Raw genomic sequence first — 56,932 nt, forward strand, 5'->3', positions numbered from 1 at the left:
ATGACTTTACGTATCCATGTCGTAATGCGATGATATATAATAATAAGAAAGTCTGTTCGGTTAATTTGAACGACCGTCTGGTATTCATCTATGCGTTTCGTCTTCCATTGCTCGCCAATTCGGCACTCCCGCAACAAAAAAGCGATGCCGATTGCGGTCAAAGCCGGAAGAATAATTGTGAAGAAATCGACTAAGAATAAAAAGTCATTCATCGATTCAACTACCATCAAATCACATCCATTCAATACCTATAGTTTACTATATGTACAAGCGATTGTCTATTGAACGAAAAAGGAGAAATCTTTATGTCAGGCAAGGGCAGAATCATTTTTCATATTGATATGAATAGTTTTTATGCATCTGTCGAAATGGCGTACGATCCTTCTTTAAAAGGAAAGCCGATCGCAGTTGCTGGGAATGTTAAGGAGAGAAAGGGAATTGTGGTCACATGCAGCTATGAAGCAAGAGCGCGCGGCGTGAAAACCACGATGCCCGTGTGGGAAGCGAAGCGCAATTGCCCCGAGCTGATCATTCTGCCTCCGAACTTTGACCGTTACAGAAGCTCGTCAAGAGAAATGTTCCAGATTCTGCGCCAGTATACTGAGCTTGTTGAGCCTGTTTCAATTGATGAAGGATATATGGATATTACCGATACGCCATACAGCTTCACGGCATATGACACAGCAAAGGAGATTCAGAACCGGCTGCAAAAGGAGCTCCTGCTTCCGTCAAGCATCGGCATTGCCCCGAATAAATTCCTCGCTAAGATGGCGTCTAATATGAAAAAGCCGCTTGGTATTACCATTTTAAGGAAAAGGGAGGTGCCGGACATTCTTTGGCCGCTGCCAGTCGGGGAAATGCACGGTGTTGGAAAGAAGACGGCGGAAAAAATAAAGAGCCTTGGCATATATACGATCGGAGATCTGGCCGCTGCCGATGAGCATGCATTAAAACGTCTGCTCGGCATAAATGGACCGCGGCTGAAAAATAAAGCAAACGGGATTCACCATGCCGAGGTTGACCCGGAGCGTATTTATGAATTTAAAAGTGTAGGCAACTCCTCGACACTTTCGCATGACAGCACGGACGAAGAAGAACTGCTTGGTGTTTTCAGAAAGCTCGCGGCTTCTGTCAGCGACCGTCTTCAGCGAAAAGAAGTCATGGCTTCAAAGCTCTTTATCATGATCCGCTATAGTAATTGGAAAACAATCACCAGAAGCATGATGCTGAAAAATCCAATTGATCAGAAGAACGAAATTATGCAAGAGGCGGAAAATCTCTTTTTTAAACACTGGAGCAGAGAGCCTGTCAGACTTCTCGGCATTACGGGAACTGATCTGGTTGAAAAAGAACAAGCGTATAAACAGCTTGACTTGTTTTCATTTACAGAAGATGCAAAAGATGAACCGATTCAACAAATGATGGAAAAGCTCAATCAGAAGTTCGGTTCAAATATGATCAAAAAGGGCGCCAAAGTCAAAAAGAAAGAAAGTAAAACAAAGGGAACGAGCTTTAATAAAGACTTTTTTCAAGACGAAAAGAAAAGCTGAATAACTTGAAAAAAGGGGGTGAAGTATGGTAATTTCAATATTATAAATATCATTTTATTTTAATGTAAATTTTAAAATGATTAAACGTTTGTAGAAGGGACGTTAGAATATGTCAAAACAACAAATCGGAGTTATCGGTCTTGCCGTAATGGGTAAAAATCTTGCTCTAAATATCGAAAGCCGCGGTTTCTCTGTTTCGGTTTACAACAGATCCAGCAGCAAAACTGAAGAATTTCTGCAAGAAGCTCAAGGCAAGAACGTTGTCGGTACATACAGCATTGAAGAGTTTGTCCAATCTTTAGAAGCGCCTCGCAAAATCTTGCTTATGGTTAAAGCAGGTGCAGCAACAGATGCGACAATTCAATCGCTTCTTCCTCACTTAGAGAAAGACGACATTTTGATTGACGGCGGAAATACATATTATAAAGATACACAGCGCCGCAATAAGGAGCTCGCAGAAAGCGGAATCCACTTTATCGGCACCGGCGTATCAGGCGGAGAAGAAGGAGCGCTTAAAGGGCCTTCTATTATGCCTGGCGGACAAAAAGAAGCTCATGAGCTTGTAAAGCCGATCCTTGAAGCGATTGCAGCAAAAGTAGACGGTGAAGCTTGTACAACGTATATCGGGCCTGACGGTGCCGGTCACTATGTCAAAATGGTCCACAACGGAATTGAATACGGAGACATGCAGCTGATCTCAGAATCCTACTTCATTTTGAAACAGGTGCTCGGACTTTCCGCTGAAGAACTTCACGAAGTATTTGCCGAGTGGAACAAAGGCGAGCTTGACAGCTATTTGATCGAGATCACAGCTGACATCTTCACGAAAAAAGATGAGGAAACAGGCAAACCGCTTGTTGACGTGATTCTTGATAAAGCAGGTCAAAAAGGAACAGGGAAATGGACAAGCCAAAGCGCGCTTGATTTAGGCGTTCCGCTGCCGATTATCACTGAATCTGTTTTTGCCCGCTTTATTTCAGCAATGAAGGATGAGCGTGTGAAAGCCAGCGGTCTTCTTGCAGGTCCTGAAGCTAAACCTGTTACTGAAAACAAAGCTGAATTGATCGAAGCGGTCAGAAAAGCATTGTTCATGAGTAAAATTTGTTCTTACGCACAAGGTTTTGCTCAAATGAAAGCTGCTTCTGACGAATACAACTGGGATTTGAAATATGGCGAAATCGCTATGATTTTCCGCGGCGGCTGTATCATCCGCGCTGCGTTTCTTCAGCAGATTAAAGAAGCTTACGACCGTGAGCCGGAGCTTGATAACCTGCTGCTAGACAACTATTTCAAAAACATAGTGGAAAGCTACCAAGGAGCGCTTCGCCAAGTGATTTCACTTGCTGTCAGCCAAGGCGTGCCGGTTCCTTCTTTCTCCAGCGCACTTGCTTACTATGACAGCTACCGCACAGCTGTACTGCCTGCAAATTTAATTCAGGCGCAGCGTGACTACTTTGGTGCTCATACTTACGAGCGCACTGATAAAGAAGGCGTATTCCATACTGAATGGATGAAGTAATTAAAATGAACCCCGCAGACCTATACGCTGCGGGGTTTTTTATAATCGAAAAACGATAATAAGTATGCAAAGATAAGGCCAGAGCTATAGCTCTGGCCTTTGATCTGTTAAATATTCCACCATTGAAAGCCGTCTTTTGATAAAAGATCGTCTGATTCTTTCGGACCCATTGAGCCTGCTTCATAGTTAGGGGAAAGGGTTTTGTTTGAAGCCCATGTTTCTGAAATTGAATCGACGAAACTCCAGGAAAGCGCCACTTCATCCCAATGCGCAAAGTTTGTCGCATCACCGAGCAGACAGTCGTGGATGAGCTTCTCGTACGCTTCCGGCGTGTTCATTTCATCACTGCAATTGCTGCAGTAATCAAGTTTGATCGGCTGAGCATGCGCGGCTCCGCCCAATTTTTTAGCATTTAAATATAGTGTAATCCCTTCATCCGGCTGAATGTGAATGACAAGTAAATTCGGGTTTATTTGTTTTTCATTGCCGTAGTATAGATTCATTGGGATTTCCTTGAATTCAACCACGATTTTTGTGGATTTTTCTTTCATTCGTTTCCCTGTGCGGATATAGAATGGAACACCCGCCCATCTGAAGTTATCAATCAAGAGCTTCCCTGAAACAAATGTTTCTGTATTTGAATCTGGTGCGACGTTTTGCTCTTCCGGATAAGCCGGTACAGGGCTGCCATCTATCATGCCTGCCTGATATTGTCCGCGTACAAAGTATTGATCCACTTCTTCTTTGGCGATCGGCCGAAGCGCTCTGAGAACCTTTACCTTTTCACTGCGGATTTCTTCAGTGTTAAGCTTGATTGGCGGCTCCATGGCAAGCAGTGCAACCATTTGTAAAATGTGGTTTTGCACCATGTCGCGAAGGGCGCCGGATGTTTCATAATATCTGGCACGGTCTTCTACGCCCAGATCCTCACTTGATGTGATTTGAATATTTGAGATGTAGCGGTTTGTCCACAGCGGTTCGAAAATCGCATTGGCAAATCGGATAACTTCAATATTCTGCACCATCTGTTTGCCTAAATAGTGGTCAATTCGGTAAATCTGATCTTCCGTGAACGCTTCACGGATTTCTTTGTTTAGTTCTTTCGCGCTCGGCAGGTCATGGCCGAACGGTTTTTCAATCACAAGGCGCGACCAGCCTGTTGTAGCCGTCACTCCTTCTGATTTTAAGGATTTCGCGATCGTGCCGAAAAATTCAGGAGCCATCGCTAAGTAGAACATTCTGTTGTTCGGAATTTCGTATGTAAGTTCTAACTGATCGAGGAGCACTTTCAGCTCCTGATACGAACTCGGATTTGTCACGTCAAACGGATGATAATAAAAGTGAGACGTGAAATCATCTGTATGTTTATCGCCGCCTGCTGAAATGGACTTTTTAACGGTTTGCCGAAGATCCTCATTCGACCAAGGTCTTCTTCCGACACCAACAACCGCAAATTCTTCCCCTATCTGGCCATTTTTATATAAACGGTGAATGGACGGGTAAAGTTTCCGCTTGGCCAAATCTCCTGTTGCGCCGAATATAACTATAACTGCTTTTGGATGTTTTTGATCTGTTTTCACTAAAAGTACCTCACTTTATTCGAAGCTTTATTTTAGTACCCCGTATATTTTCTTCATTTTAAATCTAAAATTCAATGAAAGCAAACATTTCAGCCTCTTTTTTGCAGAATGGAGAAAAAACTTTTTTAAATGACCAATCGGCGGAGAAACCGAAAGCAGGACGAGATTCACATTTTGAGTTTGATCCTGTATTCTTGTAGGTAACAAGCGTTGTGTAGGAGGAAAGAAATGTGGAATTACTATTTTTAGGGACCGGCGCCGGCATGCCGGCCAAATCAAGAAACGTCTCATCCATTGCGTTAAAGCTGCTGGAAGAAAGGCGTTCAGTCTGGCTGTTTGATTGCGGGGAAGCCACACAGCATCAAATATTACATACATCTATTAAGCCCCGTAAAATTGAAAAAATCTTTATCACCCACATGCACGGTGACCATGTGTACGGCCTTCCCGGGCTGCTCGGAAGCCGATCCTTTCAAGGGGGAGAGGATGAACTGACAATCTACGGACCTAAAGGTATTAGAGCCTTCATAGAGACGAGCCTTAACGTGACAGCGACACGTCTGACTTATCCTCTCGCCATTATAGAAATAGAAGAAGGAGTTATCTTTGAAGATGACCAATTTACCGTGACGGCCAAGCCTGTGATTCATGGTGTTCCTGCATTTGGTTATCGCGTTCAGGAAAAAGATATGCCGGGTGCGTTAAAAGCTGATTTATTAAAAGAAATGAAAATCCCGCCGGGTCCGATTTATCAAAAAATCAAACAAGGGGAAGAGGTCACACTTGAAGATGGGCGCGTGATTAATGGAAGAGATTTTCTGGATGAGCCTAAAAAGGGACGGGTCGTAGCGTTTTCCGGAGATACAAGAGTGTGCTCAAATGTGAAGGAGCTTGCGGTGGATGCAGATGTGCTTGTCCATGAAGCTACCTTTGCAAAGGGAGATGATAAGCTTGCCCATGATTATTTTCACAGCACAACTGAACAAGCTGCAAAAACAGCTAAGGAAGCAGGGGCAAAGAAACTCATTTTAACCCATATCAGTGCGAGATATCAGGGAGAAGCCTCTTTGCAAATGCTGTTAACGGAAGCGGAGGATATTTTCCCAAACAGTATGACAGCATTTGATTTTCTGGAAATTGATGTACACCGGAGCTAAAAAAGGTTTATGGTTGACAGGATATGCTCATATTGTATAATAAAGCGTAATAATTACGTTTTGAAAGGAGGAATTTAAAAGTGAGAGTCAATGTTACTTTAGCATGCACTGAAACAGGGGACAGAAACTACATCACAACAAAAAATAAACGCACGAATCCAGATCGTCTGGAGCTTAAAAAATACTCACCGCGTTTAAAGAAATACACGATTCACCGTGAAACAAAGTAATTGGTAAAAAGACCGAATCTGCCCGGTTCCTTGAGCAGATCTTGTACAGCCTTTGTGTTTCGATTTTTATCGGCGAACAAAGGCTGTATTTTTTTAGATCTTATTTTAGAGGAGAAAGGCAATTTCCTTTTAGCTGAATTCTCTTAGGGAACATCTCCTTACAAGGAATCGAAACCAATGACTTACGGTTCTACTGATTATTATGTGTACGCTGTTCTTTCAGCAATAAAAAATCCCCGCCAAGTAAAAGTGTTTCATCCTGAATCCGCGGATTCTTTTACATGATTGGGGATCATTATCACTGGTCTGTATTTAAATTGGTTTTGCGCCGGTCAGTTCACCGCTTGATAGACTGGAGCGCCCATTTGCTGGCGGGCTGCGCACCATACATCGTAAAGAGCAAGATGAACGATATGCGGTTCATCGTGGTGAATGTCGTGAGAGCTGTTTTCAGCCTGAATCCAGCCGCTTTGATTAGATAAGGACAGGATACTGCTGTGCAGTTTTTGCCATTCTTTGTGCGCCTTTTTTAAGCGTTCGTTTCGCTCTCCAGAAGATAAAATCAAAAGCGGCATATCACCTAAGTGGATTTGCTGTTTTTTGATCTGGCGGAGGCTTGTAAGAAATTCTGCGTGTGAACCTTCTAATATAAACTGTCTGTAATACGCGGCTTGCATGTCTTCAGGCATAAAGGGGAGCACATTGTTTTCTTGATCTTCAGAAGCCGGATCAAGCAGCACCATTCCTATAATATCCCGGCGGTTCTGGCTGGCCCATAATCTGCTGATAATTGCACCGTATGAATGCGAGACAACAAGATATGGCGGCTTTACACCTGCTCGATGAAGCAATGCTTTCAATTCCTTTACCATGCGGTCTGCCGTTCTGCTGTGCGCGCTTCGTCCGCTTTTGCCGAGTCCGGCTCTATCGTATGTGAAAATTCCAAGTTCTTCATCAATGTTAGCCAGTAATGGGTTCCATGTCTCAGAAGATGTGCCGTAGCCGGCTTCAAAGACAACCGTAACATCACTAGTTCCTTTGCGGTGTTTTGTATGAAAAGGGCATCCGTCAACTGTATATGTCTTTTCTTCCCATGCTGTATTCATTGGAGTCATCTCCTCTAATTGGTTCTAATAGGGAGACGCAGAACGTCGGGCAATCGTTTCTCGAAAAATAAAAAAAGAGATATCCGGCGGTGTTTCCGCGGATATCTCGGGGGAGTTGGTGTTACCACGCTCTATCGTATTGTACGGGCGCCGGAATGTTTGTATTCAGCTGTTGAGCAGCGGTTCTTGCGAAAAATGGGTCCCGCAAAAGCTCTCTGGCAATAAAAATAAGATCAGCGCGGCCGTTTTGCAAAATTTCTTCAGCTGCTAAACCATTTGTAATCATTCCTACCGCCCCGGTCGGTATGTCAGCCTGTTCGCGGATCTTATCGGCGAAACTCACCTGGTAGCCGGGGAACACGTTAATATCGGCATGAACAAGAGCTCCTGAGCTGCAATCGATTAGATCGACGCCCTGCTCCTTCATCCATTTGGCAAACCCGATGTGATCCGCGATGTCTAACCCTTTTGGTGTGTAGTCAGAAGCAGAAACGCGAACAAATAAAGGACCGTCCCATACTTGTTTGACTTCATCAATTGTTTCTCTTAAAAAGCGGTAGCGATTTTCCGGTGAACCGCCGTATTCATCTGTGCGATGATTGGAAAGCGGAGATAAGAACTCATGAATTAAGTATCCGTGCGCTGCATGCAATTCTATAATATCAAAGCCGGCTTCTTTTGCGCGGACAGCAGCCTGTTTAAACTCCTGAATCGTCTCTTTGATTTTTTCCTCTGTCATTTCAACCGGCGTGTTTGAATGTTCATCAAATGCAATGGCTGACGGAGCGTAAATATCTCCTTCAAGCTCAGCTTTTCGGCCGGCGTGCGCGAGCTGAATGCCGATTTTTGAACCTTGGGCTTTCACCTGTTCTGTCAGCTTTGAAAGCTCTTCGATATGATCATCGCTCCAGATTCCCAAATCTTGATCCGAAATCCGGCCTTGAGGGGTAACGGCTGTCGCTTCAACGATAATCAGCCCCACCTGTCCGATTGCGCGGGTTATGTAATGGGCCATGTGGAACGGCTGCAGTTTCCCATCTTTATTATGAGAGGAGTACATGCACATTGGAGACATCACAATCCGGTTTTTTATGGTTACATCTTTTACACTCCACGGAGTAAATAATTTTCTGCTCAATATCTTTCGCCTCCCGATATGTTTTTAGAGATTGATTATAACAAGTCATTTCTTTCCCGTCATATAAACTGCTCAAACGCGTTACGGATATTAGAATTTTCTGTATAATAGACAGGGAATTCTTTTTATTTTGAAGAACTTAAATGATTTTATACATATGAGGAGCAGATGTCTTATGAATTGGCAGACGAAGGAAGAATTGCGTGAACTTTTAGTTTCTCTCGTTCAGTACGACAGTATTACCGGTTCAACGGGAGAGGTAGCCCTCGCTGAATATCTTTATTACTTATTAAAAGACAGACCCTATTTTGAAAGGAATCCCGAGCATCTTACTCTCCATCCGATGAATGACGGAAGGTATTTTTTGACAGCGCTAGTGAAGAAAGAGGACATAGCGCAGGCCGTCCTGCTGCTGAGCCATTTTGATGTTGTAGACATTGAAGACTATGGGGAATTCAAACATATGGCATGCAAGCCGAATGAACTTCTGGACTCTTTTCTAGAGAAAAAAGATTTGCTGCCTGAGCATGTGAGGCAGGACGCAGAGAGCGGGGATTGGCTGTTTGGAAGAGGCGCGATGGACATGAAGGCCGGCCTCACTGTTCAGCTTTCCATGCTTGAGAGGGCGATGGAGGGCCAATTTGACGGTAATCTTCTGCTTGTGACGGTGCCGGACGAGGAAGTGAATTCCCAAGGCATGCTTGAAGCCGTTCCGGTATTAAAAGAGTGGGAAAAAAAACATGGTTTGCGTTATACCGCTTGTGTAAATTGTGAACCGATGTTTGAAAAATTCCCCGGTGATTCAAACCAATATATATACTCTGGAAGCATCGGGAAAGTGCTGGCGGGATTTTTTTGCAAAGGAATTGAAACGCATGTCGGAGAGCCATTTTCAGGCTTGAATGCCAATTTGATGGTTTCTGAAATTAACCGTCTTCTTGAACTGAACGTCAGTTACTGCGAAGAGGCAGACGGGGAGATTACACCGCCGCCGGCCAATTTAATGCAAAAGGATTTGAAGGAAGCCTATTCAGTCCAGACGCCTCATACCGCTGTCACTTTATTTAATGTGCTGACGATGAAGCGCTCTGCCAGTGAGCTTCACCGGATGCTGCTTGATACCGCAAAAAAAGCAGCTATTAATATAGCAGCCAATATCCAGCATAAAACACTTGATTTTCAGCGGTTCGAATCGTTTCAGCCGATTGACCGAAATGTTTCTGTCCTGACCTTTGAAGAACTTCTGGATCGTGCCAGGCAGCGTGTCGGAAGCTCGGAGGCAGAACGGGTGCTGAACTATACATTTGCTAACAAAGGGAGCCTCGGCGACCGGGATTTTTCAACAAAAATTGTATCTGAACTTGCCGCACTATGTAAGGAAGACGCCCCGCTGATTGTTTTGTTCTATAGTCCGCCTTTTTATCCCGCAGTCACTTCAAAGGAAGACCGGATCATAAAAAAAGCGTTAGAACAGCTTACAGATTATGCGAGTGAAAAACACGGACTTCGCTTAAAAGAAGTTCAGTATTTTCCGGGACTCTCTGATTTAAGCTACCTTCAGCTTGAAAAGCAGGAGGTTGATGCTTATACAAGCAATATGCCGCTGTATAACAGAGGATATTCACTTCCGTCAGGCAAAGAACAAGCTTTGTTTGTGCCTGTGCTGAATGTCGGTCCGGCGGGGAAAGACCCCCATAAGTGGACAGAAAGACTGAATATGCCGTTTTCATTTGAAATTCTTCCTGACCTGCTTTCATTTACCATTACAGCTTTATTAAAAAGCCATAAATAAGTTTTACCATGGGATATACGGTTTTTCATCTGTATAACATAATATTACTGCTTATCAAAAAAAGCATGAACGGGTATTCGCTCATGCTTTTTTGATTACATATGTTTTAAAACAGTGCCGGCAAACTCTTCTTTTATTTCCCCGGACCGTTTGGCCGTTTCTTCAATGCAGTGAACAATGGCGTCTTCAAAACACCGTTCCTTTAAGGCGCGCAGTCCGGCTTCTGTTGTGCCGCCTGCGCTTGTAATCTCCGTTCTCAGCTGTGCTGGCTGTTTTCCGCTTTGTTGAAGCATTTCTATGGCGCCGGCCATCGTTTGCAGAATCAATCGTTTTGCAAAGCCTTCCTCAAGGCCGACTTTATGTGCCGCCGTCTCCATTGCCTCTGCATAATGATAAAGGTACGCAGGGCCGCTTCCCGCAATCGCCGTTACTGCATCCATGTGCTTTTCTTCCACGAGAGACGCCTCACCGATCGTTTCTAACAACGTTTTTGCAGTTTTGATCGCGTCCGCGCCTGCTTCAGGACTTGCGGAAAACGCGGTTGCCGATTTTCCGATTGCCGCGGATGTATTTGGCATCGCCCGTATGACGGTCAGATTTCTTTCAAAATAACACTGGATCGTCTCTATTGTAATGCCGGCAAGCACCGATATAACAAGCTGATTTTTGATGTGAGAACGAATGCCGGCGATGCTTTTTGCTGCATCTTTCGGCTTTACCGCAAGGACGATGATATCCGTTTTCTCAAAAAAAGCAGTTTTATCTCTGCACGGCAGCACGCCGTATGTGTCTTTTAACTCCCTCAGCCGCGCATCATTTGACCTGTTGATAACGAGTATGTGATCGGGTTTCATCATTCCGCTCTTCAATAAGCCGTTGATCATTGCTTCAGCCATAGAGCCGGCCCCTATAAATCCAATTGTTTTCATTTAAATCCTCCTTCATTCTATCCGGAAACACAAAAAACCTTTTCGTCAAGTAAAGGACGAAAAGGTTCGCGGTACCACCCTAAATTAGCACAAAGCTGTGCTCAGCTCATATCCCGTAACGCGGGAAACGTTTAGGTTTTCCTAACCGCTCTAAGGGCAGGTTCTGCAAACAAGAGGGCCGCGATATCTTTCAGCCTGAGGATCATCGCTCTCTTTGGCCATTGTTTGTATACTATTCCTCGTCATAGCGTTCCATGTTCGTATTTTAGTTTGTTGTTCATTATGCAATGGAGGATAAGTTTATGTCAATAGCTTTTTAAAAAAGGGAGGCTTAAAGAGAAAGCATGAATGACACCGGAGAGAGAAAAAGCTAAAATATGAATAACAAAAGAAACAGACTTGGACAAGGAGTTTAAAGATGACAACTACAGAGATTATTCCGATCTCCGTGCCGACGCCATTTGCAGTCGGTGATGTGATCGTTTATTTAGTAAAAGGCGAGGCGCTGACGCTCATAGATGCCGGGCCGAAAACAAAAGAGGCGGCTTCTGCTCTTGAGCATCAGCTTGCAGCTCAAGGTGTAGCGATATCAGATATTGAGCAGGTGGTGCTTACCCATCACCACGCGGATCACGCAGGGCTGCTTGATCTATTCTCTGACCTGACAGAATTGATCGGACATGCTTATAATGAACCTTATATCAGTCGAGATAAAGCATTTTTTGAGTGGCAAGGAACCTATTTTCAACAGCTGTTCTCTGAATTAGGCGCACCGCTAGAACATAAACAGGCAGAAAGGCTCCTCCGGTCTGCGTACAAATTTTCTTGTACACGTTCTTTGACAAAAACAGTCGGAGAAGGAATGGAAATTGACGGATTAAAAGGCTGGACTGTCTTAGAGATGCCCGGCCATGCGGAATCACATATCGTTCTGTTCCACGAACAGGAAGGGAGAATGATTGGAGGGGACCTGCTGTTGCAAAACAGCTCATCTAATCCGATTATCGAAGCGCCAAAAACGGGAAGCAAGAGAACGGCGCCTTTATTAGACTATCAGCAGTCATTAAAACGGCTGTATGACTTAAATCCTGCCATCATGTATCCCGGCCATGGAGATGCCGTCAAAAATGTACAAACACTTATTACGAAACGACTGGATAAACAGCGGAAGCGGACGGAGGACGTGTGGCGCATGCTGTCTGAAAGGCCGCATACCGCTTTTCAAATCTGCCAGCGGCTATTTCCGGAGTTCTATCAAAAAGAATTGTTTTTAACGATGTCAGAAACCGTTGGACAACTGGATGTCTTAGCGCACAATAAAAGAATTACAACAGAATGGGACGGAGCAACTCAATATTTTAAAGCCGTATAAGAGGTGGATTAATATGAAGAAGTTAGCAGGAAAGCGCATTTGGATTACCGGTGCTTCTGGCGGTCTCGGCGAACGAATTGCTTATTTATGCGCCGCCGAGGGAGCCCGCGTCTTGCTATCGGCGAGGCGGGAGGACCGTTTGCAAGAGATCAAAAGAAAAATAGCGGAGGAATGGAGCGGGCTGTGTGATATCTTTCCGCTGGATGTCGGAAGCCTTGAAGAGATCGCCAGTGTGCATCGCAGGATCGGTTCTGTTGATGTCTTGATTAACAATGCGGGGTTTGGCGTATTTGACACGGTTTCGGACTCATCACTGGATGACATGAAGCAGATGTTTGAAGTGAACGTCTTTGGCCTGATTGCCTGCACAAAAGCGGTTCTTCCGGGGATGCTCGAGCAAAAAAGCGGCCATATCATCAATATCGCATCTCAAGCCGGAAAGCTGGCAACACCGAAATCAAGCCTTTACTCAGCAACCAAACACGCTGTCTTAGGTTATTCAAACGCATTGAGAATGGAGCTGGCGGAAACCGGCATATATGTGACAACCGTGAATCCGGGGCCCATTGAAACAGACTTCTTCTCGATTGCCGATAAGGGCGGGGACTATGTGAAAAATGTGAGGAAATGGATGCTTGATCCTGATGATGTCGCAGCCCAAATCACGGCAGCCATCCTGACCGGAAAGCGCGAAATCAACCTCCCGCGCTGGATGAACGCCGGCACAAAACTGTATCAGCTATTCCCTTCGCTAGTGGAAAAGCTGGCCGGGCGGGCTATGATGAAGAAGTAGATAAAGTCTCAGCTTAATCTTAGGCTGATTTTACACTAGAAAAAAGGGAGAGATGTTTTACATGTCTAAAAGTCAGAAAGCATTGGACTCACTCCGTAAAGACCCGCTGATCCAAAAGCTCGTAAAAACGCGTTCGGTCTTTTAGTCAAATCCTAAAAAAACCGATGTCTTTGCGCCGGACCGTTGGATTTGCAGGAAAAATGATGGAGCCGCTGCTGAGCGGATGCTATACCGCAGAAGATAACATGCTGTACGAGTTACTGTATATGCTGGCCGATTCTGAAAACAAGTATTTAGAACCCTCGGCGCTAGCCGGGATGTTCGGACCTGTTCAGCTATTTACAACGGAAGAGGGAAGCGTTATCTTCAAGACAATCAACTGCAATCGAAAATGAAAAACGCCGTGCATATCATTTGGGGAACCGGAGGCAGTATGGTTCCCCGGGGAGAAATGGAAACGTATCATCATATCGGGTCTGCATTGATAAATTCCAAAAAATGAGCAGACAGTGAGAGCGTTTTCCGTTACAATCTTTGTAGGCATGAGTTTAGTAACGGAAGCTATATAGAGAGATTGGTGTGAATATTGAAAAAGAAAGAACTTAATTTACATACCTTATACACACAGCATGACCGCAAGTCTTGGTCGGGATTTGGCGGCCACCTGTCAATAGCGGTTTCTGAAGCGGAAGCCAAGGCGGTGGAGGGGCTGAATGATCATTTATCGGTAGAAGAGGTTGAAACGATTTATATTCCGCTTGTCCGCCTGCTTCATTTACATGTTGCATCTGCCGCTCAGCGAAATAAGCATGTGAATGTTTTTTTGAAGCACCCGCATTCGGCCAAGATCCCGTTTATTATCGGGATTGCCGGCAGCGTCGCAGTCGGGAAAAGCACGACAGCGAGAATTTTACAGAAGCTGCTTTCGCGTTTGCCTGACCGCCCCAAGGTGAGTCTTGTGACAACCGACGGCTTTTTGTTCCCTACGGCGGAGCTGAAAAAAAGAAACCTGCTGTCCAGAAAAGGATTTCCCGACAGCTATGACGTAAAAGCGCTGCTTGAATTTTTAAATGATCTCAAGTCAGGAAAAGACAGGGTGGAGGCGCCCGTGTATTCCCACCTTACCTATGACAGGGAGGAGGGCGTCTTTGAAGTTGTGGAGCAGGCTGATATTGTCATTATTGAAGGCATTAACGTTCTTCAGTCTCCGACATTGGAAGATGACAGAGAGGATCCCCGTATTTTTGTTTCTGATTTCTTTGATTTTTCCATTTATGTCGATGCTGAAGAACACCGCATCCTTACATGGTATCTGGAGCGCTTCCGGCTTCTCAGGGAAACGGCGTTTCAAAATCCGGCATCCTATTTTCATAAATTTAAAGACCTCTCTGACAAGGAAGCGGACGAGATGGCGACTTCAATCTGGGAAAGCGTCAACCGTCCTAATTTATATGAAAACATTTTGCCGACAAAATTCCGCTCGGATCTGATTCTGCGAAAAGGTGACCGGCATAAGGTGGAAGAAGTTTTAGTCAGAAGAGTGTGAAGAAAGAGCTTGGGGGTGAGACAAATGATACACCATATTGAATTGTATGTCTCAGATTTGGAAGCCTCAAAGCGATTTTGGGGATGGTTTTTAGGTGAGCTTGGCTATGAACCATTCCAAAAGTGGGACTCCGGCATCAGCTGGAAAAAGGACGATTTTTATCTGGTGTTTGTGCAAACAGAAGAACGGTTCCTGGAGCAAGGATTTCACAGACGCCGGATCGGCCTGAATCATCTGGCTTTTCATGCTGAATCAAGAGAGCAAGTTGATATGATGACAGAAAAGCTGTTGGAAAGAGGCTATCATGTGTTATACAGAGACAGCCATCCGTATGCGGGCGGCGGCGCGCATTATGCCGTATACGCAGAGGACCCGGACCGGATAAAGGTTGAGCTGGTTGCTCCGGGTCTATAAATTCTTTTTCTCCTCTTTACTGAGCGTATCCAGCTTTTTTTCAATTCGCTCTAACTGTGCTTTGCGTTTTTTCAGAGTTCTTAGACCCGCAACAGCTGCAAAAATGATCACTGCTACTAATAATAATGGCGCCAATTGAAAGATCATGTCTCCGATATTCATTTGCTTGCCTCCTTTTTAGGGAGAGGGGGTTTTCATCTCTCCCGAGTATTTTTACAGCGGTTCCAGGCCGAGCTTGAGCGGTTCCGGCCGTCATCTGCCGGTATGCAAATGCTAAAAACGGCAGTCTGATCAGCGTGATGCCGGCAAGAATAGAAAAAAATGAAGCCGGGTCTGCCCGGTCCAAATACATCAATACATATGCCTCCGGCCTAATGGTCTATTACATTTCCCAGCTGCGAAAAGCCTATTGCTCCCAAATAAGTGCCTTTCAATTCAGGCTTTGCGATCTGGTCTGCGAACAAATCCATCACAGAAAACAAAGCACTTCCCCAATTGTAAAGGTAATAACGATGGTCCAGCTGCTGTTCTCTCCTGTCCGTGTTCTTTCTTTATCATACATGAAAAAATTTCCTTATCCAACAGCAATTCTAAAAACAATTCTCTATAGATGTATTGACCTTCGCTGAAAGAAATCGGAATGCCGTTTAAAAATTTAAAGACAGAGATTTTGAACCATCAGGATATAGATCACATCGGAGGAGCGCCCGCTCTTACCCAGGAGGCCGGACACGAGATTACAATCTATGCCCATGTGTTGGAACGCCCTTATATAGAAGGGGGGCTTCCGCTTATTAAAACCGATATCAGCCGTATGACCAAGGAGACAGCAGCATCTCTTCCGGAGGAAATAAGGCAGCTGTCTAAAACCCTCCGAAGATAAAGGTGCAGGAAACCATAGAGGATGGGCAATTGCTTCCGTTTTGCGGCGGAATCCGCATGATTTTATACCAGAAGTCAGTCTTTATGTGGAGGAAAAGAAACTTCTCATTGCCGCAGATGCATTGGTTAAGACTGATGGTGCTTTACACCGGCCTGTTGAAGAGGCCACATTAGATATGGATCAGCCTTTACTATCTTTGGGGGATTTTTAGACTATGACATAAGTTCGGTGGTTTGTTATCATGGCGGTGTTTTTCAAGGAAGCCCGCATCAGCGGGTAAAAGAGCTGCAAGGAAAAACAGAGATGTGAAAACATCTCTGTTGTTTTATGAAGTGTGATCTGTATGTTTTTTTCTCAGCAGCACAAGTCTCCATATATGACTCACGATCACCTTGGCGACAGCATACCCCGGTATCGCCAGCAGCATGCCGACAATGCCTGCAAAATTTCCGACGGCGAGCAAGAGAAAAATAATGGTCAGCGGATGGATCGAAAGTTTTCGCCCCATCACCTGCGGGGAAATGATTTGGCTTTCGATTTGCTGGGCGATGACAACGACCACGATGACCAGTATGGCGGTTGTCGGCGAATCAAACAGACCGACGACAACGCCGGGAAACGTGCCGATCCACGGGCCGATAAACGGGATGACATTGGTCACCATGGCGACAACACCCAGCATTAGCGGGTAATCCAATCCGATGATAAAATAACCGATTGTCACAAGCACGCCGACACAGCAGCTGACGATAATCTGACCCTGTATGTAAGCGCTGAGCGTCTGATCCATGTCTTCGAGAATCCGTTTTCCTTCTTTTTGCTGTTTTTTAGGGAGAAAATGCAACAGGTACCGGGGCGCTTTTTCGCCCTCTTTTAACATGTAATACAGCACAAAAGGAATAATGACGATGGTAATGACCGCATTGGTCACAGCTCCTGCCATACTTTTTATGTTGTCTCCCAGCGAAGAGATGAAGCTGTTAGAGTAGTTTGTGACTTTATCTGTGATTTGATTAAGCGAACTTTGCTCTTGCAGGCGGGAAAACCACTTGTTGTGCTGTATGGTTTCAATCCAATCCCTTGCCTGATCAAGCAGTGTCGGGAAGTTGCTGACAAAGCTGTTGAACTGTTTCTGAATCTCAGGTCCTGCTGTATAAATGAAGAGGGTGAAGAGTCCGCCGGCGGTTAGATAGATCAGCAAGATCGCGATACCTTTTGGCAGTTTGGCTTTTGTATGCAGCAGTTTAACGAGCGGACGAAACAAATAGTAAAGCACACCCGACAGTATGATCGGCCCGAATAAGGTTTGGCAGAAAATAATGAAGGGACGGAACAAAAAGTCAATCAACGTTCCGATATAGATGATGAGAAACAACAAAAGAATCCCATATCCGATTTTAAAATATTTACCGACAGGCATAGGCACACCACGCAATCAAAAGATTTGAAACATTCCTCCTGCGTTCCATTCCCATTCTGTGTGCCGTATAAACGTTTTATCAGGAAAATAGCCCTTGATTTGTGACATAGTCATAAATAACATCCTCTATATGCGCATGCAGATCCTCATCAGGCTCTTCGTTTTGTCTTTCTTTCAAGGCGGCTTTCAAGCTCTGTTTTTCATACGGGCTTAACGGGTCCGTGGCGACATTCCGGCCATATTGGCGAAGCGCCTGTCCTAACATTTTTTCCAGGAATTGATCCATCGTTTATTCTCCTATCTTTATTGTCGCTTTTATTCTACTAAATGTTTTGCCGCTCTCAAACCGTCAGATCATATTTTCTGGCAGGCAAGAATCATTTACCAGTATAAACCGAACGTATTTTCGCATATAATAGCAAGAGCGAACATAAGTTCTTTTTTAGAGGTGTATATGATGAAAGAAAAAGTGATTTTTCTCGTTGATATGCAATCGTTTTATGCATCCGTGGAAAAAGCGGAGAACCCCCATTTGAAGAATCGGCCGGTTATTGTTTCCGGTGATCCGAAGAGAAGGAGCGGGGTGGTGCTGGCTGCTTGCCCTCTTGCAAAGAAAAAGGGGGTCGCCAATGCTTCGCGGCTTTGGGAAGCCCAGGAAAAGTGTCCCGAGGCTGTGGTGCTTCGTCCCCGCATGCAGCGTTATATTGATGTGTCTTTGCAAATTACCGCGATTCTCGAGGAATACACAGATATGGTCGAGCCTTATTCCATTGATGAGCAGTTTATGGACGTCACCGGCAGCCAGAAGCTGTTTGGACGGCCGGAGGATATAGCCAGAAGCATTCAAGACAGAGTGATGCGGGAGATGGGTGTTTATGCGCGGGTGGGTATCGGACCGAATAAAGCTCTCGCGAAAATCGCCTGTGACAACTTTGCAAAAAAGAATGCGAGCGGGATATTTTATTTAACTGAAAACAATATGAAAACACATATGTGGCCTCTCCCTGTCGGCTGCTTGTTTGGCGTCGGAAGCCGGATGAAGCATCATTTACGCCGGATGGGGATCAGCACCATCGGCGGGCTTGCGGCCTTTCCGGTGGAACTTTTAAAAAAGAAGTGGGGCATTAACGGACACGTGCTGTGGATGACCGCAAACGGCATTGACTATTCGCCCGTGACGACTGCGTCTTTGGATGGTCAAAAAGCGATCGGACACGGAATGACGCTCCCGAAAGACTACGAACATTTTGACATGGAGATTAAGATCGTGCTGCTGGAGCTATGTGAAGAGGTGTGCAGGCGAAGCAGAAGATCAGGGGTGATGGGGCAGACGGTGTCGGTGAGCTGCCGGGGCGCTGATTTTGATATTCCGACGGGCTTTCACCGGCAAGTAAAGCTGTCTGAGCCGACCAACCGCACACAGGATGTGTACCGGGCGGTATGCAGATTGTTTCTTGCGTTTTGGGATGGGAAACCTGTGCGCCGCCTCGGCGTCAGTCTTTCTCAGCTCTCTTCTGATGACGTATGGCAGCTCAATTTGTTTCATGACTATGCGAAGAACATGAGCCTCGGCTACGTAATGGACGGCATTAAAAGCAGGTTCGGCGACACAGCGATTGTCAGAGCCTCATCGTTAACAGCCGCGGGCCAGGCGTTTGAACGCGCGGCTAAAATAGGAGGGCATTACAAATGAGCGATCATTTAAAAAGAGGCAACTTATTATGGGAAGGAAGCCGAATGTTTTTGCCGGAACATAAAGAAAGTCTGCTGGCGAGAAAACGCCATAAACAGAAGCTGAAGAAGCCGATCCTTGACCCTGATAAGCTGGAAGAGATGAATCAGACGGTCTGTGAGGCGATGGAATATGCGCGAGAGGTAATGGTCAGCTACTTCGAAGACGGAGCGCTTATCTATTACAGCGGGAAAATCTGCCGTTATGAGGAACCGCAAAATATGCTATGGATAAAGGGAGCCGCTGATCAGCCGCATAGATTAAAGCTTGAGCATGTGCTCGATATTTCTCTATCTGTTTGAGCTGAAAAAAGAGCCAGGCAACGGATCATTCTGCGGGCTTGATCCATAAGAACAGCATGAAAATAAAAGGAAAATCAGCCGCAGACAGCCGTTTGGGCTGATTTTTTTGGATTTTTTCTATCCGCACACGTGTACATAGTTCCTTTGGCTGTCTGAAAACGTATAGTAACGGAAAGAATCCATTTACAATTGCACTCAGGCAAAATATAATTTTTATATTGCATAAGAGAATGACATTCGTTTTTGCCAGACGGAGGGAGATCAAATCGAAATGGATATACGGACAATCACGTCTTCAGATTATGAAATGGTTACGTCTGTAATAAATGAATGGTGGGGCGGAAGACAGCTGAAAGAGAAGCTGCCCAGATTATTTTTTGAACATTTTCAGGACACAAGTTTTATCACGTATGAAAACGGAGCGATGACCGGATTTTTAATCGGGTTTCAATCACAGTCAGATCCGAAAACCGCATACATCCATTTCTCAGGTGTCCATCCAGATTTCAGAAAAATGCAAATTGGAAAACAATTATACGAGGTTTTTATTGAAACGGTCAAAAAGAGAGGCTGCACCCAAGTAAAGTGCGTGACATCGCCTGTAAACAAAGTATCCGTCGCTTACCACGCCAGATTGGGCTTTGCAATTGAGAAAGGCGATAAAACAGTGAACGGCATCTCAGTTTTTGCGGACTACAACGGGCCCGGCCAAGACCGGGTGCTGTTTGTAAAACAGATTTAGGAGGGAGAATCTATGAATTTTCTATCTCAAACACCTACACCGCCTTACTATGCCGTGATTTTTACTTCGATAAAACGAGAATACGATATCGACTATGAGAAAACAGCAGAACATATGATGTTACTTGCGGAGAACCAGCCAGGTTTTTTAGGCGTGGAGAGCGTTCGGGAGAATAACGGAAACGGGATTACGGTTTCCTATTGGGATAGTCTGGAGGCGATCCAAAACTGGAAAATCCATACCGAGCATCAATCGGCAAAAGCGTTTGGTGGTATGAAGCGTACGCGGTACGTGTGACAAAAGTGGAAACGCAGCGCTTATTTCAACCGAAGGAGACAAAAAATTGATTGAATATCTTTGGCACAGCCATGAACCAATTGCACAGGAGATCGCGGCGCTTCAGCAGGAGGCTTATCGAAAAGAAGCGGAGCTGATCGGTTTTTTCGGCATTCCCGCATTGAAAGAGAAAGCAATCGATATCATCAAATCACAAGAGCGGTTTGCCGGCTATAAAGAACGAGAGAGGCTCCTCGGCGTGATTTCCTATGAAAAGAATGCCGGCGAGCTGACCATTTGCAGGCTGGCGGTACATCCGGACGGCTTCAGAACAGGAATCGGACAAGCCTTGACGAAATTTGTGATCGCAGAAAATGAAGACGCCGAAAAAATAGAAGTCACAACCGCTGAAAACAATACCCCGGCGATATCGCTGTATACAAAAGCGGGATTTACAAAGGCGGCAAGGATCAAAGCAGCAGAGGGGATTTTTCTGTCTGTCTTTCATTTATATCCGAAAAGGAAAGTAGAGGTCGTTCCATACCGAGAAGAGTGGAAGCGCATGTTCGCAAAGGAAAAGATACAGCTTGAGCGTATCCTTGGTCCTGAAATCATTGCAATCAGCCACATCGGAAGCACGTCCATCCCCGGAATGAGCGCAAAGCCGGTGATAGATATACTGATAGAGGTAAAAGATATTGAGGCGATAAATCAATATAACTTGCAAATGGAGGCGCTTGGCTATGAAGCGAAAGGGGAAAACGGCCTGAAAGGAAGGTGTTTTTTTCGAAAAGGCGGGAACAAGCGCACACACCACGTTCATATTTATGAAAATGGAAATAGGGAGATCGTGAGGCATACGTTATTCAGGGACTACCTCATCGCCCATCCTGAAAAGGCGGCTGAATACGCAACGCTAAAAAAACAGCTGGCTGCAAGATATCCGGATGACATCAAACAATATATAGAAGGGAAAAATGAGTGGATCAAGGATACAGAAGAAAAAGCGAACCGCTGGAAAAACTAAGCCGGAGGCGCAAACAATGCAGACAGCCGTATTGTGTGCTACAATAGCGAAAATAACAAAAACGGGGGATCAATCTGATGCAAATTTATTTGACAGATACGGCAAAACAAACGCTGCAGCAAGCGATGGTTGCCAACCCGGGCAAAAAAGCACAGCTCCGTTTTGATGCTGAAGGCTGCGGCTGCGCAGTCAGCGGCGTGCCTACAATATGGCTTTCGGAACAGTTGACAGGCGAATGTGAACAGCTCGAAACAAATGGAGTCCCATTGTATATTCAATCATCGCAAAAAGTGTTTTTTGACGATCAAATGACGATAGATTACAATGAAAAAGCCAATACGCTGGCGCTGAAAAGCCCGGCGCAAATGCTAAGCCCAAGAATGAGCATATTAGTAAAGTAGGGAGACAGCAAAACGTGGATCAAAAGCTGAAATCAATTAAACAAACAGCTCAGCATAAAACGTGGGTATCCTTCCTGAATAAAAATCACCCGTACAGCCTGCTGCATTGGTCGATCGGAGGAGCAGAATCCATCCAAAAAGATGTATGGCTTCTGCAGGACGAGATGACTTTTGACACACAGGAGTTCACAACGATTGATCTTGCCATCAACTGGATTGGCGAGAACATGGACGGAATTACAGACGTTTTATAATGAGAAAGCGAAAGAACTGCAGTGTTCTTTCGCTTTTTTTTAATATTATGGTTTAGCAACACGGTCCAAAAACGTTTTCACGGCATTGCGGTAACTTTCACGGTTTTTCGTATAAGACATGGCATGCTCTCCGGCTTCCGCGATATATAACGATTTCGGTCCGTTTTTCTTTTCATAAAGAAGCTCGCTCGCTTCAACGGGGATATAATCATCGTCTTTACTGTGAATAAACAGCACCGGCTGAGGTATGCGTCCAATGACTGAGAGCGGTGACACATCGCGTGTGCGGTAGCCGTCTCTCCACCGTAAAAACAGGTTAGCGAGGGGAAGAATCGGCCGCGCCGGCAGCCGGTACTCCATTTTCAGCCTATAGGCCAGCTGTTCATCAAAGCTTGCGAACGGACAATCGGCGATATAAAAATCAGCGCCATCGTCAGGATGGGCGCCCGCATACAAAAGCGCGGTGACTGCTCCCATGGATTCCCCGTGAATTCCGACCAATCCCCGCTGGCCGACCCTTTCTCTCAGCCAGGAAACCACCTCTTTCAAATCATCCTTTTCGTAATAACCATAGCTCGTCGTTTTGCCGCCGCTCTGGCCGTGCCGGCGGTGATCATAAACCAGGACATTCCATCCTAAATCAAGAAACAAGTGCATGTATTTAAGTGAATTAAACAAATTCATTGTTACACCGTGGCAGATGATCATCGTATTTTGTGTATCGTGGGGTGCGATATAGTAGCCTTTCAGATCATACCCATAGGAAGACGGGATGACAAAAGCCGTTTTCTCCATGCGGTCAAACGCTTCAAAAACGTCATGCCCGTCCTCCGTCTCTCTTTTAATAATCTCTTCATCTGTTTTTTTCTTCATGAACATGATGATATTTGTAAAGCATATGCCGATAGCTGCGATAATTCCAACTGCGGCTCCGATGGCGGTCAGCCACTTTTTCATGTGTCCGCTCCTTTCCAAGACAACAGCATTATATCTTAAATAGTATGACAAATGATCAAAAAATCCTTTAAAAGAAGCGATTTTCATTCGCCAGCATCCATTTTTAACACCGGAAAAACATCATAAACGTCACACTTGTTCACTCTCCATCCCGCATGATAAACTGACACCACAAAGAAAATGGGGGAGCAAGGATGAAAAAACAAAAATCAGCAGAAAAACACCGCTTACAAGACGATCTTCAATCCGATATCAAAGCAAAACTTCAACAAATGAAAAGTGAGCTGAAGGCAGAGAATGAGAAGAAGCAAGAAAGAGAAAAAGCGGAGCAGATCAGAAAAAGAAAAGAAATTGAAAAGAATAAAAGCTTTGAAGAGCTGCTGAATGAAAGCAATCTCGACTGGCATCAGTATAAAAAATAAACCGGCACCGAGTTTCAGGTGCCGGTTTTATTTGTTTATGAGCGATGAGCTTCGTAAATATCCCGTTTCGTATGGAATTGGAGCGCTTTGATTTCTTGTCCGCTCAAACTCCGGGCGCCTGCAGCCTCGATGTTTTCCTTCAGCTGTTCGATCTTGCTTGCTCCCGCGATAACCGATGTGACAGCGGGCTGCGCCAACAAGTATTGCAGCGACAGTTCTGTCATGCTGAGATCAGGAGCGATGTCGGAGACAGACTTTCGAACGTGTGCCAATTCATCATAAGAATAAGATAAATAACCGTTTTGCTTTACGCGGTCTCCAGCTTTTTCAAGCGGTTTTTCGGTCAGCAGCCCTTTGGCAAGCGGCCCTCTTGCGACCACGCTGATTTGATGTTCTTCTAAAAGAGACAGCCACTCCTCAGGACGTCTGTCCAATAAGCTGAATTGCATCATAATGCTGGTGATGTTTGACTTTCGTACATATTCTTTAATCACGTTGGGCCGAATGGATGAAATCCCGTAATAGCGGATGACGCCTTCTTGCTTTAGCTCTTCAAACGCTTCGATTGTCTCATCTATATTGTCTTCCATCGTGCCGCCGTGAAGCTGATACAAGTCGATATAGTCAGTTTTCAGCCGCGCTAAGCTCTTTTTCACGGCTTCTTTTATGTAGGCTTTTGAAGGGTCCCAATACCAGCCTTCTTTTCCCTCTTCCCAGCGGTTCCCCGCTTTTGTTGCCAAAATAATATCATGGCGCCTGTTTTGAATCGCTTCACCGACGATTTCTTCATTACGGCCGAAATCATAAAGGTCAGCGGTGTCCAGATAATTAATGCCAAGCTCGATTGCTTCATCGAGGAGGGACAATGCTTTGTTTTTCTCCGTTCCGAGTGACATGCAGCCGAGCCCGACTTCGCTTACTGCCAAATCAGAAGCGCCTAGTTTCCGTTTCTTCATGGTTCCACTTCCTTTTCGTCTTTTTAATGACCGTAATATAAAGGAGCGGAGTTTTCAACTTTTAAGCTCTTGATATCAACTCTCTCACATATCGGAATGTTTGTCCGCATTCTCTCAGCTTTGCCCGCACCTCCCTCGCTTTTCCGACTAAGACGATACCATTTTGCAGACGATAAACTCTCATCAAAGGACCTCCTTTTGCATGTATGATAAAATGTATGGGGCATGATAGAGAGACAGAACGGGAGATGAAGATATGAAACATTTAGAAGAAAAAACCATTGAAAAAGAAAAGCTTTTTTCAGGCAAGGTCATAGATCTTTATGTGGAGGATGTGGAGCTTCCAAACGGAAAAACCAGCAAACGGGAAATCGTCAAGCATCCGGGAGCGGTTGCGGTATTAGCTGTTACAGACAGCAATAAAATCATTTTGGTTAACCAGTACAGAAAGCCGCTCGAGCGCACGATCGTCGAGATTCCGGCCGGAAAGCTTGAAAAAGGGGAAGAACCTGAATATACCGCGTTAAGAGAGCTTGAAGAAGAAACAGGTTATACAGCAAAAAAATTGACCAAAATCACAGCGTTTTATACCTCGCCGGGCTTTGCGGACGAAATCGTGCATTTGTTTCTCGCTGAAGATCTGTCTGTGCTTGAAGAGAAAAGGGAGCTGGATGAGGACGAATTTGTAGAGGTAATGGAGGTGACGCTTGAAGACGCATTGAAGCTGGTGGAAACACGTGAGGTATATGATGCGAAAACAGCTTATGCCATCCAATACCTTCAGCTGAAAGAGGCGCAGCAAGCACAAAAATGAAAAACATATATGCTGACTTACACATCCATATCGGCAGAACCTTCACTGGCCGGGCCGTGAAAATAACCGGCGCAAAAACACTGACGCTTGACAACATTTTAATTGAAGCCAGTGAATCTAAAGGAATAGAGCTTTTGGGGATTATTGACTGCCATTCACCGGAAGTGATTCTTGAGATTGAAGAGGGCATTTCTTCGGGCAGATATCGAGAGCTTGAGGAAGGCGGGATCCGATATCGCCGCACCACGCTTTTATTAGGAAGTGAATTGGAAATATACGATGAGTCTTGCAAAGGCCCGGTTCATGTACTTGCCTTTTTGCCGACAATCGCCAAGATGAAAGAGTTTTCTGTGTGGCTTTCTGCCCGGCTCAAAAATATTCATCTCAGCTCACAGCGCATATATGAAACGGGGCTGAATCTCCAGAGAAAAGTAAAGGAATTGGGCGGATTATTTATTCCCGCCCATATTTTTACGCCGCACAAAAGTTTGTACGGAAAAGGCGTTAAAACCTCATTGGCCGAAATTTTCGATCCTGAGCTGATTGATGCAGTTGAGCTTGGATTAAGCTGTGATTCGTATATGGCATCGCAAGTATCCGAGCTGAATAATTATTCATTTCTTACAAATTCTGATGCACATTCTTTAGGAAAAATCGGGAGAGAATATAATAAATTGATCATGTCTGAAGCGAATTTTTCAGAATTTGTGTTGGCTTTAAAAGGCCGGGAAAACAGAGGAATTGCGGCTAATTACGGGTTAAATCCATTGCTTGGAAAATATTATCGAACTGCTTGCGAATCGTGCGGAGAACCTGCTGTAAAAGATGGGGAATCGTGCGCGTCATGCGGAGGAAGAAGATTTACAAAAGGCGTCAGTGAAAGGCTCAGTGAGCTGAGTGACCAGCCGGAAAATCTTACTATGCGCCCGCCGTATGTTCATCAAATTCCGCTGCAATTTGTCCCGGGAGTCGGACCGAAAACGCTGGAAAAACTAAAGAGCGCCTTCGGAACGGAAATGTCGATTCTCCATCAGGCAAGCGAAGAGGAATTGGCTAAGGTGGTATCTCCTAAAACCGCAGCTTTAATAGTAAAAGCAAGGTCTGGAAAGCTGAACGTTGAGGCAGGAGGGGGAGGCGCGTACGGAAGAGTAAAAGCATAGGGGAACGGCTGAACGCAAAAATAGACATGCTCAAAGAAGGCATGTACTGCCGTTTTAGATAAGCTCTTCTTCTATCTTTTTCTTCGCCCGAATAAAAGCGATCAGCTGAATAATCTCTTCTTCAGTCAGAGGTTTTCCGTCAACGGTCATGGTAAGATTCAGGCTGCTTAACTCTGTCAATTCGATTGATGAAGGCGCAGACTGTTTTTTTGGCTCGGTGCGGCCCAGCAAATCGTCGCATGTGGTATTGAAGAGATCGGCTAATAGCGCCAGAGCTTCAAGAGAAGGACGACGGTATCCTGATTCATATCCGGCGTATGTGCTTTTGGCGATACCGAGCCGGTCTGCCGTATATTGAAGAGACCAATTTTTCTTTTTTCTTAATTCTGTTAAACGATCTAGATTCATGTATCTTCCGCTCCTTTTCACTGAGCTGATTATATCATATAGGTCTGAAGAAGTGTACGCGAATCGAATAATATTTACTTGCTAATTTCATTTTCCGTGTCTATAATTGCATTAAAAGTATGCGGAAAGCGAATGTTTTCTCGCAAATCATCTTAAGATACAGTCATTTTTAGTTGAAGAGGTGTAGGTTATGAAAAAATTGCTGTTGTTGACAACAGGAGGAACAATTGCTTCAGTTGAAGGAGAAAATGGACTTGCACCCGCTGTCAAAGCGGATGAATTATTAAGTTATGTCTCACAGCTTGATAACGATTACACGATGGAAACTCAATCGTTAATGAATTTAGACAGCACCAATATGCAGCCTGAATATTGGGTGAAAATCGCCAAGGCGGTAGAAGAGAATTACGAAGCGTATGACGGGTTTGTTATTACTCACGGAACGGATACAATGGCCTATACGTCTGCTGCATTATCATATATGCTGCAGCACGCAACGAAGCCGATCGTGATTACGGGATCGCAAATACCTATCACGTTTAAGAAAACAGATGCTAAAAAAAATATCACCGATGCGATCCGGTTTGCCTGTGAAGGCGTAGGCGGCGTTTACGTGGTATTTGACGGCAGAGTCATTCAAGGAACCCGAGCGATTAAATTAAGAACGAAAAGCTATGATGCCTTCGAAAGCATCAATTATCCGTACATCGCTTTTATCAATGAAGACGGCATTGAATACAATAAACAAATGACCCCGGAGCGAGAGCCGTTTGCAGTTGATACGTCTTTGTGCACGGATGTTTGCCTGCTTAAGCTGCACCCGGGCTTAAAACCGGAAATGCTGGACGCGCTGAAAAGCATGTACAAAGGCATTGTCATTGAGAGTTATGGAAGCGGTGGCATTCCATTTGAAGAAAGAGACCTCCTCACCAAGATAAACGAACTGATCGAGAGCGGAATCGTTGTTGTGATTACGACTCAATGTTTGGAAGAGGGCGAGGATATGAGCATATATGAAGTCGGGCGGAGAGTGAATCAAGATTTAATCATCCGTTCAAGAAATATGAACACCGAAGCGATCGTGCCGAAATTAATGTGGGCCCTGGGTAAATCCTCTGATCTGGTGGAAGTGAAAAAGATCATGGAAACACCGATCGCCGATGATGTCGTATTGTAAACGTTCTCAAAATAATTACCACAGAGAAAGTAGGTTTTAAATCATGTTAAACGGCCAAAAAGAATATCGTCAGGAAAAAGATTTTCTTGGAGAAAAAAATATCGAAGCAGATGTATACTACGGTATCCAAACACTTCGTGCAGCAGAGAATTTCCCAATTACAGGCTATAAAATCCATGAGGAAATGATCAATGCGTTAGCGATCGTGAAAAAAGCGGCTGCGCTTGCCAATATGGACGTAAAACGCCTGTATGAAGGAATTGGAAATGCGATTGTCCAAGCAGCAGACGAAATTTTGGAAGGCAAATGGCATGACCAGTTTATCGTCGATCCGATTCAAGGCGGCGCCGGCACATCCATGAACATGAATGCAAATGAAGTGATCGGAAACCGGGCGCTTGAACTGATGGGACATAACAAAGGCGAGTATATTCATCTCAGCCCGAATACACACGTCAACATGTCACAGTCAACAAACGATGTCTTTCCAACAGCGATTCATATTTCCACTTTGAAGCTGCTCGAAAAACTTCTGGGTACGATGGAAAATATGCATAAGGTGTTTAAGAAAAAAGCGCAGGACTTTGATTCGGTTATTAAAATGGGGCGGACGCATCTTCAAGACGCAGTTCCGATTCGTTTAGGACAAGAATTTGAAGCTTACAGCCGCGTGCTGGAGCGGGATATAAAAAGAATTAAACAATCACGGCAGCATCTATATGAAGTAAATATGGGCGCAACTGCTGTAGGAACAGGCCTTAATGCGGACCCGCGCTACATTGAGCAGGTCGTTAAACACCTGGCTGATATCAGCGGTCTGCCGTTAGTCGGCGCTGACCATCTTGTTGATGCGACACAAAATACTGACGCATACACAGAAGTATCAGCGGCGTTAAAAGTTTGTATGATGAATATGTCCAAAATCGCCAACGATCTTCGTTTGATGGCATCTGGGCCGCGCGCCGGACTTGCGGAAATTTCCCTTCCTGCACGTCAGCCGGGATCATCCATCATGCCGGGAAAAGTGAACCCGGTTATGGCGGAGCTCATCAACCAGATCGCCTTCCAGGTAATCGGAAACGACCATACGATCTGCTTGGCTTCCGAAGCCGGCCAGCTTGAGCTGAACGTGATGGAGCCTGTGCTCGTATTTAACCTCCTGCAGTCAATCAGCGTGATGAACAACGGATTCCGCTCATTTACTGACTATTGTTTGACAGGCATTGAAGCAAATGAAAAACGCTTGCAGGAATATGTAGAGAAAAGCGCCGGTGTTATTACAGCGGTTAACCCGCATCTTGGCTATGAAGCGGCAGCCAGAATTGCGAGAGAAGCGATTATGTCCGGTAAATCGGTCCGTGACCTTTGCTTACAATATGATGTCTTAACAGAGGAAGAATTGGATATCATTTTAAACCCGTATGAGATGACTAAACCGGGAATAGCGGGAAAAGAGCTCTTTGACAGACAATAAAGTTTGGAAGAAATGAACATTTAGTTCATTCGGCTCCGGCCGGGTGAACTAAATGTTGCATGCTTTGGGATGAGGCAGTATAGTATACTTTGTTGCACTATTTATTGTAAGCGTTTTAGCTTTTTTCTTTAAGGGGGATTTAGGATGAAGGATGTAAGATTGCCAACATTATTTGAAATTATCATTATATTAGGGGGATTCCTCGCGCTTGTACTGTCATTTACAGTTTTTTTAAACTTACCGATACAATTGGCGCTTTTCATTTCCTGGTTTTTAGTCATCATACTTGGAATTCGGCTTGGCCACACATTTCAGGATTTGCAAAAATCTGTTATTAATGGAATATCAAACGGCCTTGAAGCTGTCCTGATTCTTGTATCTGTAGGCGCCTTAATCGGAACGTGGATTGCGGGCGGCGTTGTGCCTACCCTGATTTACTACGGTCTTGAATTTATTCATCCGAGTATCTTTTTATTAGCAACTTTAATTATTTGTTCGATTATGTCAGTAGCAACAGGCACTTCATGGGGAACTGTTGGAACAGCCGGAATTGCCATGATTGCCATAGGGGAAGGTCTCGGTATGCCGCTGCCGCTCGTAGCCGGCGCTGTCTTATCCGGAGCTTACTTTGGAGACAAGCTGTCACCACTGTCTGACAGCACTGTGCTTGCATCCTCGCTTTCAAAAGTGGATGTGCTCAAGCATGTTCGGGCTATGATGGTTTTAGCCATACCGGCTTATATTATTACGGCTATTTTATTTACGATTACTGGGTTTATCTATGGCGGAAAAAATGTAGATTTAAAGAAAGTCGATTCTTTAAAGTCCGCATTACACCAAAACTTCGATATTCAGATTTGGATGCTGATACCGGCTGTTATCGTTGTTGTATTACTAGCACTGAAAAAACCTTCAATGCCTGTGATTGTGGTCGGGGCTTTACTCGGGGCCATCTGGGCTTCCGTATTCCAAGGGATGAACTTTGCAGAAGCCATCGGAACAGCCTACAACGGATTTCACATTGACACTGGCATGAAGTTTATAGATGGGATTCTGAATCGCGGTGGTATTACGGGAATGTTGGACACGCTCGTCGTCATCCTATTCGGTCTAGGCTTCGGCGGATTGTTGGAAAAGCTCGGCGTATTGCGGGTCATTGTATCTTTGTTTGAAAAGAAATTGACTTCGGCGGGAAATGTCACCCTAACAACTCTAATCGTCGCGCTTTTGGGAAATATACTAGGCTGTGCGATGTACGTGTCATTGATTTTGACACCGAAAATTATGGAAGACAGTTATGACAAACTGAACATAGACCGAAGAGTTTTATCCCGAAACGCAGAGGTAGGCGGCACATTGACATCTGGAATGGTGCCTTGGTCTGATAACGGAATCTATATGGCTGGTATTCTCGGCGTTTCTACTTTTTCTTACTTGCCTTTTATGTGGCTGAGCTTCGTTTCAATAGGACTCGCAATTATTTACGGCTATACAGGAAAGTTCATTTGGTATACCAAAAACAAATCTGCTCAAACTGAAGAAGTAGTATAAGGGAGAGGCGATAGTGAATGATTACTAAACATATGATTCGGACACTAATGATAGAAACACCTACCGTTCCGGGGAATCTAGGAAAAGTGGCGACTGCCATAGGCCTTTTGGGCGGAGATATCGGCGAGGTTGAGACAGTAAAGGTCGGACCCAATTATACAATGCGGAACATTACCGTACAGGTAGAGAATGAAGAACAGCTTCAAGAGGTTATTGACGCCATTGAGGCACTGGGTGAAGGAATCAGGCTTCACACAGTATCAGATGAAGTGCTGTCCGCCCATGAAGGCGGCAAAATTCAAATGAAGAGCAAAATGCCGATCCGATCATTGGCAGAGCTTGGACGTGTGTATACACCGGGCGTTGCAGATGTGTGCAGGCTGATTGAGAAAGAACCTGAAAAAGCCGATATTTATACGACCATCAGCAACTCAGTCGCTATTGTTACAGACGGAACGGCGATTCTCGGCCTCGGAAACATCGGTTCGGTTGCGGGTATGCCCGTGATGGAAGGAAAAGCGGCGCTGTTTGACCAGCTTGCTGATATCAGCGGTATTCCAATTTTACTGGATACAACAGATCCTGAGGAAATCATCAATACAGTTAAACACATTTCACCGGGGTTTAACGGTATTTTGCTTGAAGATATCGGTTCACCGCATTGCTTTGAAATAGAAGACCGCCTGAAAGAAGAGTTGAATATCCCTGTTATGCACGATGATCAGCACGGGACGGCTGTCGTTACTTTGGCCGCGGCAATCTCCGCATGTAAAAGCGCGGATGTGGATCTGAAGGAAGCGAAAGTGGGACAAATCGGTCTTGGAGCGGCAGGCGTCGCCATTTGCAGAATGTTTATGGCATACGGTGTCAAAGCCGTTTTCGGGACAGATAAATCAGAGGATGCAATGAACCGCCTTCAGCAATACGGCGGAAAAACAGCAGCCAACATTGAAGAGTTGATGGAAACATGCGATATCATTATTGCCACAACAGGCGTGCCGGGGTTAATCAAAAAAGAATTTGTACGGCCCGGACAGGTTATTTTAGCCTTATCAAACCCTAAACCGGAAATCGAGCCTGAGGAAGCATTACAGGCAGGAGCCGCCTATGCAGCTGACGGCCGTTCTGTTAATAATGTACTGGGCTTTCCGGGTATTTTCCGAGGGGCGCTTAATGCAAAAAGCAAGGTCATCAACCATGACATGCTGGTTGCGGCGGCAGAAGCCATTGCTGCTTGTACGAAGCAAGGCGACGTGGTGCCGCAGCCTCTTGATCAGAGAGTTCATGAGGCGGTATCTGCAGCGGTTGAACATGTTGCAGTACGCAATAGTTTGTAAGGTTAAGTGAAACAGCGCCAAGCAAGAATGGCGCTGTTTTTTATCTATCGGCAGCTGCGCTGCCTCAGAACAAAGCATGAACGTTACATATTAGAGAAGAGGCCGGTCTCAGAAAAACTCTGCTGATTTCTCATGTCAAAAATGCCTAAACCTGTGTATAATAGAGCAAACATATAAGGAGAGTGATCGGCATGTCAAAAAGCAGCGCGAAGAAAAAACGGGCGCATCTGCTTAGAAACGGCGGACGGGACGCCTCATTGTCAAGAGGGCTGGCCCCATCCTTCAGCACACATGTAAGGAAAACAAAAAGTAAAAAAGACAGGCTTGAAAGAAGCAGGCATAAAGGAAGGAATCCTTATGATCGTTATTTAGACAATCATAAGGATTTTTTATGTGCGTAACTTGTCTGGAACTGCACGCCCCCCGCAAGGAGATTCTGACGGCATTTCTGATGCGAATCTATTAAAATAATCATGGCGGCTTCGCTTCTTTTATGATTTTTATAAAAGGTAACAGGCATGTTTTCTCTTTTCTTTCATACAATCTATTAAATCAAATCAATAGAGCGTGGGAGGAAAAACATGCGAAAAACTTCTTATAAGGAAATCTTTCTGCGGCACGTCAAGGATCATCTGTCTATTTACGTATTTGTCTTTGTTTTATTTCTCATTGGAGTCATATTCGGGGCGATTATTGTCAACAGCATGACTATGACTCAAAAAGAGGATCTGTATTATTACTTAAGCCGGTTTTTTGGACAGCTTTCGGACGGAAAACAGGCGAGTGCCTCGGACATGTTTTGGCAAAGCGTCTTCCATAATGTAAAATACTTAGGCCTGATGTGGATTTTGGGCATTTCGGTCATTGGAATGCCGGTCATTTTTATTATGGTATTTTTGAAAGGGATTGTGGTCGGCTTTACAGTGGGATTCCTCGTGAATCAAATGGGAATGAACGGCTTTTTCTTGTCTTTCATTGCTGTATTGCCGCAAAATGTCCTGCTGATTCCGGCTTATATCATCATGGGAACAGTTGCGATCGCTTTTTCATTAAGATTGATCAGGCAGCTGTTTGTCAAACGGAGTATCAATGAGGCGCCGATTCAATGGTTTGGAAGGTATGCCCTCGTATTCATTCTCATTTTGATATTGTCGCTTTTGTCTTCTGTTTTCGAAGCCTTTGTCTCTCCTTTGCTCATGGAAAAACTGGCGGCGTATTTTTAAAGGGGAAATTTTTAAAATAATTATTAAAAGAAAATCATTTTATTTATCAGTTTATAATAATTATAGTTGGAACTCCGCGCGTATTTTGTTATAATGAGTCATGGAATGCGGCGTAGGAGGGAAAGACATGGAAAACCGTATCGATCGAATTAAGAAGCAGCTGCACTCATCCAGCTACAAGCTTACGCCACAGCGTGAAGCTACAGTCAGGGTGCTGCTTGAAAACGAAGAAGACCATTTAAGCGCAGAAGATGTATACCTCCTCGTAAAAGAGAAATCTCCTGAGATTGGTCTCGCAACAGTGTACCGTACGCTTGAATTATTAACAGAATTAAAAGTCGTTGATAAAATTAACTTCGGAGACGGCGTATCCCGTTACGACCTTCGCAAAGAAGGGGCAGCTCACTTTCACCACCATCTGGTGTGCATGGAGTGCGGAGCCGTGGACGAAATTGAAGAAGATTTGCTTGGAGACGTAGAAGAAGTGATTGAACGTGATTGGAATTTTAAAATTAAAGATCATAGATTGACATTTCACGGCATCTGCCATCGCTGTCACGGAAACGAAACAAAATAAAGAACATTGCTGAACCTTTTCTCCTGGAGAAAGGGTTTTTTGCTGTTTGAATGTATAAACCCTTTCTGATTTGGCATATGGTTAAATAATTGGATCAACAGAGAAAGGGTCGATTGGGACATGTCAAGATTCTTTAAAGCGGCAGCGGATACTGTAAAGGTCTTTATTCTATTTACCGGTTTTACCGCTTTGTTCTATTATGCTATGATATGGGTGAATTCAGAGTATGAAAACTATCATCGGTATGATAAACCGGAAGGCTCCGCTGTGAAAGTCATTGGAATGGAAGACAAAGAGACAGACGGGTGGCTCGGCCGGTTAATGTTTTTTTACCAAAACGGGGAGTAGATCTGAGTGAAGGATCAATTGAAGGATTTCATCCACTATGTAATGGTTGAAAGAGGGCTTTCTCAAAATACGATGATGTCATATGAGCGTGACTTGAAAAGCTATTCTCTATTTTTAACGGAAACCCTTCAGGTCACCTCTTGGAATGAAGTGACACGGATTCATATTATTCAATACTTAAAGCATTTGAAGGATTCGGGAAAGTCCGGAAAGACATCGGCGCGGCACTTGGCGTCCATTCGTTCTTTTCATCAATTCCTTCTTAGAGAAAAGGTGACGGACAAAGACCCTTCCGTACATATAGAAACACAGAAAACAGAGCGGACGCTGCCGAAGGTCCTGTCGCTGAAAGAAGTTGAACTGCTGCTGGACACGCCAAAGCTGACCAGTCCGTTCGGCTATCGGGACAAAGCGATGCTTGAACTGCTGTATGCCACGGGAATACGGGTCAGCGAAATGATTGATTTGAAGACTTCGGATGTGCATCTGTCAATGGGATTTGTCCGCTGTTTCGGAAAAGGGAGAAAAGAGCGGATCGTGCCGATTGGCGAAACCGCGGCGCACGCCATTGAAGAATATTTGGCAAAAGCTCGTGGAAAACTGCTGAAGAAAAATGTGTCAGACGCTCTTTTTCTGAATCATCACGGTAAACAAATCAGCCGTCAGGGATTTTGGAAAAACCTTAAAAAAATCGCGCTGGAAGCCGGAATAAAAAAAGAGCTGACACCGCATACCCTCAGACACTCCTTTGCAACTCATTTGCTGGAAAACGGAGCAGACCTAAGAGCGGTGCAGGAGATGCTTGGGCATGCGGATATCTCCACAACCCAGATTTATACGCATGTAACAAAAACGAGGCTGAAGGATGTGTACAAGCAGTATCATCCGCGCGCCTAGCCGCAGGATGACTGCGGCTTTTTCCTTTAAGGGAAACTGAAAATAATAAAGTTTCTCACTATTTTGCTTTACATTGCAAATGGGAATGTAAACGGTTTATACTTGAGTTGTCAGACCTCTAAACGATACAATGGACGTATAGAAAAAAAGGAGGCTTTATGATGCCTGCATACAATTATAATCGTGTGTTTTTAATCGTAATGGATTCTGTCGGAATCGGCGAAGCTCCGGATGCCGCCGATTTTGATGATAAAGGAGCAAATACGCTCGGACATATTGCCGAGCACATGAATGGCTTACATATGCCTCATATGGCAAACCTCGGGCTCGGTCTTATCGGCGACATTCAGGGCGTTGAAAAAACGGAGAGTCCGCTTGCGTATTACGGCAAGATGAAAGAAGCTTCAAACGGCAAAGATACAATGACAGGACATTGGGAAATTATGGGTCTTTATATTGATAAACCGTTTAAAGTTTTTCCGGAAGGATTTCCTGATGAATTGATTCAGGAACTTGAAAAGAGATCAGGACGCAAAATCATTGGAAACAAGCCGGCGTCCGGCACTGAAATTTTAGATGAGCTTGGCAAAGAGCATGTTGAAACCGGCGCGCTTATTGTCTATACTTCAGCGGACTCTGTGCTGCAAATTGCCGCTCATGAAGAGGTTGTGCCGCTGGATGAGCTGTACAGCATTTGTGAAACGGCAAGAGAGCTGACGCTTGATCCAAAATACATGGTCGGCCGGATTATCGCTAGACCGTTTGTCGGCGAACCCGGAAACTTTAAACGCACGCCAAACCGCCATGACTATGCGCTTAAACCGTTTGAGAGAACTGTTATGAACGAACTGAAAGACAGCGGGTTAGATGTGATCTCCATCGGCAAAATTTCTGATATTTATGATGGCGAAGGAATTACTTCATCCAGAAGAACAGTGTCCAATATGGATGGCATGGACAAGGTGATTGAAACACTTGACGAAGAATTCACCGGAATCAGCTTTGCGAACCTTGTTGACTTTGATGCTTTGTACGGACACCGCCGCGACCCTGAAGGCTACGGACGCGCTTTGGAAGAGTTTGACGCCCGTCTTCCTGAAGTTTTTGAAAAAATGAAAGAAGACGATGTGCTGATTATCACAGCCGACCACGGGAATGATCCGGTTCATCACGGAACAGATCATACGCGGGAATATGTGCCGCTGCTCGTATACAGCAAAAAGCATCAAAAAGCGCAAAAGCTGCCGCTAGCAGATACATTTGCCGATATCGGCGCAACAATTGCCGATAATTTTCACACGAAAAAACCGAAATACGGAAAAAGCTTTTTATCATTATTACAGTAGGGGGACGTCTTCTTGAAACAAAAGATCGAACAAGCTGCCGCTTTTATTAAACAACATGCTCCGCAATCTCCTAAGATCGGTCTGATTTTAGGGTCCGGCCTTGGCATTTTGGCCGACGAAATTGAGGGGGCTGTCAAACTAAAATATGAGGACATACCGGATTTTCCGGTTTCCACAGTTGAAGGGCATGCCGGACAGCTTGTGTTCGGAACCCTTGAAGGCGTTTCGGTTGTTGCGATGCAGGGCCGCTTCCATTTTTACGAAGGCTATTCAATGGATAAAGTGACCTTCCCGGTGCGCGTCATGAAGGAGCTTGGAGTGGAAGCGCTCATCGTGACCAATGCGGCCGGAGGCATTAATACAGCATTCCGCGCGGGAGATTTAATGATTATTACAGATCATATTAACTTCATGGGTACCAACCCTCTAATCGGGCCGAATGAAGCTGACTTTGGCGTCAGATTTCCCGATATGTCATCTGCTTATGATAAAGACCTTTCACAACTGGCTGAAAAAATGGCGCAAGAGCTTCAGATTCCCGTTCAAAAAGGCGTATACACGGCTGTGACCGGGCCTTCCTACGAAACACCTGCGGAAGTGCGCTTTTTAAGAACGCTCGGTTCAGATGCTGTCGGCATGTCAACAGTTCCAGAGGTGATTGTGGCAAAACATGCGGGGCTCCGGGTCCTCGGCATTTCCTGCATCTCCAACGCAGCTGCCGGAATACTGGATCAGCCTTTGTCGCATGATGAAGTAATGGAAGTGACAGAAAAGGTGAAAGCCGGATTTTTACAGCTCGTAAAAGCGGTTATCGCAAAATATAAATAAGTTCAATAAGTAAGACAGCTGTTTCAAAGGAAGCAGCTGTCTTTTTTATGTTCAGATTGTGAATGATTTTCCATTCATGGTGTATAAAACCATGCCTCTTGGAAAAAATAAAAGAGATTATGAAATGGAGGGCTTTGGAGATGAAACGTCTGATATCCACTTTATTGATTGGTATTATTTTGCTTACCCTAACACCGTCCGCTCTTGCCGAAAAAGACGGAAAACATACATCAGAACTTGCTCATGAAGCGAAGTCTGCTGTACTGATTGAGCGTGACACAGGCAAGGTTCTTTACAATAAGAACAGCCACGAAAGGTTAGCGCCTGCAAGCATGACCAAAATTATGACGATGCTCTTAATTATGGAAGCGTTAGACAAAGGCAAGATCAAGATGAGCGATAAGGTCAGAACAAGTGAATACGCCGCTTCAATGGGAGGGTCGCAAATTTTCCTCGAACCCGGCGAAGAAATGACCGTAAAAGAAATGCTGAAAGGCATAGCCATTGCTTCAGGAAACGATTCTTCCGTTGCGATGGCAGAATATATATCTGGCTCTGAAGAGGAATTTGTTCAGAAGATGAACAAAAAAGCCAAAGAGCTTGGTTTAAAAGATACAACCTTTAAAAATCCGACCGGACTGCCTGAAAAAGGACATTACAGCTCAGCGTATGACATGGCAATGATGTCCAAAGAGCTATTGAAATACGATAAAATCACCGCTTTTACAGGAACGTATGAAGATTACTTGCGGGAAGATACAGATAAAAAGTTTTGGCTCGTCAACACAAACAGGCTGATCAAATTTTACCCGGGCGTTGACGGCGTAAAAACCGGATATACAGGAGAAGCGAAATATTGCCTGACCGCTTCTGCTAAAAAAGGAAATATGAGGGCGATTGCAGTCGTTTTCGGCGCGAGTACACCGAAGGACCGGAACGCACAAGTTACCAAAATGCTTGATTATGCTTTCAGCCAATATGAAACCCACCCTATGTATAAACGAAATGAAACCGTTGCCAAAGCAAAGGTCAAAAAAGGCAAGCAGAAAACGATCGAACTCTCTACATCTGAACCGATCTCGCTCTTAACGAAAAAAGGCGAGGATACGAAACATGTAAAAAAAGAAATTAAAATGAAAGAACAGATCACCGCTCCGATTAAAAAAGGCGATGTGCTTGGAACGCTTATCCTGAAAAAAGACGGGGAAGTGTTGGCTGAAAGCCCGGTGACAGCTAAAGACGATATGGAAAAAGCCGGATTTTTGACATTTCTCAAACGCACAATGGGAGATTGGACAAAATTTAAGTAATTATGCCGAATCGCCACTAGTTTTGTCACGGTGAAGGAATTGCCCCTGATAAAATCGAAACACTCATTATCCGATTAATCAAGGAGGAATGAGCATGAGCCTTGGAATTGACTTCCATGTCAAAGAAACCGTGCTTTGTATTCGATTAACAGGCGAGCTCGATCATCATACGGCAGAGTCCCTTAAACAAAAGGTCGCCAAGTCATTGGAAGCTGAAGACATCCGTCATATTGTGCTGAATCTAGAGGATCTTTCTTTTATGGACAGCTCGGGTCTTGGCGTTATTTTAGGCAGATACAAACAAATCAAACAGATTGGCGGGGAGATGGTTGTCTGTGCGATCTCACCTGCAGTGAAACGGCTGTTTGATATGTCGGGCCTTTTTAAAATTATCAGATTTGAACAATCTGAACAGCAGGCGCTGCTCACACTGGGGGTGGCATCATGAAAAACGAGATGAACATTGAATTTTCCGCTCTCAGCCAAAACGAGTCGTTCGCCCGGGTGACAGTCGCTTCATTTATAGCCCAGCTCGATCCGACAATGGATGAATTGACTGAAATTAAAACTGTGGTATCAGAAGCGGTGACAAACGCGATCATTCACGGTTACGAGGAAAATTGCAACGGAAAAGTCTACATTTCGGTTACGTTAGATGATCATGTGGTGTACTTAACCATTCGTGATGAAGGGCTCGGTATTACAGATCTCGACGAAGCGCGCCAGCCGTTATTTACGACAAAGCCTGAGCTCGAGCGTTCAGGAATGGGCTTTACGATTATGGAAAACTTTATGGACGATGTCAGTGTTGATTCATCACCTGAAATGGGGACGACGATACGCTTAACAAAGCACTTATCAAAAAGCAAAGCGCTTTGTAATTAAGGAGATTTGTTATGGATGTGGAGGTTAAGAAAAACAGTAAAAACGCGCAGCTGAAGGACCACGAAGTCAAGGATTTAATTAAAAGAAGCCAAGACGGCGACCAGCAGGCAAGAGACCTCCTCATAGAAAAAAACATGCGTCTTGTATGGTCAGTTGTTCAGCGATTTTTAAACAGAGGCTATGAGCCTGATGACCTTTTTCAAATCGGATGTATCGGGTTATTAAAATCAGTTGATAAATTCGATTTATCGTATGATGTCCGTTTTTCCACATATGCCGTCCCCATGATCATCGGTGAAATTCAGCGTTTTATCAGAGATGACGGAACCGTAAAAGTGTCTAGATCTTTAAAAGAGCTCGGAAATAAAATTCGGCGTGCGAAAGATGAACTGTCTAAAACATACGGAAGAGTGCCGACCGTTCAAGAGATCGCGGAGCACTTGGAGATTGATGCGGAGGATGTCGTACTCGCTCAAGAAGCCGTGCGCGCCCCTTCATCCATTCATGAAACAGTGTATGAAAACGATGGAGATCCAATCACGCTGCTCGATCAAATCGCCGATCACTCGGAAGAAAAGTGGTTTGATAAAATCGCGCTCAAAGAAGCGATCAGTGATTTGGAAGAACGGGAAAAGCTCATCGTTTATCTCAGGTATTATAAAGACCAAACCCAATCAGAGGTTGCTGAACGGCTTGGGATATCGCAAGTGCAAGTATCAAGGCTTGAAAAGAAAATCTTAAAGCAGATTAAAGTTCAAATGGACCATACAGAAAGCTAGCCTTTTCATAAGGCTAGCTTTTTTATGTTGAAAAGAGATTGGTGGTAATTTATGGTCTTTCGGTGCGGATGAATGATAAAACAATCGAACCACATACTACATATATAACCACCCGAAAGATGGTGACCCATGTTGGAACGACGCATATTTATCAGACTCCGCCACCGGGTGCTGGCACATCCGGGTGATATCATCACAGTCGGACATACAGCACAAATTGAAGGACAGCATCAGCTGAAAAAACGGCTGTCAGCCTTGCCCCTTTACCAGGTGAGCAAAAAAGATAAAAACATCGTGATCCTGGATATCATAAAAGTGCTGAAAGCCATCCATAAAACTGATCCGACGCTCGATGTCCAAACGGTTGGAGGAGCGGAGACCATTGTCGAGATTCAATATAAAAAAAGGCGATTATCCGGCGTTCTCTTTATTGGCGTTTGGATGCTTCTATTCATCGGGTCTTGTCTTGCGATTATGAATTTTCATGAAGATGTGAGCATGAGAGATGTTCATATTGCGTTATATGAAATGATTACCGGAGAGCGGAATGAATATCCGTATCTTCTACAGATCCCGTACAGCATCGGTCTTGGTTTGGGCATGATCATCTTTTTTAATCATGTTTTTAAAAAGCGCCTTAACGAAGAGCCAAGCCCGCTTGAAGTTGAGATGTTTAATTATCAGCTTGATCTCGATGAATATGTGGCGATGAATGAAAATCAAGAAACGACAAAGGACTTGCATGATCGTTAGTATTTTGTTCGTTATGTTTGTCGGGCTTGGGGGCGGCTTAACGGTGGGGGCTGGATTTGTCGCATTTCTCACTGTTATGGGGATTATTCCGCGACTCATGCAGCTGACCAAAACCATGCGATTTATTCAGGCCTATGAAGGTGCTGTTATATTAGGCGCTGTTTATGGAGGCTGGGAAACGCTGCACATGAATCATCTCTTTTTGTCAAAATGGCTCGCGGTCCCGGTCGGGCTGCTTGCCGGTGTATTTATCGGTATGCTTGCGGCCGCCCTGACGGAAGTGTTAAACGTTTTGCCTATTTTAGCAAAACGAATCGGCCTAGGCAGCAAAATCATCATTCTTATCATGGCCATAGTATTTGGCAAAATAGCGGGATCTTTGTTTCATTGGCTGTATTTTATCCATCATTTTTAAGGAGGTTCCTTCATGTCTAATTTAAAAGAAAATTACAAATCAAAAGTTAAAACATATCAGCCGAAGCCGCCGTACATATGGAACTGCGTAAAAGCCTTTCTAGTCGGCGGTTTGATTTGCATGATTGGTCAAGCCTTGCAAAATTTCTACATCCACTTTTTTGATTTTAATGAAAAAACCGCGGGTAATCCGACTGCGGCAACATTGATCTTACTTTCCGCCTTACTTACCGGTTTTGGCATTTATGATAGAATCGGACAGTTTGCCGGAGCGGGATCTGCTGTTCCGGTCACAGGCTTCGCCAACAGTATGGCAAGCGCCGCGCTTGAACATAGAAGCGAAGGGCTTGTGCTCGGTGTTGCGACAAACATGTTTAAACTCGCCGGAAACGTCATTGTGTTTGGGGTTGTGGCAGCTTATATTGTCGGAATGATTCGGTTTGCTTTTGAAAGAATGTTTTCATAGGAGGAGAAGGAAATGAAATTAACTGGAAAGCAAACCTGGGTGTTTGAACATCCCATATTTGTGAATTCAGAAGGAACGGCAGTGGGGCCTAAGGAAAAAGACGGCCCGCTTGGATCTTTATTTGATAAAACCTATGATGAAATGCATTGTAATCAAAAAAACTGGGAAATGGCAGAACGGCAGTTAATGGAGGATGCGGTCAGCTCTGCTTTGCAAAAAAACAATTTGCAAAAAGACGATATCGACCTGTTTCTCGCTGGAGATCTCCTCAATCAGAATGTTACGGCGAATTACGTGGCGAGACATCTGAAAATCCCGTTCCTTTGTATGTTTGGAGCGTGCTCAACATCCATGGAAACCGTCGCTGTTGCATCTGCCCTGATTGATGGAGGGTTTGCGAACAGAGCGATTGCGGCGACAAGCAGCCATAATGCAACCGCAGAAAGGCAATTCCGGTATCCTACGGAGTACGGCGGCCAAAAACCGGATACGGCAACTTCGACAGTTACAGGAAGCGGGGCTGTGGTTATCAGCCAGACGCCGAGTGAAATCCAAATCACAAGTGCCACCGTCGGAAAAGTAAGCGACCTTGGCATTACCGATCCGTTTGATATGGGATCGGCTATGGCACCTGCCGCGGCCGACACGATCAAACAGCACTTGAAGGATATGAACCGGACTGCTGATGATTATGATCTTATTCTGACAGGCGACCTCTCAGGCGTCGGTTCGCCTATTGTCAAAGATTTGTTAAAAGAAGAAGGGTTTTCTCTCGGGACAAAACATGATGATTGCGGGCTTCTCATTTATACGCCGGACCAGCAGGTATTTGCGGGTGGAAGCGGCTGTGCCTGCTCCGCTGTAGTCACGTACACCTATATTTTTAATCAGCTAAAAGCGGGAGAACTCAACCGCGTTTTGGTCGTAGCGACCGGTGCGCTGTTAAGTCCGACGATGATACAGCAAAAAGAATCTATCCCGACGATTGCCCATGGTGTTGTATTTGAGCGTGCAGGAGGTGCATCGTAATGGACTATCTTCTTGCTTTTGTGTGCGGAGGCGCAATCTGCATTATCGGCCAGATCTTATTAGATGTTTTCAAATTAACGCCGGCTCACGTGATGACATCCTTTGTTGTAGCCGGCGCCATATTGGACGGATTTGGAATTTATGATAAATTTATTGAATTTGCAGGAGGGGGCGCTACTGTTCCTATCGTCAGCTTTGGCCACAGCCTTCTGCATGGCGCTATGCATCAGGCGCATGTACACGGCTTTATCGGCATCGGAATGGGGATTTTCGAACTGACATCTGCGGGAATCTCAGCCGCCATTTTATTCGCTTTTCTTGTAGCCGTTATTTTCAAACCGAAAGGATAATGCCGACATGACGACAAAACGGAAGGTCATACTTGTTACTGACGGGGATATCTATGCTGCTAAAACCATCGAATATGCAGCCGCGCAAGTGGGAGGGCGCTGCATTTCGCAATCAAAGGGCAATCCTTCGGTCAGGAGCGGGGCGGAATTAGTGAAAATGATTCATTCGGCCCCGAATGACCCGGTATTTGTCATGTTTGATGACTCCGGTCTGCAAGGAGAAGGACCGGGGGAAACCGCTCTGAAATATGTTGCCTCCTATCCCTCAATAGAAGTGCTCGGTGTCATAGCGGTTGCGTCTAAGACCCATCAGGCTGAGTGGACAAAGGTCGATGTAAGTATTGACCGGGATGGAGAATTAACCGAATTTGGAGTGGATAAAATCGGGATGAGGGAATTTGATGAGCACAGAATGAGCGGAGACACCGTCTATTGTCTTGATAAACTCGATGTCCCGCTTATTGTCGGTATCGGAGATATAGGAAAAATGGGCAGAAAAGACGATATCAGCAAAGGATCGCCGATTACCATGAAAGCTGTCGAGTATATTTTAGAAAGGAGCGGGTATCATGGCGGACAAATCGAAAGAGAAAATTAGAGTATACCGAGATCCTTCAAAAAATGAAGCGTATTATAAAAACAGGGTCGGCATGGGAACAAGCTATGATGTCGGTGTCCGCAAACTTAATATATTAGACCGGGAAGTTCAGCTTTATTATCTGAATGGACTATGTGATACAGCTTATATTATTCATTTGATGAGAGAACTTTTAGCCATTAATAATCGCAAAGAGGATTCAGATGAGTTAATAAACATTGTGGAAAACAGATTGCTGAATGCACAGGTAGAAAAAGTTGAAACATTGGACGAAGCAACAGATCAAGTCTTATCCGGATTGATTGCCGTTATTGTTGAAGATGCGGGCTTTGCATTTATCATTGATGTAAGGAGTTATCCCGGGCGGATGCCGGAAGAGCCTGATACAGAGAAGGTTGTTCGGGGCGCCAGAGACGGATTCGTCGAAAATATCGTCGTCAACACGGCTTTGATCAGAAGACGGATCAGGGATGAGCGTCTTCGTATTAAAATGACAAAAGTCGGTGAACGTTCAAAAACCGATATCAGCATTTGCTATATTGAGGATATTGCAGACCCCGATTTGGTCAGCATCGTCGAAAAAGAAGTTGAATCTATTGAGATTGACGGTTTAACGATGGCTGATAAAACAGTAGAGGAATTTATGGTGAAACAGCGCTATAATCCGTTTCCGCTTGTCCGTTATACGGAAAGGCCAGATGTAGCTGCCAATCATATACTTGAAGGTCATGTCATTGTAATTGTGGATACGTCACCAAGCGTTATTATTACCCCGACGACCATTTTCCACCATGTACAGCATGCTGAGGAATACAGACAAGCTCCCTCTGTCGGCACGTTTCTCAGATGGGTCAGATTTTTTGGCATTTTATCATCGACCGTATTGTTGCCGCTTTGGTTCTTGTTTGTCCTCGATCCATGGCTTCTGCCTGATAGACTTGATTTTATCGGATTAAACAAAAATACTCATATCCCGATTGTCCTTCAAATTTTCTTAGCGGACTTAGGTGTTGAATTCCTCAGAATGGCAGCCATTCATACTCCGACCGCTTTGTCTACAGCCATGGGGCTGATTGCGGCAGTCCTGATCGGTCAGATTGCGATTGACGTCGGCCTCTTTTCATCGGAAGTTATTTTGTATGTCTCGCTTGCCGCTATCGGCACTTTTACAACACCGAGCTATGAATTGAGCGTGGCGAACAAAATGGCCCGCCTATTGCTGTTGGTATTTGTTGCTTTATTTCATGTGAAAGGATTTGTAATCGGATTGACATTGCTCATTATTTCAATGGCAAACATCAAATCCCTTCAAACCCCTTATTTATGGCCGTTCATTCCTTTTAACGGAAAGGCATTATGTCAGGTGCTTGTCCGCACGGCTGTCCCTGGTGAAAAAGTCCGGCCGAGCATTGTCCACCCTAAAAATCGTGAAAGGCAGCCTGACAATTCATAATCACATTGAAACCGACTGAAGATTATGATATTGTATGTCTTAACTTATATGAGAACTACTAGGGAAGGGCCTTTCAAAACGGTCCTTTTCACCCATAGGCGGACCAGAAAGAGGGAATGACATTGTTTTTACATGGGACATGCAGACAAAATCAGCACGGTCATTTGGAAATCGGAGGCGTGGACGCGCTTTATTTAGCGGAAAATTACGGCACTCCTCTTTATGTATATGATGTGGCTTTAATACGTGAGCGCGCTAAAAGCTTTCAACAGGCGTTTACTGCTGCCGGGTTAAAAGCGCAGGTCGCTTATGCGAGCAAGGCATTTTCTTCAGTCGCGATGATTCAGCTGGCGCAGGAAGAAGGGCTGTCATTAGATGTGGTTTCCGGCGGAGAGCTGTATACCGCGATTTCGGCTGGATTTCCGGCGGAACGCATACATTTTCACGGGAACAATAAGAGCAGGGAAGAGCTGCAAATGGCACTTGAGCATCATATCGGCTGTATTGTCGTTGACAACTTTTATGAAATCTCATTAATTGAAGAACTGTGCAAAGAGTCTGGTTACACTGTTGATGTTCTGCTCCGGATTACCCCGGGTGTAGAAGCGCATACACATGATTACATCACGACAGGCCAAGAAGATTCAAAATTCGGTTTTGATCTGAATAATGGCCAGACAGAACGGGCGATTGAACAGATTCTGCCTTCAAACCACATCCGTTTGCTTGGTGTGCATTGCCATATCGGTTCGCAAATTTTTGACACAGCCGGTTTTGTATTGGCCGCGGAAAAAATCTTCACGAAACTGGATGAATGGAGAGAATCATATTCCTTTATCTCGAAAGTGCTGAACTTAGGCGGCGGATTCGGAATCCGTTATACAGAAGAGGATGAGCCGCTGCCGGCAACAGTATACGTGGAGAAAATTATCGAAGCTGTAAAAGCAAACGCTGAGCGGTATTCTTTTTCCATTCCTGAAATCTGGATTGAACCGGGACGTTCACTTGTCGGAGACGCGGGGACAACACTTTATACAGTAGGGGCACAAAAAGAAGTACCCGGAACCCGCCGGTACGCAGCGGTCGACGGAGGCATGAGCGACAATATCCGCCCCGCGCTTTATCAGGCGAAGTATGAAGCGATTTCAGCCAATCGGATTGAAGAAGAGCATAATACAACGGTTTCCATCGCCGGAAAGTGCTGTGAGAGCGGAGATATGCTGATCTGGGATATTGATCTTCCTGAAGTAAAAGCGGGCGACCTTCTCGCGGTATTTTGTACAGGCGCATACGGCTACAGTATGGCGAACAATTACAATCGTATTCCAAGGCCCGCTGTTGTGTTTGTAGAAGACGGGGAAGCCCATCTTGTCATTAAAAGAGAAACATATGAAGACATTGTCAAATTAGATTTGCCCTTTAAAACGAAAGTAAAGCAATAAAAAAAGCGCCGGAATTTCGGCGCTTTTTTCTTTATCCGTTGGAGTTTGACTCGCTGCCGCCGGTGAAGATGGAGACAATCGCATTCCAGATGGATACAAAGAAATCAATAACTTTCTGAATAAAACCTTTTCCTTCATCTGAATCAAGGAACTTTGTGATTTTATCTTTTGCTTTATCAAGCTGATCGCCGACTTGGCCCCAGTCAATATTGACATTTTTCATCTTATTAAACAGGGAAACCAATTGATTTTTCTGGGCATCTGTCAGCGTGACGTTCAATTCAGATGCCGCGTCATCCACTTTCTTTTCGATGTCAGCTTTATTATCGGGTACGCCGTTTTTAGCGAAATCTTCTTTTATTTTTGCGATAAGGGCAGAAGCATTCTTATCACCAATGTCATTGCCAAGTTTTGACGTCGTTACAAGCTCTTCATTTGCCACTTGTTTAACATCCTCAGAAATTGCTTCATCAGAAGAGACTTCATAAGCTTTAATCAGGCCGGTTAAAGCGGCTGTGCCAGACACTTCAAAAGGAGCCGTTACATAAACTTTGGCATCCTTAACACCGGCTGTCATAAGCGCATTTAAGTACATTTCATCCGTAATTGTATCGATATTGTGCGTCTCAACGTTTAACCCGGAACCTTTTTTCGCGATGGTAATGGAAGATGAAGAAATCGCTCTTGTGCCGATTTGCGCCCTTGGTATATATTTTCCTAAGTATTCGTGCTCTTCTTTATTAGTCACGGTTACTTTTGTCGCGTTATCAGGAGCATTCATTTCATCAAGGACTTTTTGCCGATTTTCATTCGATAAATCCGCTCCAAGCGTGACAATTACATCTCCTACCGCCGCATCGGCGAGACTGACTTTCGGAATCGTCAGCAGCAAAACAAACGCTGCAAGCATTCCAATCCAAATTTTCTTCAAAGCAGTTTGACCTCCTTCATTTCACAAACGGCGTAATATCTCCTTTTGTGAGAAGCTGCATCCATTATAATAAATGCAGCTACGAAAGTATAGACGGCTCAAATAACATTCAAGTTTCATTTTATTGCAATTATGGGCGATAGATTCGTTTTCAACCGAGAGGTATGGTATAATAGCCGCGAAAAGGAGAGAACTTGCAGCAAATAAATACATAAAGATCTCCTTTAAAAATCTTAAAATAAAGAAAGTGGGCATACAATTGAAAACAGGTTACTTTTTATTAGAAGACGGCAATAAAATCGAATTTGAACTATATCCGGAAGAAGCGCCGGGAACTGTTGCAAACTTTGAGAAGCTTGCAAACGAAGGATTTTATGACGGTGTGACTTTTCACCGAGTCATTCCAGGTTTCGTAAGCCAGGGCGGTGACCCAACAGGAACAGGAGCAGGCGGCCCAGGATACACCATCAAATGTGAAACAGAAGGAAATCCGCACACACATGAAGCGGGCGCACTATCTATGGCTCACGCAGGAAAAGACACAGGCGGAAGCCAATTCTTCATCGTCCATGAGCCGCAGCCGCATCTAAACGGAGTACACACTGTTTTTGGCAAAGTGACAAGCGGTTTAGAACTTGCTAAAGGCATGTCTAATGGCGATGTAATGAAGGAAGTACGTGTACAAGGTTAATAAATCATGAGCTTATCCTATATAGGATAAGCTTTTTTATAAGGACTAACTGTATCGTGTACTGAATTTTCAGCATGTGATTTTAACGAGGATTCCTTTGGGAGTCCTTTTTTGATTTATGGGCTCTAATGTAAAAAAATAAATAAATGCAAAGTAAATTTCATTTAGGGACAAAATACTTTTGATAAACATAGAAGGGAGGTAATTGAGATGAAAAAAATGCGGTTTATTTCGTGTGTGATACTTGTCGTGAGCATCATGATACCCGCATTAGATACGAAAGCTTTAACTTTTAATGTCTTACCAATCAAACAAGTCACAAAACAATGGTCAGTTGAGGTTAGTAAAGCAAAGCAGATAAGAATGTATCATGGTCTGAAAAAGGGAAATATAATACTTATTCTATGGAAATCAAAAACGTTGGTAATGATGCAGCAACCGTTGAAATCCAAATGTATAGAAATGAACCAGATTCAACTACAAGGCTCTCACTTTTTGGCTGTCCTGATGGCAAGTGTAAAAAACAAATTGAGGATGCACAATCTCTTGCCAGGAGCTTGAATAACGGAAATTCTGTTCAATATCTCAACTTTATGCTAGCGGAGGAAGCAACAGAATTAGAAGTGGATATTATATGGACTCAGAAAGGGCAAGAAGGCAGAGATTTAAAAGAAACCTTTAGATTCACTGAAAATGGTGTCAATTAATCGAAAGCGGGCTGTCAAATCGACAGTCCTTTTCCGTATTTTAAAGCAGAAGAATATTAAGATTTCCTTTATCATACATATAAAGACGTTTTATTTATAAGGAAGGGACGAAATTGAAATTGGCAGCTATCCTCATGCTCATAGGGGGTTATGCAATTTTCATCGCCAAAAATGGAATTACAGTATTCGTCACAACTCTAAAATCAATGGCGCTCTTTGCGGCTGCAGCATAAACAGATGGTATGGATTAGCGTTGCTCTATGTTTTTGCCGGTATAATACCATTTTTGATTCTCTATACATTCGTAAGTTTTATTAAATCAAAACAAAAAAAACATTTTAATCATTTGAACTTTTAAATGGGTAGGCTGATAGAAGCTTGAGACTTTTTTATCAAAGTATAGTTACTATATGGATCATCTTCTATAATCATGCGATCAGTGCTTTGAGCAAGAAGTTGAGATTATGAATATAGTCTTTCAAACTATGTTTTTCCATAAATGGATAATGTATAATGGATAAAGCAATTCATCTTAAATAGAAATGAGAATCCAATATGAGAGTGATATTTTTTATTTTTTCTGTAATTGTTTTAACTTCTGTGATCACCGCCTTAGCTTATGATAAGTCGGGGGCCAATGAACAAGAACCAGTAAACAGCTTATACGTTTCTCCTGATGGAAATGATCAAAATGAAGGAACGAAAACAAAGCCGTTTCGCACACTGAAGCACGCGGCTGAAAAGGCTGTGGCCGGAACAACCGTATTGATTCGGAAAGGTATGTATAAAGAAACACTCGAAGTGAAGCATAGCGGTACCAATGGAAAGCCCATCACGTTCCGAAACTATCAAAATGAACAGGTCGTTATCAGCGGAGAATCCGCCGCGGATGAAGAATATGAAATACCATTAATTCAGATTAACAATAAGAATTACATCACAATCAGCGGTTTGAGGTTTGAGAATCTCTCTGTTTCATCGGAGGAAGCAACCGCTATGGGGATTTTTGTTACTGGCTCCAGCAGCCATATCACCATTCAGAAGAACCATGTTCGGAACATAAAGACGACAGCGGATGAAGGTAATGCTCACGGAATTGCGGTCTATGGAACGGGCAGCATGAAAGACATTAAGATCACGGATAATACGGTTGAAAAGCTGACGCTCGGAGCGAGTGAAGCGGTTGTGCTAAACGGAAACATTGACGGCTTCACGATTGCGGGGAATGTGGTGCGTGACAATAACAATATTGGTATCGATCTGATTGGATATGAAGGAACAGCGGATCAAAACGATTATGTGCGAAACGGCGTCGTAGAAAACAATACAGTTTATCATAACTCGACTTATGGAAATCCTGCTTACGGAGATGATTACTCCGCAGGCGGAATATACGTCGATGGAGGACAACATATTGAGATCAAGAAAAACACGGTTTACAACAACGATATCGGAATTGAAGCAACCTCTGAACACAAAGGAAAATATGCTGAGGATATTCAAATAACCGAAAACAAGGTGTACGATAATGCTTACACTGGTATTTCAATCGGAGGATACGACAAACAGAGGGGCGGCACCGTAAATTCTGTGATCGCGCACAACGTTATTTACCGCAATGACACAAAAGAGCTTTATGGCGGACAGCTGCTCTTACAGCATGATACAAAAGATAACAAAATCGAAAAAAACATTGTGACTGCAAGTGATTCGCGGGTATTTATCGCAAACGATTTTACGACAAACGAAGGTAATGTGGTGAATTACAACGTCTACCATAAGGAAGCTGATAAAGACGGCATATGGATTTGGAAAAAGCATGAATATGACTCGTTTTCAACGTATCAAAAAGCAACGAAAAACGATCTGGATTCTATTTATGCCGATCCGATGTATAGTAACGAAGCTTCTTATGATTTTACGCTAAAGCCGGATTCACCAGCACGTTCTATCATCGAGTAAGCTAAGGACATTTGTCAGCCAGAAAAAGGTGGTACTATGGCAAGATAGAAAAGATGTGCCAGTATTCAAGATGATTACCGTACCATGAGAAACTTCTGGAACAAATGCTGGAAGCAATCGAGGATGGAGTTGAATTAATGGTTGGGAATGATTGACCTGATCAGTTACTTTTCTTCAGAAATGGGAAACGGCATTTTTGCAAGAAAACCAAAGAAAAGCTTTAACTGGTAATCGAAAGAATGAAAGCTTGCCGCCAAAGTCCATTAATGGATTTGCCGGCAAGCTTTTTTGAAGCCTAATAAATCTTTTATGATCCTTTTAAACTAAAACCGGTTGCTGACATAGAACGTTTTTGAAGGTTATCAGAATGCAGACAATACGCGATTACTTTCTTCTTGTACTGTTTGACTACATCAACGTGATCGTTGTAACTGTACACAAATAACCTAACATCGTTTTTACCTTTTTTGGTATCAATGACCAATGGAGTCCCGTTGTTTTCTGGATGTAAATAACGCTGTTCGTCACCTGGATATATATAATACTTTTCCATAAATATAGCCTCGTTAAAAAAATCAAGAATTTGACTTTTCTCTTCACCTTCCAAGCGTTGGCCATTGATAGATAAGGTGGCATTCGCGTCACTAAGTTTTGAATGCACTGCAAATTTGCTGAGAAGCCATTCCACAACACCTGTTGGGAGAGACGTCAATAATATTTTAACAAGACTCATGAGAATTAACAGCACAATCGCCCATGACATGTTTATCCACTCCGTTACATTTTAAAGTAATATTCGTTTCTAATTTTATACTAGCATTAGGACGGGCTTTTGGTTTTGTACATTATGTGAAACTTGGTAATCGAGGAGTTTCTTTTACTTCAAAAGTTTGCAACTTTATTGTCATGTTGGTCTCTTTGTTTGCTCCTGCTTTTAACCCCTCCACAATACTTTTTTGAAAAGTAATAAATAAAACAGTAATGGGGATAGCAATGACTTGATGGTGGAATGAAACTTTTCTCTTTTGGATTCTACACAACAAAAAACGGTGTTTTAGTGAATAGCAATGCAGCCTGGTTAATTGGGGATAATGACTTCAGCTTCTCAAATGTGGCGGACATAAAATACAAAAATCATTTAAAACAGAAACCTAAAATATGCACAAAAGCTGATTCTCTACTCCCATTCAGGGGGATTAACTCCCATTGTATACTGAATTTCATCTGTAAAATCACTTAGTTCATATTGTAATATTGCAGTGATTATCACATTATTGAATGGTTTTATATTGAATCGTCGTGAAAATAAAAAGGCAAATAAGCAAATGCGCCCTTACTCTTCTGAACAACGTTTTGCATACATTTTGGATTCTTTTAATTTGATCTTTAATTAGATTTTGTTATTCAAATGAATATGAATTAGACCAAGAATTTAAAATTAGAAAAGGTAACTTTATATTGCTATTTTGTTGTTAATGGTTCTGTTATTAATTTAAAACAGAAAAGTTATTAATAACCCCATTTGGTTTTTTCCAGCGTTTTGCAAATTCTTTACTATGTCTAGTGTAAGAGTAGATTGTTCGTTCTTTAATTTCTCTTCCAGTCGATTCATCAGTGTATGACTTGGCTTTTGAATCAATCCCTAAAAAATAAACCTCTTTTCCATCAGATGAATACTGCGGAAATGATTGACTGAGTAATTTGAATCGCCCATTCTCTTTAAATAAAGGTTTGTATTTATTTGACCCCAAATCTAACTCATATACAGTTCTTACCTCATCATCTGATTCTGAGCCTGATGTAAATAAAACCTTGTCATCCTTTGGTGCAATTGCAACATCTTGTATAGATTTAGTTAGGCTTCCAATCTGTTTTGTTTGTTTTGAATCAATAATTGAAAAAATTGTTTTAGGGGGTTTTAACGGGTTTCCTGTTACATTTGCTTTTTCAACATTTTTCATATCTTCTGCTAAAGAATAATGTAAGACAATGTGATTATTCTTATGAGAATTGTACTGGAAAAAAGCTACATTTTGATCTTGGTTTGATTTATCAGGAAATATAATGGCGGTTTTTTTAGTACTCAAATTAAGTGAAGCTAAATGGAAGTTGCGATGGTTTGGTTGATTTACTCTCATATATAACGTTGTTTCGTCAGATGAGAGCTGCAGTTCGTCAGCGTAATCAATACTTTTGGTTACAATTTCTGCTCTGCCCGATTTTAATTCGAAACGTACAATATTTAGTTTTTTTTGTTCATCTCTTTTGGTGTAATATAATGTGCTTCTGTCTTTATTTAAAGTCATTGCAGGATATTCTGTCATTTTTTTCTTGATGGAGGATATTATCATTGAAGTAATAGGAAGTAATGAGGTGTTCATTCGTAAAAGAAATCAAAAGGTCAGGCTCTGAAATTTTTGATGTTACATGACTTGTATTACTGTTATATACATTTGAAAAAAAGATTAATATACTAACTAAACCCACAATAAATAAAGTGACCCACATTTTTTTGGTTTTCACGTTTACATCCACTTTTAAAAGAAGCAGGCAACTATGCCTGATATATAATTTAATAAGAATATTGCCCGGCCACGAGTCCTGTGTTAGTGCCATAACCTAAGGCTTGAAAAGCGGTAGGGCTTACATCTAGCACAGCTAAGGGTAACTTTCCTACATCCCATTTATAAACAGTAATCTGCTTTAAAGGCTTTGCATTTGATTTTGCGACTATCTTTGTTCCTTTAGGAGGGTTGTCGCCACCGATTTTAGTTGCACAATCCCAGTTTCCACGAACTTTTCCATTCTAGCATAATTATTACTTTATTTGGTTGAGTTTCTTTCGACATGATTCACATTTGAAATTACAGTTATTAAGGATCTTTTGGATATTTCATCCCCAACATCCGCTACCAGTAACCTGTATAATTAACTTAGTACAGTATATAATTGCTTGCTGAATCTCTATTGGATTTCCTTATCCAAGTTATTTGTGCAACTACAGTATTGATTCCTTGTGAGAGTAAGGGAAATGCTAGGGTTCGAAGAGTTTTAGTATAAATTATGAAAAGGATGTAAACCCCTTTTGGGCATTAGATAATCCATAACATGAAAAGTTAAAGATATGCGCTTGCTTTTTATTTTCTTTAATGGTATTATAAAGGTGAATTATTTTTGTTCGGTATCTAATGACAGACAGAGTATAATAACTTAACTTCTGGGTATAAAGAGCAGGGATAGTATTATAATGTGTGCTTTGCACACTGGGAGGCAACAAAAATGGAACAAGGTAAAGTAAAATGGTTTAACGCAGAAAAAGGATTTGGATTTATCGAACGCGAAGCTGGAGACGATGTATTCGTTCATTTCTCAGCTATTCAAGGAGAAGGATTCAAGTCTTTAGAAGAAGGCGAATCTGTTTCATTTGATGTTGAACAAGGCCAACGTGGACCACAAGCTTCAAACGTCCAAAAAGCATAATCCGTGTTCATATAAAAAGCAGGCTCAATAGAGCCTGCTTTTTTATTTGCACAAATAAAGGCATAAAAAAACCCTTGCTCACAATTTCTGAGCAAGGGGGCTAGAAGACAAACTAAAATGGTTGCATTCATCATAACATACTTTTGGATGAATGCAAAAAAATAATTGATAAATATGTGGGGTGAAGAATTCTATTAGAATGATGTTTCATTTTAGACCGATTCTTATCCGCGTGAGATGGATAGAGGAAAAGCCTATCGGGAATTGTTAACGCAGAGAAGTCGTATACGCTTTAGAAGGATATCTCGACATCATTTTTTTGCGTTATCGGCGTAAATTGATATAACATTTAAGTAGAGGTAAATTCAAAGCTCAAGTAACCCCTAGATGAACAGTAAGGTGAATACTTGTGTTCGCAAAAGACTTTGCAGAAACAATGCACTGCGCTTTGTTATCTATAGCGATTCGGCAGTGTTATGAATTTTCTAGGAAATAGTAAAAATTCCCTTATGTATAAAGAAAAATTGTTATAGAATAAAGAAAAGGAGTTTTACAAGATGGACAAAAAAGGCTGTTTAAAATGCGGAAGCACCGAGGCTGGACAAAAAGAAATAGCAACAACGGGAACCGGGTTCTCAAAATTATTCGATGTACAGAATAATCGCTTTCTGGTTGTTTACTGCAAAAACTGCGGATATTCAGAACTGTACAATAAAGCATCTTCAAAAGCCGGAAATATTCTTGATTTGTTTTTCGGCGGATAAGCATGCTGCCCACATTCCATGTCTTTCTAATGGGGAAGCCTGGGCATGAATTCTTTTGCGGCTCATGTTAAAATAAGACGGGATGACACCGCGAGTTTATTGGAGGAAAGCAGTTGAAAACAGAAAAAAAATCTAGAAAAAATTCAGTATTAGAATGGGCAAAAGCCATCATTATTGCTGTTGTATTAGCGCTTCTTATTCGAAATTTTTTATTTGCTCCGTATGTAGTTGACGGGAAATCAATGGACCCGACACTGCATAACCGTGAAAGGGTTTTTGTCAATATGACGGTCAAATACATCGGCGAATTTAAGCGCGGTGATATCATCGTTCTTAATGGAGATCATGTCCACTACGTCAAGCGGCTGATCGGGCTGCCGGGGGACACAGTAGAGATGAAAGACGACCAGCTTTATATCAATGGGAAAAAAGCAGCCGAGCCTTATCTTGCCGCCAATAAAAAGAAAGCAAAACAAGAAGGGGCGGCGAATTTAACCGCTGATTTCGGTCCGGTCAAAGTGCCTGATGATAAGTATTTCGTAATGGGGGATAATCGCTTAGACTCCATGGACAGCCGAAACGGACTCGGTCTCTTTACGAAAAAACAAATTGCCGGAACATCACAATTTGTCTTCTTTCCTTTCAACGAAATCCGTCAAACGAAGTAGAATGACAATCAGCTTTCAAAATAAGAAAGCTGATTTTTTATTTCCTTTTCTGAAACCTACACCCGTAAAACAGAACATAAATTCGTATATCTATTGAAAAGAAAATTTTGCAGAAATGTGAAACATATCCCCGTTATGTATCGTTATATTAATAATTTACGAGAAATAGCGGTTTTTTATTCATGAAAAAGAGGAATAACTCATAAGAATGAATAGATTCATATGTGCTGGAGGTTGTGAAGATGGGGAGAATAAAAACGAAGATTACCATTCTATTAGTGCTGCTGATCTTACTTGCAGGCGGTTATATGTACATAAATGACATTGAATTGAAGGATGTGCCGACGGCGATCGGACAAACCCTTTCCTCTGAAGAAGAAGAATATACGATCCATGAATATAAAATTATAAAAATTGACGGAACGGAATATTATGGTGAAGCGGATAATGGAACAAAAATTATATTCAACGGAAAAAAACTGGACCAAGACTTATCGGATATTAAAAAAGGGGACAAGGTCAAAGCATATTTCAGTAAATCAAAACGGATTGACGGTTTAATCAAGGTTGCAAAAGTGAATGATTAACGAAGAAAACACCTTTTTTAACAAA

At 43.4% G+C, this 56,932-nt stretch carries 63 protein-coding genes and 5 pseudogenes (1 of these 68 only partly in view); 51 read left to right on the forward strand and 17 right to left on the reverse strand.

What is annotated here, in order from left to right:
- Positions 1–227, reverse strand: partial view of a hypothetical protein gene (locus AXI57_RS10550; protein ID WP_003325522.1) — the 5' portion only. It extends 55 nt beyond the left edge of the window; 227 of the gene's 282 nt are visible here — the first part of the coding sequence; its start codon is at positions 225–227; its stop codon lies off the left edge, out of view.
- 78 nt (positions 228–305) lie between these two features.
- Here AXI57_RS10550 and AXI57_RS10555 point away from each other — a divergent pair, with 78 nt between their 5' ends.
- A complete protein-coding gene (locus AXI57_RS10555; RefSeq protein WP_061670038.1) occupies positions 306–1,550 on the forward strand; it encodes a DNA polymerase IV in 1,245 nt (414 codons plus the stop codon).
- 109 nt (positions 1,551–1,659) lie between these two features.
- Positions 1,660–3,069 carry an NADP-dependent phosphogluconate dehydrogenase gene (gene gndA, locus AXI57_RS10560; protein ID WP_003325524.1) on the forward strand — a complete coding sequence of 470 codons (1,410 nt, stop codon included), beginning with the start codon at positions 1,660–1,662 and terminating at the stop codon, positions 3,067–3,069.
- Positions 3,070–3,176: 107 nt separating this feature from the next.
- Here the strand turns inward: gndA and zwf are convergent, their stop codons facing one another.
- The gene (gene zwf, locus AXI57_RS10565; protein ID WP_003325525.1) at positions 3,177–4,649 is read right to left on the reverse strand and encodes a glucose-6-phosphate dehydrogenase; all 1,473 of its coding nucleotides are present in this window, start codon (positions 4,647–4,649) and stop codon (positions 3,177–3,179) included.
- Between the two features lie 230 nt (positions 4,650–4,879).
- Here zwf and rnz point away from each other — a divergent pair, with 230 nt between their 5' ends.
- Positions 4,880–5,806 (forward strand): ribonuclease Z, encoded by a 927-nt coding sequence (gene rnz / locus AXI57_RS10570; protein WP_003325526.1) that lies wholly within the window; start codon positions 4,880–4,882, stop codon positions 5,804–5,806.
- A gap of 80 nt (positions 5,807–5,886) precedes the next feature.
- A complete protein-coding gene (gene rpmG / locus AXI57_RS10575; protein WP_003325527.1) occupies positions 5,887–6,036 on the forward strand; it encodes a 50S ribosomal protein L33 in 150 nt (49 codons plus the stop codon).
- A gap of 332 nt (positions 6,037–6,368) precedes the next feature.
- Here the strand turns inward: rpmG and AXI57_RS10580 are convergent, their stop codons facing one another.
- A complete protein-coding gene (locus tag AXI57_RS10580) occupies positions 6,369–7,142 on the reverse strand; it encodes an alpha/beta fold hydrolase (RefSeq protein ID WP_061670039.1) in 774 nt (257 codons plus the stop codon).
- A 121-nt stretch (positions 7,143–7,263) separates the two neighbouring features.
- Complete coding sequence (gene namA, locus AXI57_RS10585; protein ID WP_003325529.1) at positions 7,264–8,280, reverse strand: NADPH dehydrogenase NamA; 1,017 nt, start codon at positions 8,278–8,280, stop codon at positions 7,264–7,266.
- A 175-nt stretch (positions 8,281–8,455) separates the two neighbouring features.
- Here namA and AXI57_RS10590 point away from each other — a divergent pair, with 175 nt between their 5' ends.
- The gene (locus tag AXI57_RS10590; protein WP_061670040.1) at positions 8,456–10,072 is read left to right on the forward strand and encodes a M20/M25/M40 family metallo-hydrolase; all 1,617 of its coding nucleotides are present in this window, start codon (positions 8,456–8,458) and stop codon (positions 10,070–10,072) included.
- 95 nt (positions 10,073–10,167) lie between these two features.
- On the opposite strand, the gene proC is transcribed toward AXI57_RS10590, so the two are convergent.
- Positions 10,168–11,001 (reverse strand): pyrroline-5-carboxylate reductase, encoded by an 834-nt coding sequence (proC, locus tag AXI57_RS10595; RefSeq protein WP_061670041.1) that lies wholly within the window; start codon positions 10,999–11,001, stop codon positions 10,168–10,170.
- A 418-nt stretch (positions 11,002–11,419) separates the two neighbouring features.
- Here proC and AXI57_RS10600 point away from each other — a divergent pair, with 418 nt between their 5' ends.
- From AXI57_RS10600 to AXI57_RS10620, 5 genes and pseudogenes are all read left to right on the forward strand, one after another.
- Entirely contained in the window at positions 11,420–12,373 is a 954-nt protein-coding gene (locus tag AXI57_RS10600) for an MBL fold metallo-hydrolase (RefSeq protein WP_061670042.1), read from the forward strand.
- Between the two features lie 13 nt (positions 12,374–12,386).
- Positions 12,387–13,166, forward strand: coding sequence for an SDR family NAD(P)-dependent oxidoreductase (locus tag AXI57_RS10605; RefSeq protein WP_003325534.1), 780 nt, complete (start codon positions 12,387–12,389; stop codon positions 13,164–13,166).
- Between the two features lie 164 nt (positions 13,167–13,330).
- Positions 13,331–13,668, forward strand: a pseudogene (locus AXI57_RS20855) (D-serine ammonia-lyase); the annotation flags it as partial.
- An 84-nt stretch (positions 13,669–13,752) separates the two neighbouring features.
- On the forward strand, positions 13,753–14,712 hold the full coding sequence (coaA, locus tag AXI57_RS10615) for a type I pantothenate kinase (protein ID WP_003325537.1): 960 nt from the start codon (positions 13,753–13,755) through the stop codon (positions 14,710–14,712).
- 27 nt (positions 14,713–14,739) lie between these two features.
- Complete coding sequence (locus AXI57_RS10620; RefSeq protein WP_087941817.1) at positions 14,740–15,126, forward strand: VOC family protein; 387 nt, start codon at positions 14,740–14,742, stop codon at positions 15,124–15,126.
- Here AXI57_RS10620 and AXI57_RS21735 read toward each other — a convergent pair.
- Together AXI57_RS21735 and AXI57_RS20860 are read right to left on the reverse strand one after the other, a co-directional pair.
- Entirely contained in the window at positions 15,121–15,288 is a 168-nt protein-coding gene (locus AXI57_RS21735; protein WP_010789137.1) for a hypothetical protein, read from the reverse strand. The genes AXI57_RS10620 and AXI57_RS21735 overlap by 6 nt on opposite strands.
- Before the next feature lie 82 nt (positions 15,289–15,370).
- A pseudogene (locus tag AXI57_RS20860) lies at positions 15,371–15,646 on the reverse strand (MDR family MFS transporter); the annotation flags it as partial.
- Between the two features lie 120 nt (positions 15,647–15,766).
- Between AXI57_RS20860 and AXI57_RS10625 the strand changes: the two are divergent.
- Positions 15,767–16,009, forward strand: coding sequence for an MBL fold metallo-hydrolase (locus tag AXI57_RS10625; protein ID WP_061670044.1), 243 nt, complete (start codon positions 15,767–15,769; stop codon positions 16,007–16,009).
- A gap of 325 nt (positions 16,010–16,334) precedes the next feature.
- Here the strand turns inward: AXI57_RS10625 and AXI57_RS10630 are convergent, their stop codons facing one another.
- Positions 16,335–17,429 carry an AI-2E family transporter gene (locus AXI57_RS10630; RefSeq protein WP_061670045.1) on the reverse strand — a complete coding sequence of 365 codons (1,095 nt, stop codon included), beginning with the start codon at positions 17,427–17,429 and terminating at the stop codon, positions 16,335–16,337.
- 79 nt (positions 17,430–17,508) lie between these two features.
- Complete coding sequence (locus tag AXI57_RS10635) at positions 17,509–17,715, reverse strand: YqzH family protein (RefSeq protein ID WP_003325542.1); 207 nt, start codon at positions 17,713–17,715, stop codon at positions 17,509–17,511.
- 168 nt (positions 17,716–17,883) lie between these two features.
- On the opposite strand from AXI57_RS10635, the gene AXI57_RS10640 reads away from it, so the two are divergent.
- From AXI57_RS10640 to AXI57_RS10670, 7 genes and pseudogenes are all read left to right on the forward strand, one after another.
- The gene (locus tag AXI57_RS10640) at positions 17,884–19,122 is read left to right on the forward strand and encodes a DNA polymerase IV (protein WP_141292142.1); all 1,239 of its coding nucleotides are present in this window, start codon (positions 17,884–17,886) and stop codon (positions 19,120–19,122) included.
- Positions 19,119–19,463, forward strand: coding sequence for a YolD-like family protein (locus AXI57_RS10645; RefSeq protein WP_061670047.1), 345 nt, complete (start codon positions 19,119–19,121; stop codon positions 19,461–19,463). The genes AXI57_RS10640 and AXI57_RS10645 overlap by 4 nt, the downstream gene beginning before the upstream one ends.
- Positions 19,464–19,734: 271 nt before the next feature.
- Positions 19,735–20,205: a GNAT family N-acetyltransferase gene (locus AXI57_RS10650; RefSeq protein ID WP_061670048.1), complete on the forward strand. Its 471-nt coding sequence runs from the start codon at positions 19,735–19,737 to the stop codon at positions 20,203–20,205.
- Between the two features lie 12 nt (positions 20,206–20,217).
- Positions 20,218–20,552: pseudogene (locus tag AXI57_RS10655) on the forward strand (antibiotic biosynthesis monooxygenase family protein).
- Positions 20,549–21,508, forward strand: coding sequence for a GNAT family N-acetyltransferase (locus AXI57_RS10660; RefSeq protein ID WP_061670049.1), 960 nt, complete (start codon positions 20,549–20,551; stop codon positions 21,506–21,508). Before AXI57_RS10655 ends, AXI57_RS10660 begins: the two are co-directional and overlap by 4 nt.
- Before the next feature lie 77 nt (positions 21,509–21,585).
- Positions 21,586–21,909, forward strand: a complete 324-nt coding sequence (locus tag AXI57_RS10665) for an iron-sulfur cluster biosynthesis family protein (RefSeq protein WP_003325549.1) — start codon at positions 21,586–21,588, stop codon at positions 21,907–21,909.
- A gap of 14 nt (positions 21,910–21,923) precedes the next feature.
- Positions 21,924–22,163, forward strand: a complete 240-nt coding sequence (locus tag AXI57_RS10670; RefSeq protein WP_003325550.1) for a DUF2552 family protein — start codon at positions 21,924–21,926, stop codon at positions 22,161–22,163.
- A 45-nt stretch (positions 22,164–22,208) separates the two neighbouring features.
- On the opposite strand, the gene AXI57_RS10675 is transcribed toward AXI57_RS10670, so the two are convergent.
- On the reverse strand, positions 22,209–23,120 hold the full coding sequence (locus tag AXI57_RS10675) for an alpha/beta hydrolase (RefSeq protein ID WP_034718273.1): 912 nt from the start codon (positions 23,118–23,120) through the stop codon (positions 22,209–22,211).
- A gap of 194 nt (positions 23,121–23,314) precedes the next feature.
- Here AXI57_RS10675 and AXI57_RS10680 point away from each other — a divergent pair, with 194 nt between their 5' ends.
- Positions 23,315–23,542, forward strand: a complete 228-nt coding sequence (locus AXI57_RS10680; protein ID WP_003325552.1) for a YqkE family protein — start codon at positions 23,315–23,317, stop codon at positions 23,540–23,542.
- A 35-nt stretch (positions 23,543–23,577) separates the two neighbouring features.
- Here AXI57_RS10680 and AXI57_RS10685 read toward each other — a convergent pair whose 3' ends face one another.
- Together AXI57_RS10685 and mciZ are read right to left on the reverse strand one after the other, a co-directional pair.
- On the reverse strand, positions 23,578–24,498 hold the full coding sequence (locus AXI57_RS10685) for an aldo/keto reductase (RefSeq protein ID WP_061670050.1): 921 nt from the start codon (positions 24,496–24,498) through the stop codon (positions 23,578–23,580).
- A gap of 61 nt (positions 24,499–24,559) precedes the next feature.
- Positions 24,560–24,682 (reverse strand): Z-ring formation inhibitor MciZ, encoded by a 123-nt coding sequence (mciZ, locus tag AXI57_RS10690; RefSeq protein WP_003325554.1) that lies wholly within the window; start codon positions 24,680–24,682, stop codon positions 24,560–24,562.
- Positions 24,683–24,754: 72 nt separating this feature from the next.
- Here mciZ and AXI57_RS10695 point away from each other — a divergent pair, with 72 nt between their 5' ends.
- Positions 24,755–25,312 carry an NUDIX hydrolase gene (locus tag AXI57_RS10695; protein WP_010789124.1) on the forward strand — a complete coding sequence of 186 codons (558 nt, stop codon included), beginning with the start codon at positions 24,755–24,757 and terminating at the stop codon, positions 25,310–25,312.
- Entirely contained in the window at positions 25,309–26,472 is a 1,164-nt protein-coding gene (locus tag AXI57_RS10700; RefSeq protein WP_061670051.1) for a TIGR00375 family protein, read from the forward strand. Before AXI57_RS10695 ends, AXI57_RS10700 begins: the two co-directional genes overlap by 4 nt.
- Positions 26,473–26,526: 54 nt before the next feature.
- Here the strand turns inward: AXI57_RS10700 and AXI57_RS10705 are convergent, their stop codons facing one another.
- Entirely contained in the window at positions 26,527–26,880 is a 354-nt protein-coding gene (locus AXI57_RS10705) for a helix-turn-helix domain-containing protein (RefSeq protein WP_061670052.1), read from the reverse strand.
- A 190-nt stretch (positions 26,881–27,070) separates the two neighbouring features.
- Here AXI57_RS10705 and AXI57_RS10710 point away from each other — a divergent pair, with 190 nt between their 5' ends.
- The 23 genes from AXI57_RS10710 (at position 27,071) to lysA (ending at position 47,117) form a co-directional block, all read left to right on the forward strand.
- Complete coding sequence (locus AXI57_RS10710) at positions 27,071–28,057, forward strand: type I asparaginase (RefSeq protein ID WP_061670053.1); 987 nt, start codon at positions 27,071–27,073, stop codon at positions 28,055–28,057.
- Positions 28,058–28,100: 43 nt separating this feature from the next.
- The gene (gene aspA / locus AXI57_RS10715; RefSeq protein ID WP_003325560.1) at positions 28,101–29,531 is read left to right on the forward strand and encodes an aspartate ammonia-lyase; all 1,431 of its coding nucleotides are present in this window, start codon (positions 28,101–28,103) and stop codon (positions 29,529–29,531) included.
- A gap of 144 nt (positions 29,532–29,675) precedes the next feature.
- The gene (gene nhaC, locus AXI57_RS10720; RefSeq protein WP_003325561.1) at positions 29,676–31,082 is read left to right on the forward strand and encodes a Na+/H+ antiporter NhaC; all 1,407 of its coding nucleotides are present in this window, start codon (positions 29,676–29,678) and stop codon (positions 31,080–31,082) included.
- A gap of 17 nt (positions 31,083–31,099) precedes the next feature.
- Positions 31,100–32,419: an NAD-dependent malic enzyme gene (locus tag AXI57_RS10725; RefSeq protein ID WP_061670054.1), complete on the forward strand. Its 1,320-nt coding sequence runs from the start codon at positions 31,100–31,102 to the stop codon at positions 32,417–32,419.
- A gap of 191 nt (positions 32,420–32,610) precedes the next feature.
- Positions 32,611–32,820, forward strand: a complete 210-nt coding sequence (locus AXI57_RS10730; RefSeq protein ID WP_003325563.1) for a hypothetical protein — start codon at positions 32,611–32,613, stop codon at positions 32,818–32,820.
- A 180-nt stretch (positions 32,821–33,000) separates the two neighbouring features.
- Positions 33,001–33,642 carry a stage II sporulation protein M gene (spoIIM, locus tag AXI57_RS10735; protein ID WP_010789117.1) on the forward strand — a complete coding sequence of 214 codons (642 nt, stop codon included), beginning with the start codon at positions 33,001–33,003 and terminating at the stop codon, positions 33,640–33,642.
- 127 nt (positions 33,643–33,769) lie between these two features.
- Positions 33,770–34,219, forward strand: a complete 450-nt coding sequence (gene fur, locus AXI57_RS10740) for a ferric iron uptake transcriptional regulator (protein ID WP_003325565.1) — start codon at positions 33,770–33,772, stop codon at positions 34,217–34,219.
- A 120-nt stretch (positions 34,220–34,339) separates the two neighbouring features.
- Entirely contained in the window at positions 34,340–34,567 is a 228-nt protein-coding gene (locus tag AXI57_RS10745) for a YqzK family protein (protein WP_003325567.1), read from the forward strand.
- Between the two features lie 6 nt (positions 34,568–34,573).
- On the forward strand, positions 34,574–35,464 hold the full coding sequence (gene xerD, locus AXI57_RS10750; RefSeq protein WP_003325568.1) for a site-specific tyrosine recombinase XerD: 891 nt from the start codon (positions 34,574–34,576) through the stop codon (positions 35,462–35,464).
- Between the two features lie 161 nt (positions 35,465–35,625).
- Positions 35,626–36,810 (forward strand): phosphopentomutase, encoded by a 1,185-nt coding sequence (gene deoB, locus AXI57_RS10755; RefSeq protein WP_035175196.1) that lies wholly within the window; start codon positions 35,626–35,628, stop codon positions 36,808–36,810.
- A 12-nt stretch (positions 36,811–36,822) separates the two neighbouring features.
- A complete protein-coding gene (locus AXI57_RS10760; protein ID WP_061670055.1) occupies positions 36,823–37,638 on the forward strand; it encodes a purine nucleoside phosphorylase I, inosine and guanosine-specific in 816 nt (271 codons plus the stop codon).
- A gap of 140 nt (positions 37,639–37,778) precedes the next feature.
- A complete protein-coding gene (locus AXI57_RS10765) occupies positions 37,779–38,948 on the forward strand; it encodes a D-alanyl-D-alanine carboxypeptidase family protein (protein ID WP_003325571.1) in 1,170 nt (389 codons plus the stop codon).
- Between the two features lie 94 nt (positions 38,949–39,042).
- Complete coding sequence (gene spoIIAA / locus AXI57_RS10770; protein WP_010789112.1) at positions 39,043–39,396, forward strand: anti-sigma F factor antagonist; 354 nt, start codon at positions 39,043–39,045, stop codon at positions 39,394–39,396.
- Positions 39,393–39,833 carry an anti-sigma F factor gene (gene spoIIAB, locus AXI57_RS10775; protein WP_003325573.1) on the forward strand — a complete coding sequence of 147 codons (441 nt, stop codon included), beginning with the start codon at positions 39,393–39,395 and terminating at the stop codon, positions 39,831–39,833. The genes spoIIAA and spoIIAB overlap by 4 nt, the downstream gene beginning before the upstream one ends.
- An 11-nt stretch (positions 39,834–39,844) precedes the next feature.
- Entirely contained in the window at positions 39,845–40,612 is a 768-nt protein-coding gene (gene sigF, locus AXI57_RS10780) for an RNA polymerase sporulation sigma factor SigF (RefSeq protein ID WP_003325574.1), read from the forward strand.
- Positions 40,613–40,744: 132 nt separating this feature from the next.
- Positions 40,745–41,365 (forward strand): stage V sporulation protein AA, encoded by a 621-nt coding sequence (locus tag AXI57_RS10785; protein WP_061670246.1) that lies wholly within the window; start codon positions 40,745–40,747, stop codon positions 41,363–41,365.
- Positions 41,355–41,780, forward strand: a complete 426-nt coding sequence (locus tag AXI57_RS10790) for a stage V sporulation protein AB (RefSeq protein ID WP_003325576.1) — start codon at positions 41,355–41,357, stop codon at positions 41,778–41,780. The genes AXI57_RS10785 and AXI57_RS10790 overlap by 11 nt, the downstream gene beginning before the upstream one ends.
- 12 nt (positions 41,781–41,792) lie before the next feature.
- Entirely contained in the window at positions 41,793–42,245 is a 453-nt protein-coding gene (spoVAC, locus tag AXI57_RS10795) for a stage V sporulation protein AC (protein WP_061572924.1), read from the forward strand.
- Between the two features lie 12 nt (positions 42,246–42,257).
- On the forward strand, positions 42,258–43,274 hold the full coding sequence (spoVAD, locus tag AXI57_RS10800) for a stage V sporulation protein AD (protein WP_003325578.1): 1,017 nt from the start codon (positions 42,258–42,260) through the stop codon (positions 43,272–43,274).
- Positions 43,274–43,624: a stage V sporulation protein AE gene (spoVAE, locus tag AXI57_RS10805; RefSeq protein ID WP_003325579.1), complete on the forward strand. Its 351-nt coding sequence runs from the start codon at positions 43,274–43,276 to the stop codon at positions 43,622–43,624. The genes spoVAD and spoVAE overlap by 1 nt, the downstream gene beginning before the upstream one ends.
- Positions 43,625–43,631: 7 nt before the next feature.
- Entirely contained in the window at positions 43,632–44,222 is a 591-nt protein-coding gene (spoVAEA, locus tag AXI57_RS10810) for a stage V sporulation protein SpoVABEA (RefSeq protein ID WP_061670056.1), read from the forward strand.
- On the forward strand, positions 44,194–45,675 hold the full coding sequence (locus AXI57_RS10815; RefSeq protein WP_061670057.1) for a spore germination protein: 1,482 nt from the start codon (positions 44,194–44,196) through the stop codon (positions 45,673–45,675). The genes spoVAEA and AXI57_RS10815 overlap by 29 nt, the downstream gene beginning before the upstream one ends.
- A gap of 122 nt (positions 45,676–45,797) precedes the next feature.
- Entirely contained in the window at positions 45,798–47,117 is a 1,320-nt protein-coding gene (gene lysA, locus AXI57_RS10820; protein ID WP_010789105.1) for a diaminopimelate decarboxylase, read from the forward strand.
- A gap of 31 nt (positions 47,118–47,148) precedes the next feature.
- On the opposite strand, the gene AXI57_RS10825 is transcribed toward lysA, so the two are convergent.
- The gene (locus AXI57_RS10825; protein ID WP_003325584.1) at positions 47,149–48,048 is read right to left on the reverse strand and encodes a DUF1002 domain-containing protein; all 900 of its coding nucleotides are present in this window, start codon (positions 48,046–48,048) and stop codon (positions 47,149–47,151) included.
- A 259-nt stretch (positions 48,049–48,307) separates the two neighbouring features.
- Here AXI57_RS10825 and AXI57_RS10830 point away from each other — a divergent pair, with 259 nt between their 5' ends.
- The 3 genes and pseudogenes from AXI57_RS10830 to AXI57_RS10840 all read left to right on the forward strand — a co-directional run bounded on the left by AXI57_RS10830 (position 48,308) and on the right by AXI57_RS10840 (position 51,408).
- Positions 48,308–48,739, forward strand: coding sequence for a peptidylprolyl isomerase (locus AXI57_RS10830; protein WP_061670058.1), 432 nt, complete (start codon positions 48,308–48,310; stop codon positions 48,737–48,739).
- Positions 48,740–48,949: 210 nt separating this feature from the next.
- A pseudogene (locus tag AXI57_RS10835) lies at positions 48,950–49,446 on the forward strand (hypothetical protein).
- A gap of 555 nt (positions 49,447–50,001) precedes the next feature.
- Positions 50,002–51,408: a right-handed parallel beta-helix repeat-containing protein gene (locus tag AXI57_RS10840; RefSeq protein WP_061670059.1), complete on the forward strand. Its 1,407-nt coding sequence runs from the start codon at positions 50,002–50,004 to the stop codon at positions 51,406–51,408.
- Positions 51,409–51,715: 307 nt separating this feature from the next.
- Here AXI57_RS10840 and AXI57_RS10845 read toward each other — a convergent pair whose 3' ends face one another.
- The 3 genes and pseudogenes from AXI57_RS10845 to AXI57_RS22040 form a co-directional block, all read right to left on the reverse strand.
- Complete coding sequence (locus AXI57_RS10845) at positions 51,716–52,171, reverse strand: YfmQ family protein (protein ID WP_061670060.1); 456 nt, start codon at positions 52,169–52,171, stop codon at positions 51,716–51,718.
- A 724-nt stretch (positions 52,172–52,895) separates the two neighbouring features.
- Positions 52,896–53,714 (reverse strand): hypothetical protein, encoded by an 819-nt coding sequence (locus tag AXI57_RS10850; protein WP_238380180.1) that lies wholly within the window; start codon positions 53,712–53,714, stop codon positions 52,896–52,898.
- A gap of 266 nt (positions 53,715–53,980) precedes the next feature.
- Positions 53,981–54,214, reverse strand: a pseudogene (locus tag AXI57_RS22040) (hypothetical protein); the annotation flags it as partial.
- Between the two features lie 473 nt (positions 54,215–54,687).
- Between AXI57_RS22040 and AXI57_RS10855 the strand changes: the two are divergent.
- The 4 genes from AXI57_RS10855 to AXI57_RS10870 all read left to right on the forward strand — a co-directional run bounded on the left by AXI57_RS10855 (position 54,688) and on the right by AXI57_RS10870 (position 56,907).
- Entirely contained in the window at positions 54,688–54,888 is a 201-nt protein-coding gene (locus AXI57_RS10855) for a cold-shock protein (RefSeq protein ID WP_004429658.1), read from the forward strand.
- Positions 54,889–55,445: 557 nt separating this feature from the next.
- Entirely contained in the window at positions 55,446–55,652 is a 207-nt protein-coding gene (locus AXI57_RS10860; RefSeq protein ID WP_004429659.1) for a zinc ribbon domain-containing protein, read from the forward strand.
- Between the two features lie 113 nt (positions 55,653–55,765).
- Positions 55,766–56,320: a signal peptidase I sipS gene (gene sipS, locus AXI57_RS10865; protein ID WP_061670061.1), complete on the forward strand. Its 555-nt coding sequence runs from the start codon at positions 55,766–55,768 to the stop codon at positions 56,318–56,320.
- A 242-nt stretch (positions 56,321–56,562) separates the two neighbouring features.
- Positions 56,563–56,907: a hypothetical protein gene (locus tag AXI57_RS10870; RefSeq protein ID WP_004429661.1), complete on the forward strand. Its 345-nt coding sequence runs from the start codon at positions 56,563–56,565 to the stop codon at positions 56,905–56,907.
- Positions 56,908–56,932 lie beyond the last annotated feature (25 nt).

It is taken from the genome of Bacillus atrophaeus (assembly GCF_001584335.1).
In the GTDB taxonomy this organism is placed as follows: Bacteria; Bacillota; Bacilli; order Bacillales; family Bacillaceae; genus Bacillus; species Bacillus atrophaeus.

Bases quoted from the DNA above. Each gene is read 5' to 3' on its own strand.
- AXI57_RS10605 (WP_003325534.1), top strand. From the start codon at position 12,387: ATGAAGAAGTTAGCAGGAAAGCGCATTTGGATTACCGGTGCTTCTGGC.
- proC (WP_061670041.1), bottom strand. From the start codon at position 11,001: ATGAAAACAATTGGATTTATAGGGGCCGGCTCTATGGCTGAAGCAATG.
- AXI57_RS10600 (WP_061670042.1), top strand. From the start codon at position 11,420: ATGACAACTACAGAGATTATTCCGATCTCCGTGCCGACGCCATTTGCA.
- AXI57_RS10705 (WP_061670052.1), bottom strand. From the start codon at position 26,880: ATGAATCTAGATCGTTTAACAGAATTAAGAAAAAAGAAAAATTGGTCT.
- spoVAE (WP_003325579.1), top strand. From the start codon at position 43,274: ATGGACTATCTTCTTGCTTTTGTGTGCGGAGGCGCAATCTGCATTATC.
- mciZ (WP_003325554.1), bottom strand. From the start codon at position 24,682: ATGAGAGTTTATCGTCTGCAAAATGGTATCGTCTTAGTCGGAAAAGCG.
- AXI57_RS10645 (WP_061670047.1), top strand. From the start codon at position 19,119: ATGAGCGATCATTTAAAAAGAGGCAACTTATTATGGGAAGGAAGCCGA.
- gndA (WP_003325524.1), top strand. From the start codon at position 1,660: ATGTCAAAACAACAAATCGGAGTTATCGGTCTTGCCGTAATGGGTAAA.
- AXI57_RS10855 (WP_004429658.1), top strand. From the start codon at position 54,688: ATGGAACAAGGTAAAGTAAAATGGTTTAACGCAGAAAAAGGATTTGGA.
- AXI57_RS10845 (WP_061670060.1), bottom strand. From the start codon at position 52,171: ATGTCATGGGCGATTGTGCTGTTAATTCTCATGAGTCTTGTTAAAATA.
- AXI57_RS10630 (WP_061670045.1), bottom strand. From the start codon at position 17,429: ATGCCTGTCGGTAAATATTTTAAAATCGGATATGGGATTCTTTTGTTG.
- AXI57_RS21735 (WP_010789137.1), bottom strand. From the start codon at position 15,288: ATGAATATCGGAGACATGATCTTTCAATTGGCGCCATTATTATTAGTA.
- sigF (WP_003325574.1), top strand. From the start codon at position 39,845: ATGGATGTGGAGGTTAAGAAAAACAGTAAAAACGCGCAGCTGAAGGAC.
- AXI57_RS10685 (WP_061670050.1), bottom strand. From the start codon at position 24,498: ATGAAGAAACGGAAACTAGGCGCTTCTGATTTGGCAGTAAGCGAAGTC.
- AXI57_RS10680 (WP_003325552.1), top strand. From the start codon at position 23,315: ATGAAAAAACAAAAATCAGCAGAAAAACACCGCTTACAAGACGATCTT.
- AXI57_RS10665 (WP_003325549.1), top strand. From the start codon at position 21,586: ATGCAAATTTATTTGACAGATACGGCAAAACAAACGCTGCAGCAAGCG.
- AXI57_RS10860 (WP_004429659.1), top strand. From the start codon at position 55,446: ATGGACAAAAAAGGCTGTTTAAAATGCGGAAGCACCGAGGCTGGACAA.
- AXI57_RS10815 (WP_061670057.1), top strand. From the start codon at position 44,194: ATGGCGGACAAATCGAAAGAGAAAATTAGAGTATACCGAGATCCTTCA.
- spoVAEA (WP_061670056.1), top strand. From the start codon at position 43,632: ATGACGACAAAACGGAAGGTCATACTTGTTACTGACGGGGATATCTAT.
- spoVAD (WP_003325578.1), top strand. From the start codon at position 42,258: ATGAAATTAACTGGAAAGCAAACCTGGGTGTTTGAACATCCCATATTT.
- AXI57_RS10555 (WP_061670038.1), top strand. From the start codon at position 306: ATGTCAGGCAAGGGCAGAATCATTTTTCATATTGATATGAATAGTTTT.
- spoIIAA (WP_010789112.1), top strand. From the start codon at position 39,043: ATGAGCCTTGGAATTGACTTCCATGTCAAAGAAACCGTGCTTTGTATT.
- spoIIM (WP_010789117.1), top strand. From the start codon at position 33,001: ATGCGAAAAACTTCTTATAAGGAAATCTTTCTGCGGCACGTCAAGGAT.
- fur (WP_003325565.1), top strand. From the start codon at position 33,770: ATGGAAAACCGTATCGATCGAATTAAGAAGCAGCTGCACTCATCCAGC.
- AXI57_RS10700 (WP_061670051.1), top strand. From the start codon at position 25,309: ATGAAAAACATATATGCTGACTTACACATCCATATCGGCAGAACCTTC.
- AXI57_RS10590 (WP_061670040.1), top strand. From the start codon at position 8,456: ATGAATTGGCAGACGAAGGAAGAATTGCGTGAACTTTTAGTTTCTCTC.
- AXI57_RS10870 (WP_004429661.1), top strand. From the start codon at position 56,563: ATGGGGAGAATAAAAACGAAGATTACCATTCTATTAGTGCTGCTGATC.
- AXI57_RS10850 (WP_238380180.1), bottom strand. From the start codon at position 53,714: ATGACTTTAAATAAAGACAGAAGCACATTATATTACACCAAAAGAGAT.
- AXI57_RS10650 (WP_061670048.1), top strand. From the start codon at position 19,735: ATGGATATACGGACAATCACGTCTTCAGATTATGAAATGGTTACGTCT.
- AXI57_RS10675 (WP_034718273.1), bottom strand. From the start codon at position 23,120: ATGAAAAAGTGGCTGACCGCCATCGGAGCCGCAGTTGGAATTATCGCA.
- AXI57_RS10765 (WP_003325571.1), top strand. From the start codon at position 37,779: ATGAAACGTCTGATATCCACTTTATTGATTGGTATTATTTTGCTTACC.
- AXI57_RS10840 (WP_061670059.1), top strand. From the start codon at position 50,002: ATGAGAGTGATATTTTTTATTTTTTCTGTAATTGTTTTAACTTCTGTG.
- AXI57_RS10695 (WP_010789124.1), top strand. From the start codon at position 24,755: ATGAAACATTTAGAAGAAAAAACCATTGAAAAAGAAAAGCTTTTTTCA.
- AXI57_RS10725 (WP_061670054.1), top strand. From the start codon at position 31,100: ATGATTACTAAACATATGATTCGGACACTAATGATAGAAACACCTACC.
- deoB (WP_035175196.1), top strand. From the start codon at position 35,626: ATGCCTGCATACAATTATAATCGTGTGTTTTTAATCGTAATGGATTCT.
- AXI57_RS10790 (WP_003325576.1), top strand. From the start codon at position 41,355: ATGATCGTTAGTATTTTGTTCGTTATGTTTGTCGGGCTTGGGGGCGGC.
- nhaC (WP_003325561.1), top strand. From the start codon at position 29,676: ATGAAGGATGTAAGATTGCCAACATTATTTGAAATTATCATTATATTA.
- AXI57_RS10710 (WP_061670053.1), top strand. From the start codon at position 27,071: ATGAAAAAATTGCTGTTGTTGACAACAGGAGGAACAATTGCTTCAGTT.
- AXI57_RS10640 (WP_141292142.1), top strand. From the start codon at position 17,884: ATGATGAAAGAAAAAGTGATTTTTCTCGTTGATATGCAATCGTTTTAT.
- spoVAC (WP_061572924.1), top strand. From the start codon at position 41,793: ATGTCTAATTTAAAAGAAAATTACAAATCAAAAGTTAAAACATATCAG.
- AXI57_RS10625 (WP_061670044.1), top strand. From the start codon at position 15,767: ATGCCGTTTAAAAATTTAAAGACAGAGATTTTGAACCATCAGGATATA.
- aspA (WP_003325560.1), top strand. From the start codon at position 28,101: ATGTTAAACGGCCAAAAAGAATATCGTCAGGAAAAAGATTTTCTTGGA.
- AXI57_RS10745 (WP_003325567.1), top strand. From the start codon at position 34,340: ATGTCAAGATTCTTTAAAGCGGCAGCGGATACTGTAAAGGTCTTTATT.
- AXI57_RS10635 (WP_003325542.1), bottom strand. From the start codon at position 17,715: ATGGATCAATTCCTGGAAAAAATGTTAGGACAGGCGCTTCGCCAATAT.
- spoIIAB (WP_003325573.1), top strand. From the start codon at position 39,393: ATGAAAAACGAGATGAACATTGAATTTTCCGCTCTCAGCCAAAACGAG.
- AXI57_RS10730 (WP_003325563.1), top strand. From the start codon at position 32,611: ATGTCAAAAAGCAGCGCGAAGAAAAAACGGGCGCATCTGCTTAGAAAC.
- AXI57_RS10580 (WP_061670039.1), bottom strand. From the start codon at position 7,142: ATGAATACAGCATGGGAAGAAAAGACATATACAGTTGACGGATGCCCT.